The organism is Stenotrophomonas sp. YJH_SMC_131, assembly GCF_059367975.1.
In genome coordinates, this window is the sequence record NZ_JCAFRJ010000001.1 from 678,372 (window position 1) to 733,897 (window position 55,526).

The window sequence follows — 55,526 nt, forward strand, 5'->3', positions numbered from 1 at the left end:
GATGAGCTGCTCGACCGCCTCTACCTGGACCACCGCGTGGTGGTCGACCGCACCGTCGACAGCCATGTGCGCAACCTGCGCCGCAAGCTGGCCGACGCCGGCATGGAAGGCGAACCGATCCGTTCGGTGTACGGCATGGGCTACAGCTACGAACCCTAGCCGGTAGTGCCGGCCGCTGGCCGGCAACCGCAGAATTCCAGGTGCGTCCATTGAGGTTGCCGGCCAGCGGCCGGCACTACCCGTGCGCAACTGCGCTACAGTCGAGCACGCTCGACATCAACGGATCACGACTGCATGGACGACATCCACCCGATCGCGCCGGGCAAGCGCGCCGCCATTCTTTCCAGCCTCGCCGACATCGAACGGCGACACGACGTGCGCGTTCTGCTGGCGTGCGAGTCCGGCAGCCGTGGTTGGGGCTTCTCTTCGCCGGACAGCGACTACGATGCACGCTTCATCTACGTGCATCGCCAGCCGTGGTATCTCACCGTCAACGAGAGCACCGGCCCCGGCGATGCGCAGCGGGACGTGATCGAACTGCCGATCGACGATGAGCTCGATGTCAGCGGCTGGGACCTGCGCAAGGCATTGCGCCTGGTTTCAAAATCCAATCCGACACTGATTGAATGGCTGCGCTCGCCGATCATCTACCAGCAGGATCACACCGCAGTGTCGCAGCTTTGGAAGGCAGCTGAGTCGTTCTATTCACCACTGGGCACGTGGTGGCACTACTTCAACATGGCGCGCTCGAACCATCGCGGTTACCTGCGTGGCGAAACGGTACGCAAGAAGAAGTACCTGTACGTGCTGCGCCCACTGCTGGCCTGCCAGTGGATCGAGCACGAACAGACCCCCCCGCCGATGGCCTTCGAGGACCTGCTGGACCGGCTGCTGACGCACGGCCCGGTGCGTGAAGCCATCGATGCCCTGCTGGCCGTTAAACGCGCCAGTGCCGAGGTCAGTGCCGGACCACGCATCGCGGCGATCAGCGATTTCATCGATCGTGAACTGGCCATCCGGACTGCGCAGGCGCCGCAGCTGCCCGCTGGACACGGTGATGCGGCATGGCTGGATGAGCTGTTCCGGCAGATGCTGGCCGAGCACGCGCCGATCTGAGCGGCTGCACCTGACTCGGGTAGTGCCGGCCGCTGGCCGGCAACCGCAGAATTCCAGGTACGCCCATGACGTTGCCGGCCAGCGGCCGGCACTACCACGCAGGTATCATCGCGGTGAACGCCCTGATTTCCGGAGACACCGATGAACCCGCTGCGCCCCTTCCGCGACAAGATGCCCGTCCTCGGCGAGCGCGTGTACATCGATCCGGCCTGCACCCTCATCGGTGACGTGGAACTGGCCGAGGACGTATCAGTGTGGCCGGGTACGATCATCCGCGGCGACGTCAATTACGTCCGCATCGGTGCGCGCACCAATGTGCAGGACGGCACCATCATCCACGTCAGCCACCACAGCCCGTACAACAAGGCCGGCTACCCGACCCTGATCGGCGAAGGCGTGACCGTCGGCCATGGCTGCATCATCCACGCCTGCACCATCGGTGATTACAGCCTGATCGGCATGGGCGCCTGCATCCTCGATGGCGCCCGTGTGGAACGCCATGGCTTCGTCGGTGCCGGAGCGGTGGTCGGCCCGGGCAAGGTGGTCGGTGAAGGTGAGCTCTGGGTGGGCAACCCGGCCCGCCCGGCGCGCACGCTGAGCGACAAGGAGATCGAGTCGCTGCACTATTCGGCCGACCACTACGTGCGGCTGAAGGACGAATACCTGGGCTGAACGGCCAACGCCGCCATGCGGCTCTGCTAAAGTCTGGGCCCGACCAGGACCTGTCGAGACCCCCATGCCTGTGGCTGCCTGCCGGAGAGGACTCCGCCGCCCACAACGAAGGCCATCGCACTGATGGCCGCACCGATGCTCGATACCTACCGCGAGGTGGTGACGCCGGAGGGTGTGCCGCTGCAGTTGCCGGCGGCCGGCCCGGTGCCACGGGCGATGGCCTGGCTGATCGATCTGGGCGTGCGCATCGCGGTGCTGGTGCTGATGTCGATTCCGCTGGCACTGCTGGATTCGTTCGGCTCCGGGCTCGGCCTGGTGCTGATGTTCCTGGTCTACTGGGCCTACCCGATCGTCTGCGAAGCGCGGTGGGGCCGCACCCTGGGCAAGCGCGCACTGGGCCTGCGCGTGCTCGCGCGCGATGGCGCGCCGGTGGGCTGGATGGCCGCCATCACCCGCAACCTGCTGCGCACCGTGGACATGCTGCCGTTCGGCTATGCACTGGGCCTGATCAGCAGCCTGTTCGATTCCCACGGCCGCCGCCTCGGCGACCTGGTGGCCGGTACCGTGGTGGTGCATGCACCGGTGCTGTACCTGCCGCCTCCGCCCACCATCGACAGCGTGCTGGCCCCGCCGCAGCCGCTGCGACCGGAAGAACAGGCGGCGCTGATGGCCTTCGCCGAGCGCGCGCCGCGGCTGTCGGCGGCACGCCAGCAGGAACTGGCCGGCATTGCCGAGCCACTGACCGGCACCCACGGCCAGGTCGGCGTGCTGCGCCTGTATGCCATGGCCAACTGGCTGCTGGGGCGGCGATGAAGCAGGAACAGTTCGTCGCCCGCTACCAGCAGGAATGGCAGGACCTGGAACACTGGCTGCTGCTGCGCGCCGGTGCTTCGCGCCGCACGCGGCGCAAGGCCAGCGCGCTCGCGCTGGACGATACCGCCTTCCCGCAGCGCTACCGGCGCCTGTGCCAGCAGCTGGCGCTGGCCCGCGAGCGCGGCTACAGCCCGCAGCTGGTGCAGCGCCTGCAGCAGTTGATGCAGCAGGGCCACAGCGTGCTGTACCGCACGCCGCCGACGCGCTGGCGCGGTGCGCTGGAATTCCTGGTGGCCGACTTCCCGTTGCTGGTGCGCAGCCAGGCGCGCAGCATGTGGGTGGCGCTGGCGATGTTCGCGCTGCCGGCGCTGGCCTGCTTCGTGCTGGTGCAGGTCTATCCGGACCTGATCCACATGGTGATGGACAACCGCCAGATCGCCGAGATGGAGCGCATGTACGATCCGGCCGCCGAGCGCCTGGGACGCGACAGCGGCACCGACTGGATGATGTTCGGCCACTACATCCTCAACAACATCAGCATCGCCCTGCGTACCTTCGCCAGCGGCCTGCTGGCCGGCCTGGGCACGCTGCTGGTGCTGCTGTTCAACGGCGTGATCATCGGTTCGGTGGCGGGCCACCTGCAGCACATCGGCCATGGTGATCCGTTCTGGCGCTTCGTCGCAGGCCATGGTGCCTTCGAGCTGACCGCGATCGTGATCGCCGGCGGTGCCGGTCTGCAGCTGGGCATGAAACTGCTGGCACCCGGCCGGCGCAGCCGCCTGGATGCACTGGTCGAGGGCGGCCGCATCGGTGCGCGCCTGTGCCTGGGCGTGGCGTTCATGCTGCTGGTGGCCGCGTTCATCGAAGCCTTCTGGTCGTCGATTGCCGACGTGCCGGCGTGGGGCAAGTTCAGCGTGGCCGGCATGCTGTGGGCCGGCGTGCTGCTGTGGCTGTGGCGCGGCGGACGCGGAGGCGGCCATGCGCATTGACCACCTGGACGTGGTGCTGCGCGCGCGCAGCGGCTGGGAAGCAATGGAGCTGGGCAGTGCCCTGTCGCGCCGCCACGCACGCGCGGTATGGGGCAGCTGGCTGCTGGCCAGTGCGCCGCTGTTCGTGGTCTTCAACGCGCTGGGCTGGTGGCTGGATGCATTCGGCTGGGCGTGGCTGGCAATGTGGTGGTGCAAGCCGCTGTTCGAACGGGCGCCGCTGTACGTGCTGTCGCGTGGCATCTTCGGCGAGCCGGTCGGTACGCTGGCGGCCCTGCGCGCGCAACGCAGCTGGGGCAATGCAGGTTTCTGGGGCTACCTGGGCTGGCGCCGTTTCAGCGTGCTGCGCAGCCTGTGCATGCCGGTGAACCTGCTGGAGGGCAATGCGCCGGCCCAGCGCGGTGCACGCCGCCGTGCCGTGGCCGCTGGTGCGGCGGGTGCCGCCGCCGTGCTGACCGTGGCCTGCATGGCGTTTGAAGCGGTGCTGGTGTCCGGTGCGATCGGCGCGGTGTTCATGTTCATGCCGCTGGAGCTGATGTCCGAATCATGGCGTGCCGCGTGGGACATGATCGGCCAGGACACACCCGCCTGGGCGCGGGCGGGCTTCAACCTGGCGTGCTGGCTGGCCTCGGTGCTGATCGGTCCGTTCTACGTCGGCGCCGGCTTCGGCCTGTACTTGAACCGGCGCACGCAGATGGAAGCGTGGGACGTGGAGATCGCCCTGCGCCGCCTGCGCGAGCGGCTGCTGCCGGCGGCATCCACGCTGGCGCTGCTGCTGTGCCTTGCCCTGCCGCTGGCCTACGCGCCAGTGCATGCGCAGGACGCGCAGACGGCCGCAGAACAGGCAGACGATGCCGGAGAGGACGAGGACAGCGCGGAGGAACCGGCCACTGCGGCGAACGATCCGGCCAATGCACCGGCCATGATCTTCGGTGCAGCGCCAGTGGACACCGCCGGCTTCCGCCAGGCGGTGAACCGCGCCTATGAAGATCCGCTGCAGCGCCCGACCCGCCAGGTCACGCGCTGGAAGCCGATCGAGCAGGCCGAGGAAAAAAAGAAGGAAGACAAGCAGCTGCAGCGTGACACCAACAGCAAGGGTGAACGCAAAACGCGCAAGGACGGCATCGCCTGGCTGGCACGCCTGGCCGAGTGGGGCCTGTGGGGCCTGCTGGGCGTCCTGCTGCTGGTGCTGCTGCTGACCGCACGGCTGTGGCTGCCGTGGCTGCGCGGCAGTGGCCGGCGCAAGGCCGAGGCCACACCGCAGGTAGTGGAAGAACCGGTGGAACTGCCGGTCGTGCTGCCGCCGGACGTGGCCACCCAGGCCGGCCTGCTGTGGGACCAGGGGCGGCCGCGGCAGGCGCTGGCCCTGCTGTACCGCGCCAGCGTGCGCACGGTGGGCGAGCGCAGCGGCATCGCGCTTCCGCCCGGTGCTACCGAAGCGCAATGCCTGCGCGCGTCGCGGCGCATGCCCGATGCCACCGACCGTGACCTGTTCGCGCGCATCGTGCGCATGTGGCAGTACGCCGCCTACGGTGGCCGCCTGCCCAGCCGCGCCGATTTCGATGCATTGGCCGATACCCTGCGCCGGCAGTACAGGTGGCTGGCATGAGTCCGCGCCTGTTCTGGTCGCTGCTGCTGGGCGCGCTGGTGCTGTTCGGCGTGCCGCTGACGATCCTCTACCTGCGCACGCACGAACGCGTGACCGAGACCGTGCAGCTGCCGCCGCAGGGCGAAGCTGGCTACAACCCGCTGTACGTGCTGGGCCAGGCCCTGCGTGCCGATGGCATCGAGGTGCACTCGCGGCCGCGGCTGGACCTGCAGCAGATGGCGCTGGGCCCGCACGATACGGTGGTGCTGCTGCAGGACAGCAGCGAACTGCCGGCACCGGCGGCCAGGGCCCTGCTGGCCTGGGTTGATGGTGGTGGCCATCTGCTGGTGCGTACGCCGCCGCCCGCCGAGGACGACGCCAGCAGCACGCAGGGGCCCCTGCTGGACCAGCTGGGCGTGGACAGCCTGTATCAGCAGAGCGACTGCCAGCCATTCCACGTCATCGATGATCCCAGCCACGTCGAGTTCTGCGGTGGTCGTCGCTTCACGCTGGGCTTTGCCGCCAATGCGCGGGCCGAACGGCGCTGGGGCAACGAGCACAGCCTGGTGTTCGCACGCCTGCACCATGGCCAGGGCAAGGTGAGCGTGCTGGCCGACATGGAATTCATGCGCGGCGAGGTGGATTCGCCGGCGGCACGCCTGGCGTCGGCCGCAGGCAAGGCCAGTGATGGCCTGCACGATCTCTCGCACCGCGACCTGACCCGTTACCTGCTCGACCCGAATTACGGCAAGGGAGCGTTCTGGCTGGTCTATGCCAGCCGCCCGCCGTCACTGTGGGCGCGCCTGTTCTACCAGGGCTGGCCGCTGTGGGCGCCGCTGCTGCTGGCCCTGCTGGGCTGGTTGTGGGCTCGCTCGCAGCGCTTCGGCAGCCTGCTGCCGTCGCCGGTGCTGGAACGCCGCTCGCTGCTGGAGCACGTGCGTGCCAGTGGCGAGCTGCTGCTGCGCTTCGGCCACGGCACGCGCCTGTACGACGCCGTGTTCGCCCTGTTCCTGCATCGCCTGCGCCTGCGCGCACCGGTAGCCGCTGCACTGGACGGTGCGCCGCGCGATCAGGCCATCGCCGAGCTGCTGAAATGGCCGCAAGGCCGTGTTGCCAGCGCGCTCACGCCCCCGCCACCGCACGATTCCTCCGCCCTGCGCGAGCGCATCCGCTTGCTGCTCCAGATGAGATCCCTGCTATGACCGAAGTCCCCGAGCTGCCGGCGGCCGCCAACGCCCGCCTGATCGAACGCGTCGATGCCATCCGCACCGCCGTTGGACACGCCTTCATCGGCCAGGCCGATGTACTGGACCAGATCCTGGTGGCGCTGCTGGCCGGTGGCCACGTGCTGATCGAAGGCGTGCCCGGTCTGGGCAAGACCCTGCTGGTGCGTGCACTGGCACAGGCCCTGGAGCTGGACTACGGGCGCGTGCAGTTCACCCCCGACCTGATGCCCAGCGACGTCAGTGGCCACGCGGTGTACGACCCGAAGAGCGAGAGCTTCAAGATCCGTCGCGGCCCGGTGTTCACCAACCTGCTGCTGGCCGACGAGATCAACCGTGCCCCGGCCAAGACCCAGTCGGCCCTGCTGGAAGTGATGCAGGAAGGTCAGGTGACCATCGAAGGCAAGGCCTTCACCCTGGCGCCGCCGTTCATGGCGCTGGCTACGCAGAACCCGCTGGAACAGGAAGGCACCTACCCGTTGCCGGAAGCACAGCTGGACCGCTTCCTGCTGAAGGTGCTGATCGACTACCCGCAGCTGGAGGACGAGAAGCGCATGGTGACCGCGATCACCAGTGGCCGTGCCGCCAGCGATTTCGACCTGAGCCAGGTGCCGCGTGTATTGGGGGCCGGCGAGCTTCTGGAACTGCAGCGCGCGACCGCGGCGATCACCGTCGATGACGAAGTGATCGACTACGCGGTGCGGATTGTGGCGGCCACGAGGCAGTGGCCGGGCATCGCGGTCGGCGCTGGCCCCCGCGGCAGCATCGCGCTGGTGCGTGCCTCGCGCGCGCAGGCGGTGCTGGCCGGCCGTGACTTCGTCACGCCGGACGACGTGCGCGACATTGCGCGCCCGGCGCTGCGCCACCGCATTGCACTGGCCCCGGAGCTGCAGATCGAAGGCCAGGACGCCGACGACGTGCTGGGCGCGCTGCTGGCCAAGGTGGAAGCACCGCGCCGATGAGACCGGCCCCGCTGCTGCTGGCGCTGCTGCTGGCCTGGGCTGCCCTGGGCGGCCTGGTGCTGGGCGGGTGGCTGCCGCGCTGGAGCTGGGCGCTGGCAGCCGTCGTCATCGCGCTGCCCGCCTTGTGGGATCTGTGGCGGCAGTCGCGGCGTCCGTCGCCGCAGGTACAGCGCGAGCTGCCCGAAGCGCTGGCGCTGGGCGTGCGCCGCGAGGCGGCGCTGCGCCTGCAGGCCGAGCAATCGATGACGGTGCAGGTGTTCGACCTGGTGCCCGGCGGCTGGCCGCTGGAAGCGCTGCCGCAGCGCGTGCGCCTGCAGGCCGGTACGGCGTCCACCCTGCACTACCACCTGCAGCCGCTGCAGCGTGGGCACTTCCGCTTCGAGGGGGTGCACCTGCGCATGCGTTCGCCGTGGCGCCTGTGGTGGCAGCAACGCACGCTGCCGCCGGCGCTGGAGGTGCGGGTCTATCCGAACTTCGTGCCGCTCACCCGCTTCGCATTGTTCAGTGCCGACCAGGCCTCGCGGCTGGTTGGTGCGCACGTGAAGCGCCGCCGTGGCGAAGGCACCGATTTCCACCAGATGCGCGAGTACCGCATCGGCGACAGCCTGCGCCAGCTCGACTGGAAGGCCACCGCGCGTGCGCGCAAGCTGATCTCGCGCGAATACCAGGACGAGAAGAACCAGCAGCTGCTGCTGATGCTGGACAGTGGCCGGCGCATGCTGGCCAGCGAAGGCGGGCTCTCGCACTTCGACCATGCCTTGAACGCCTCGCTGGTGGTGGCTTACCTGGCGCTGCGCCAGGGCGACGCTGCCGGCCTGTACGCTGCCGGGGGCGAACGCCGCTGGGTGGCGCCGCAGCGCGGCATGGGTACGGTCGAGCACCTGCTGCGCGCCAGCTACGACCTGCAGCCACGCGCGGTGGCCACCGATTACCTGGCCGCCGCCACCGAGGTGTCGCTGCGCCAGCGCCGGCGTGCGCTGGTGATGCTGGTCAGCAACGTGCGTGATGAGGACATCGAAGACCTGCTGGCGGCAGTGCGCCTGCTGCAGCGGCGCCACCTGGTGTGCGTGGCCAGCCTGCGCGAACGCGAGCTGGACGGCGCACTGGAGGGCGAGGTGCAGACACTGGAAGACGCCACCCAGGCCGGTGCCGCCGCGCTGTACCTGCAGCAACGCGCGAAGGCGCATGAGGCCCTGCGCAGCGAAAAGGTGATGGTGCTGGACGTGACCGCCGATGCCCTGCCCGGCGCGCTGGTGGAACGCTATCTGGCGGTGAAGCGCGAAGGGCTGCTCTGATACCCGCGATCGCTCTGGTAGGTGCCAACCTTGGTTGGCACGAAACCCACAGCGCCGACCAAGGTCGACATCTACCAAAACCGGTTGCCGGCCAGCGGCCGGCACTACCCCTGCAACAACCGCCGCTGCAACCGCTCCACCGCACGCTGCAGCAACACCCGGTTGCGGGCCAGCTTCATCCACTGCGGCAGGCGCGAAAACATGGATCCATTGTGTACAGCGCCGCGCTCGCGCAGCGTCGATACCGCATAGTCATGCAATGCCTGAAGGTGCTCGGCGTTGTAGGCCCAGAGCAAGCCTGCGCGAGTCGGTTCGACCAAGCGCAACGGCAGTCCGAAATGCGGATCAGCAGCCTCTGCTTCGCGCAGCGGGGAAGCCGTGACCGAAACATCACTGGTTCGTCCACACTGCTCACAGCGAGCAGGAAAAGTGGTCGGTGCGGGTATACCCGATGCAATGTGCCGATTGACGCACAGCCATTGATGACCACAGTAGCCGCACGGTCGATGTCCCTGCATGCGCATCGCACCGACCCAATCCGAGCCATCCAGGGACGCACTGCAACCGGTGCAGCGGAACCGTGCTGACGTCCTGCAGCAAATCTTGCTGGTAACCACCCAGCCAGGCGTATCACAACGATGGCAGCGCACCGCGACCCGGTCGGAGAACGACCGAAGACCACGACCATCATCAAAATGTCGCCCTGCCACCGGCGTCACTCGTCCTCGTCGACCTTGGGGGCGCCGCACCGTCATCAGACGTAGATCCGCGTCGGCGCCTCGTCGACGATCGCGTGCGGCACGAAGCGCGCACTGTCGCGGGTGATCGCGCTGTCATCCTCGCGGATGCCGATGCCGCAGGCATGGTCACCGATCACCCAGCTGCCGATCAGCGGATAGCCGCCTTCGAAGCGGGTGAGAGGATGCGCACGCTGGATGATCGCCGGGCCGTCGTAGGGACCGTCGCTGCGTTGGGTGCTGCCATCGGCCAGGTGCATCTCGATGTTGGCGCCTTCGCGCGAGAACAGTGGTTTGCGTACCCAGCCCGACGCCAGCGTGCTGCCGTCATCGAAATGCGCTTCCAGCAGGTTCGGATGGCCCACGTTGCGCTGCCACAGCAGCGGCAGGATGCCCTTGTTGCTCAGCACCGCCTTCCAGGCCGGTTCCAGCAGCTGCACGCCCGAACCGGGCAGCGCGCGGCCGAATTCCTCGGCCATCAGGTCTTCCAGCGGATACAGCTTGAACAGCGTGCCGATCACCGAATCGTCCAGCGCGGTGAAGCGTCCGTCCTCGGACAGGCCAATGTCCTCGATGGCGATGGCCTGGCCATGCAGGCCGGCCTGCGACGCACAGTCGCGCAGGTACTCGACCGTGCCGCGGTCTTCCTCCGAACTGCCGACCGCGCTGAAGTACAGCGGCGGCGGCAGCTGTGTGGCGAGGTCGCCGAAACGCTCGACCAGCGCTTCGTGGATGGCGTTGAACTGGTCGGCATGCTGCGGCAGGCGGCCGGCATTGCGCTGGTCTTCCAGCCACTGCCACTGGAAGAAGCTGGCTTCGAACAGCGAGGTCGGCGTGTCGTAGTTCAATTCGTACAGCTTGGCCGGGCCGGTACCGTCGTAGGCCAGGTCCAGGCGGCCATAGAGGTGCGGCTGGCGCTGGCGCCAGCTGTCGGCGATCCAGTCGCGGTAGTGCGACGGAATCGCCAGCTGGTCCATCAAGCGTTCGCTGCCGATGACATCACCGACCAGATCCAGCGCCATCTGGTGCAGCTCGGCGCTGGGGTCTTCGATGTCCTGTTCGATCTGGCGCAGGGTGAAGGCGTAATACGCGCGTTCATCCCAGTACGGCTGGCCGTCGATGGTGTGGAAGCGGAAACCCGCCTCTTCCGCGCGCGCCCGCCACTGGGCACGCTCGGCAATCCGGATGCGCTGCATGGGTTGATCAGCCGCCGTAGCTGCCGCTGGTGCTGCGGCGTGCGCTGGTGTTGCCGAAGCCACCACGGCTGGCAGTGACCGCACGGTTCGGCTCGCTGGTGACCGGGGCCAGGCCGGCCTTGCCAGCACCGATGCCGCTGGCGGTGTTCAGGCCACCGGTGCCGCCCGGTGCCGGGCGCGCCCAACCCGCATTCTTGTCCTGGTAAGCCGGTGCCGACGCCGGCGCCTGCGGGGCGAGGCCGCCGCGGTTGCTCAGCATCTGCGACATGAAGAAGCCCATCATCATCGGGCCGATGAACGAGGTACCGGCCGAGGTGTGCTGCTGCACGCACTGTTCCGGCTTGTAGTCCTTCTCGCAGGCTTCCTTGCTGGCGTACTTCGGCGCCGCATCGGCGGCCTGCTTCTGCGCTTCAGCGAACGCATTGCGGCACGACGACGGATCGCCGGTGGCCTCGGTGCAGGCCTCCACCGAGGTATACAGGCCTTCCTGCACCTTCACCTCCGGCTCCTTCTGGCAGGCGGTGAACAGCAGCGGCGCGGCGCTCATCAGCAGCAGCGCGGTGGTGCGGGAACGTTTCATGGCCTCATGCCCTGTCGACGGATCAATGCCCCAATGATGCCAAATCCGGGCCAGCAACCGGAATCGGCAAAGTGCGAAAGATGAACGGACTTTCATTTTCGTCGGCATTGGGGTCAGAGCCCATCGCGCCGCGATGGGATCCGACCCCAGGCGACGCACCGCTCTGGTAGGTGCCAACCTTGGTTGGCACACATCCCGCGGCGCCCGGTCATGCCCGGCGCGCGCAGCCAAGTCTCCGTCAAGAAGCCCCCTTGTTGTTCAAGGGGGGCGCGCCGAAGGCGCGGGGATAAGGGGAAATGCGCGGACCGCCAAGCCGCTGCAAGCGGTGAAGGTGGTTGCAGCAGCAACCGAAAAAATTGGCCATGATCGGCTGACCCCCACGTCGTACGGCCCGCCCGTTCCGCCCGCCATGCCCGAATACCGTTCCCGCACCTCCACCGCCGGTCGCAACATGGCCGGCGCCCGCGCCCTTTGGCGCGCCACCGGCATGAAGGACGGCGACTTCCACAAGCCGATCATCGCCATCGCCAACTCCTTCACCCAGTTCGTGCCCGGCCACGTGCACCTGAAGGACCTCGGCCAGCTGGTCGCGCGCGAGATCGAACAGGTCGGCGGCGTCGCCAAGGAATTCAACACCATCGCCGTGGACGACGGCATCGCGATGGGCCACGACGGCATGCTGTATTCGCTGCCCAGCCGCGAGATCATCGCCGACGCCGTGGAGTACATGGTCAACGCGCACTGCGCCGACGCGCTGGTGTGCATCAGCAACTGCGACAAGATCACCCCCGGCATGCTGATGGCCGCGCTGCGCCTGAACATCCCGGTGGTGTTCGTCTCCGGCGGGCCGATGGAAGCGGGCAAGACCAGGCTGTCCGAGCACAAGCTGGACCTGGTCGATGCGATGGTGGTGGCCGCCGATGACAGCGCCTCCGACGAGAAAGTCGCCGCGTTCGAGCGCAGCGCCTGCCCCACCTGCGGTTCCTGCTCGGGCATGTTCACCGCCAACTCGATGAACTGCCTGACCGAGGCGCTGGGCCTGTCGCTGCCCGGCAACGGCACCACGCTGGCCACCCACGCCGACCGTGAGGCGCTGTTCCGCCGCGCCGGCCGCCTGATCGTCGAACTCTGCCATCGCTGGTATGGCGGCGAAGACCCCAGCGCACTGCCGCGCGGCATCGCCACCCAGGCCGCGTTCGCCAATGCGATGACCCTGGACATCGCCATGGGCGGCTCCACCAATACCATCCTGCATCTGCTGGCCGCAGCACAGGAGGCGGAGGTCGACTTCGACCTGACCCACATCGACGCGCTGTCGCGGCGCGTGCCGCAGCTGTGCAAGGTGGCGCCGAACACGCCGAAGTACCACATCGAGGATGTGCACCGCGCCGGCGGCGTGTTCGGCATCCTCGGTGAGCTGGACCGCGCCGGCCTGCTCGATACCACGGTGCCGACCGTGCACAGCGCCAGCCTGGCCGACGCGCTGGAACGCTGGGACGTGGTGCGCAGTGACAACGACACCCTGCATGCCTTCTTCAAGGCCGGCCCGGCCGGCATCCCCACCCAGGAGGCCTTCAGCCAGGCCACGCGCTGGCCGACCCTGGACATGGACCGCGCCGAGGGCTGCATCCGCTCGCTGCAGCATGCGTACTCACTGGAAGGCGGCCTCGCCGTGCTGCGTGGCAATCTGGCCGTGGATGGCTGCGTGGTGAAAACCGCCGGCGTGGACGAATCGATCCACGTGTTCGAAGGCCCCGCGCGTGTCTATGAAAGCCAGGACGCGGCCGTCGCCGGCATCCTCGCCGACGAGGTGCAACCGGGTGAGGTAGTGGTGATCCGCTACGAAGGGCCGAAGGGCGGCCCCGGCATGCAGGAAATGCTCTACCCGACCAGCTACCTGAAGTCGAAGGGACTGGGCAAGCAGTGCGCGCTGCTCACCGATGGCCGTTTCTCCGGCGGCACCTCGGGCCTGTCGATCGGCCACGTCTCGCCGGAAGCCGCCAGCGGCGGTGTCATCGGTCTGGTGGAGAACGGCGACCGCATCCGCATCGACATCCCGGCCCGCCGCATCGACCTGCTGCTGGATGAGGCCACGCTGGCCCAGCGCCGCGCCGACGCCGACGCGCGTGGCTGGAAACCGCGCGCGCCACGCCCGCGCAAGGTTACCAGCGCGTTGAAGGCCTACGCCCTGCTGGCCACCAGCGCCGACAAGGGCGCCGTACGCAACACCGCCCTGCTCGGCGATTGATGCCGATCCGGTAGTGCCGGCCGCTGGCCGCCATCTGGGAAAAGGGGACGGAGGGGATTAAGTCGTTTGTGCCTCAAACGACTTAATCCCCTCCGTCCCCTTTTTTCAGCCGATCACGCGCTTGAACGGGGGCAGCGCGTCGATGATGCGCTTGCCGTAGCGGCGGGTCAGCAGCCGCGAATCAAGAATGACCACGCGGCCGGTGTCGGTGGAGGTGCGGATCAGGCGGCCGGCGAACTGGGTCAGCGTGCGCAGCGCATGCGGAATGGCGATCAGGTTGAACGCGTTGAGCCCGCGTCCCTCGAACCACTCGCTGAGGGTGGCGGTCTGCGGGTCGGTCGGCACGGCGAACGGCACCTGGGTGATCACCACCGTGGTGCAGGCCTCGCCGGGCAGGTCGAGGCCCTCGCCGAACGAGTTCAGGCCGAACAGCACCGAGCCCTCGCCTGCCTCGACACGCCGCAGGTGTTCCTCGATCAGCCGGGTCTTGGACATCTCGCCCTGCACCAGCACCTGCTTGCGGCGCGCGGCCGGCATCAGCCCGGCCACCTTCTCCATCTTCCAGCGCGAGGTGAACAGCACCATCGAGCCCTTGGCCCAGTCCAGTTCGGTGTCCAGGTAGCGCGCCACTTCGCGCGGGTGGCCTTCGCGGTCGTCCGGCGTGACCGGGAACTTCGGCACGATCAGTTCGGCCTGGTTGGGCAGGTCGAACGGCGACGACAGCGAGACCATCTCGGCCTCTTCCGGAATGCCGTTGTCGATCGCCAGCGACTGGAAGTCGCCACCGCCGGTCAGCGTCGCCGAGGTCATCACCACCGAGTCCACTTCATCCCACAGCAGCTTGCGCAGCACGTGCGCGGCCGACACCGGCGAACCGTGCAGCACCAGGTCGCCATCGCGGGTGGCAGTCACCCAGCGCGCCATCGGCGGCGCGCCGTCCTTGTCTTCGCGGCGCCACGCCTGCCACAGGTTGTACTGCTGCTCGATCATCTCCAGCGCCATGCCCAGGTTGCGCTGCAGGCGCTCGCGCGCGGCATCGTCCGGCTTGCCCTTGGCCACCTGCGTGGTGGCCGCATGCGCCCAGTTGTAGAGGCTGCGGGTATCGTCGGCCAGTGCCTCGATCGGCTCGCGCCAGGCCTCGGGCAGGCGTCCATTGGCCGCGCGCCACATCGGCTCTTCGTCCGCCGGCGCCGGCATCCACACCCGCTCGATGTGATCACGGAACGCGCGCAGCTGCTTGGCCACGTTGCTGGCGACTTCGATCGCTTCGTTGGGCAGCAGGTTGCCCAGCCGGTCCTTGTCGACCGCGCGGTACGCACCGGCGATCAGGATCTGCAGGCGGCCGGTGCGCTTGGCCATCTCGTCCAGCGCGAGGCTGGCCGCGCCCTGGTCGATCGCCACGTTGCCGATGTGATGGCCTTCGTCCAGCACCAGCAGCATGTCCGAGGGTGGCGCGATCAACGGCTGGCCGTTGTCGCTGTCACCGATCGACAGCGCCGACAGCAGCAGCGCGTGGTTGGTGACCACGATCTGTGCGTCGCGCACCGTATTGCGCGAGCGCAACACCGCGCACTGCGCCGAATAGGCGCAGCGTCGCCCGGCACAACCCGAGGCCGGCGTGGTGATGCGGCTGCGCAGGCCGGGACTGATGGTCTCCGGCGCATTGTCGATATCGCCATCCCAGCTGCCGCTGGTGAAGGCGTCGGTCAGGCGTTTGGCGATGTCCATCTCGATCGGCGCCAGCGGCCGGTCGAACAGTGGCGCGTCATCCTCGAACATGCCGCCCTGCGAGCCCTCGCCCTGCGCCTCGGCGGCATTGCGCGTGCACAGGTAGCGGGTGCGTCCCTTGGCCAGCGCCACGGTCGCTTCCAGGCCGGTGGCCTTCAGGAAATTCGGGATATCGCGCTCGACCAGCTGCGACTGCAGCGCCACGGTGCCGGTGCTGATCACCAGCTTCTTCTTGGTGGCCAGCGCGATCGGCACGCCTGCGGTGAGGTAGCCCAGGCTCTTGCCGACGCCGGTCGGCGCCTCGACCACGCCGACGCCACCGCTTTTCGACAGCGCGCGCGACACCACGCCGATCATCTGGCTCTGCGAGCGACGGGTGGAGAAGCCGGGGGTGTTGGCCTGCAGCGTCGTGTACGCCTTGCGGATCGCGTCCTTCAAGGTGTCATCGAGCGTGCGCGGAGCGGCGACGGTTTCGGTCACGCCGGGAACTACCGTAGCTGGATCAGGCCGGTCATTGTCGCATGGCCGGCCGCGTTCACTGTTGCTGGCACCCTGAACGAGCCAGCGACGACGCCCGCCGGCGCGCACGGTCCGAAGCCCGCGCCGCACAGGGGCGAAACACGCCGGGCGTGGCCCGGCGCCAGCGCTCAGGCGACCGGGGCGGGACGGCTACGCAGCAGGCGCACCAGCGCCCACACCAGCAGCACCACGCCAATGGCCTCGACCATCGCCAGCGCGAAGTGCACCACGCCGAAGATGGCGCTCATGCCCGAGATGGCGCTGAAGTTGCCGCTGCTGACCAGCCACATCGGCAGCATGCCCGCCGCCAGGCCACCCAGGCTGGACAGCAGCAACAGCAGCAGGCCGACCAGCGCGCCGGTGCGGGTGGCATCGCGCGGCGCACCGACCACCCAGACCAGGCCGACGCACAGCGCGATCAGCACAGGCAGGCGCACGCCGACCATGCTCAGCACGGTCACCATCAGGGTTGTGCTGTCCATCGGTCAGTCCTCGCCGGCCAGCACGGCCGAGCCCTGGCGCAGCGACTGGTAGACCTCGCCGGTCTGCGGGCGCACGCCGTGCCACTGCAGGAAGCTCTCGGCGGCCTGCTCGACCAGCATGCCCAGGCCGTCGACGGTATTGCGGCACTGCGCCGCACGGGCCCAGGCCAGGAAGGCGATGGCCGCCTCGCCGTAGTTCAGGTCGACGGCAGTGGTCATCGAATTGACCAGCGACAGCGGCAGCTTGAACTCGACGTCGCGGTCGCGGCCAGCCGAGGTGGCATTGACGATCAGTTCGAAGTCGCCGAGGTCGCGCAGGTCTTCCCAGTAGCGGCTGATCGCACGGCCGGGCTCGCCCATCGCGTCGATCAGTTCGTCGGCGCGCTCCGGCGTGCGGTTGACCACCACCAGTTCGGTGATGCCGGCATCGAGCAGCGCCGGGGCGACGCTGCGCGCCGAGCCACCGGCGCCGATCATCAGCACGCGGCGACCGCGCAGGTCCAGGCCGTGGCGGTCGGTCAGGTCGCGCACCAGGCCGATGCCATCGGTGGTGTCGCCGTGCCAGCGGTCGCCCTTGCGCAGCAGTGTGTTGACCGAGCCGGCGCGGCGCGCGCGCGCGGTCAGCGTGGTGCACACCGAGAACGCGGCTTCCTTGTGCGGCAGGGTGACGTTGGCGCCGACACCGTCCTCGGCGGCGAAGGCCTCCAGTCCGGCCAGGAACGCATCCGGGGCCAGGTCGATCGCGCGGTAGTCGATGGCGATGCCTTCCTGGCGACCGAACGTCGCGTGGATCTGCGGCGACTTCGAGTGGGCAACGGGGTGTCCGAAGACGGCGTAACGGTCGGTCATGGAATCCTCAAGCTGGCTAGACTGATGCTCTTTCGTGCACGGAACCGGATGATGCGCATCACCCCGCCCCTGCTGGTGCTCGCCGCCAGTCTACTCTCTGCCCCCGTGGCGATGGCGTTGAACGAGTACGGCATCGAAGGCATGGGCGTGGTCTCGACCCGCGCCGACGAAGGTCGCGCCACGATCAGCGCCGATGGCCAGCGCATCGTCTTCGCCCGCCGCGGCGAGGCCGGCTGGGGCCTGTGGGAGGCGCGCGTGGTGGACGGTCGCTGGCAGCAGGCACAGGTACTGCCGGTAGGCGTGGCCGGTGAAGCCCGCGATCCCTACTTCAGCCGTGACGGCCGCTGGCTGCTGTTCGCGGCCGGCCGCGAGGGCGCGCTGGCGCTGTACCGCGCCGCGTTGGCCGCCGACGGCCGGCTGGGCCCGGCGCAGCCGCTGGCCGGTGACGGCGGGCGCCGGGAAGAGCGCGGGCCGGCCCTGAGCGCGGACGGCAAGCAGCTGTTGTTTGCCCGCCAGCAGGGCCGTGGCGCCGGCTGGGACCTGTTCGTGGCGACGCTGGATGCGCAGGGCCTGCGCGGCCCGGCCAGCGCACTGAGCGCGTTGAACAGCGCCGACGACGAGACCGACGGCGACTGGCTGGGCCAGGACGGCGCCGTGGTGTTCAGCCGCGGCAATGGCAGTACCGCGCAGGTCTGGAGCAGCGGCTGTGCGTGGAGCGGTGTAGCGCTGCAGCCGCTGGGGCTGTCGTTCAACCAGGCCGGCGGCTGGACCGGTGCGCCGGTGGTCGACAACGCCAAGCCGGGCGAGATGATGGTGGCCAGCAGTGCAGCGAAGGCGCCGCGTGCCGGTGGCGTGGACGTGTACCGGTTGGCGGTGCCGAAGGTGGCGGCGGTGGCCGGGTGCGCGCGGTAGATCCACGCCATGCATGGATTGAAACGCCCCGTCAGCGCGACAACACCTTGGCGCGCAGCTGCTCGTACTCCATCTCGCTCAGCTGGCCGTTGTCCTTGCGCTGGTTCAACGCGGCCAGCTCGGCCTGCACGGTCTCCGGCAGCGCCTGCTCACGGGCCACGTGGCGGGCAGCGGAGAGCTGTTCCGGCGGGCGCTTGCCGGCCCGCCAGGCGGCGATGAAGACAGCGACGATGATGGCGCCGAACACCAGCGTACCGGTGCCCCAGATCAGCCATTGCACCCATCCCAGTTCGGGTCCCATCGCGCAGTCCTCCGTCTATCGTGGCGCTATTGTCAGCGCTCGCGCAGCCATCGCGCCACCTGCGGCGCGAAATAGGTCAGCACACCATCGGCGCCGGCCCGCTTGAAACCCAGCAGCGACTCCAGCACGCAGGCGCGTTCGTCCAGCCAGCCGTTGGCGAAGGCGGCCTTCATCATCGCGTACTCGCCACTCACCTGATAGGCGAAGGTCGGCACTCCGAATGTCTCCTTCACCCGGCGCACCAGGTCCAGGTACGGCATGCCCGGCTTGACCATCACCATGTCGGCGCCCTCTTCCAGGTCCAGCGCGATCTCGCGCAGGGCCTCGTCGCCGTTGGCCGGGTCCATCTGGTAGGTCTTCTTGTCGGCCTTGCCGAGGCTGGCCGCGCTGCCCACCGCATCACGGAACGGGCCGTAGAACGCCGAGGCGTACTTGGCCGAGTAGGCCATGATGCGCACGTTGATGTGGTTGTCGGCATCCAGCGCACGGCGGATCGCGCCGATGCGGCCGTCCATCATGTCCGACGGCGAGACGATGTCCACACCGGCCTCGGCGTGCGACAGCGACTGCTTGACCAGCGCTTCGACAGTGATGTCGTTGAGCACGTAACCCTTGTCGTCGATGATGCCGTCCTGGCCGTGGGTGGTGTACGGGTCCAGCGCCACGTCGGTCATCACTCCCAGTTCCGGGAAGCGCGACTTCAGCGCGCGGATCGCACGCTGCGCCAGGCCGTCCTCGGCCCACGCCGCCGACGCGTCCAGCGACTTCAGCGACGGGTCGATCACCGGGAACAGGTCGATCACTGGAATGCCCAGTTCCAGCGCTTCTTCGGCCACCTTCAGCAGCTCTTCGATCGACAGCCGCTCCACGCCCGGCATCGACGGCACTGCGGTGCGGCCCGCCCGTTCGTGCACGAACACCGGGTAGATCAGGTCGTCGGTGGTCAGCGTGTTCTCGCGCATCAGGCGGCGCGAGAACTCGTCGTGGCGCATGCGGCGCGGGCGGTAAAGCGGGTGGGACATGGCAGGCTCCGAGGAGTGGCTATTGCAACAGGTAGCCCTGCGGCAGCAGGGGTTCGGGCAACGGGCGTTCGCCGAGCGCGTCGAGCTGGTCGATCTCGATCGTGCGCACCAGCGCGTCCAGCGGCAGGTCGTTCGGCTCCAGGCCGAACGGGTCTTCCATTTCTTCGCCCAGCTGGTCCAGGCCGAAGAAGGCGTAGGCCAGCACCGCCGACAGCACCGGCGTGCCCCAGCCCAGCGAGCTGGCCAGGCCGAACGGCAGCAGCACGCAGAACATCCATGCGCAGCGATGCAGCAGCAGGGTGTAGGCGAACGGCAGCGGCGTGGTGAGGATGCGCTCGCAGCCGGCCTGGATCGACGACATCGCGTGCAGGCGCTCTTCCAGCTGGGTGTAGAGGATCGGGTCGAGTTCGCCGGCGCGCAGGGCCTGGGCCAGCTCGGCAGCGATCATCGACAGCAATGCGTCGGGCACGTTCTCGCGCTGGCCCAGCTGCTCGCGCTGCGGCTTGTCCAGCCACGGCAACGCCGCCAGGGCCACGATGCGCCCGCGCAGGCGCGCGGCCAGCGCATGGGCAAAAGCCGTAGTGAGGTAGGCGATGCGGCGGCGGCGACCGGCGTCATCGGCCAGCAGCAGGTTCACCTGGCGGGCCAGCGAACGCGATTCGTAGACCAGCTGGCCCCACAGCTTGCGGCCTTCCCACCAGCGGTCGTAGCAGGCGCTGTTGCGGAAACTGAGGAAGATCGACAGCACCAGGCCGAGCAGCGTGAACGGCGTGACGGAAACGCGCTCGATGCCGGTCGGCGGCGCCAGCTCCACCACCGCGGCCACCGCGATGGACAGGATCAGGATGGCCAGCACCTTCGGCGCGATCGCTTTTACGATCGAGCCGCGCAGGATGTACAGCAGTTGCCAGCCGTGGGGACGGGGTCGGATGATCATGGGGCAGCCGCGCCGGGCGCGGATTCACAGGCACGCGGGGGGCTCGCGCAGCCGTTCATTGTACGCCCCTGCCCGGCCCGCGGCCGTGTACCTGCGACGCCCTGTCGCACCCGGCGATGCGGCTCAGATCACGCCGCCCCCCAGGCCCAGGCGCAGGATGCCGACCACCACCACGATGCCGTTCAGCACCAGCCCGGCCCAGGCCCGGCCGCGCTTGGTCGGGTGGGTGAACAGGATGCCCAGCGCGGCGATCACCGCGCCCACGGCGGCGAACGGGATCAGGAACCAGTTGCCCCAGCCCAGCAGCGGAATCAGCGCCAGGATCATCCACAACAGCGCCAGTACGCCCCACAACAGACTGATCACGCCCATTCCACTCTCCCGCCGTTGGTTCCTGTCTGTGCACCATAGTCGTTCCCGCCGTCGCCGCCTACTGCCGTTGGCGGGGCTGTCACCGGCACCGTGCTAGCGTGCCGCCGTGCCTGCTCTGGGCCGGGTGTTGGCGCCGATTCAGAGTGGCCCGCCGATGATCGCAACCAGTCCTACAGGGGTCGTGCCATGAACATCCGTTGGGCCGCGTTGGCGGCCATCCTGCTGGTCGCCGCTGGCTGTGCCAGCACCTCCAAGGTCATGCTGGGGCGCGCCCGCGCGCCGATCGATCCGGCACTGGTGCAGATCTATTCGACGCCGCCGGCCGGCTCCCAGGAAATCGCCCAGCTGGAATCGGCGTCTGCCGTGGGCTTCGGCACGCAGGGCCAGACCGATGCAGCGGTGGCGCGCCTGAAGCGCGAGGCCGCAGCGCTGGGCGCCAATGGCGTGGTGCTGATGGGCGTGGGCAGCAGCGGCTCACCGGTGGGCATGTCGGTGGGTGCCGGCACGTTCGGCTCGCATGTCGGCGGTGGCGTCGGCATCGGTATTCCGACCACGCAGAAGCGCGCCGCCGGCGTGGCGATCTGGGTGCCGAACCCGGAACCCCCGGCACGACTGCCGACGCAGGTGATCACCCCGCAGCGGTGACGCGGCAGCATCACCGCGGGTAGTGCCGGCCGCTGGTCGGCAACCTCAGAAATCCTCCCGACGTCAGGGGAATGCCGGCCAGCGGCCGGCACTACCGGGGGGTGTTCAGCGCTTGTACTTCGGCACGAACACCTTGTTCACCGCGTCGGCCAGCTGGTCCGGCGGCAGCAGGCCCTGGTCGAGCAGGAAGTTGTTGAACGCCAGGCGGTCGAACTTCGCACCCAGTGCCAGCTCGGTCTGCATGCGCAGTTCCAGGATACGGGTGTAGCCGTAGAAGTAGCTGCCGGCCTGGCCCGGCATGCGCACCATGTAGCGGTCCAGTTCCTGGGTGGCCATCGCCTTGGACAGGCCGACCTGCTCCATCAGCACGCGCTCGCCGTTGGCGCGGTCGGTCAGGCCGAGGTTGAGCATCGGGTCGAGCATCGCGCGTGCGGCGCGCAGCAGGCGGAACTGCAGGGCGATCATCTGCCCGTCCAGCGGCTCGTACGGCACCATCTCGGCCTCGGCATACAGCGCCCAGCCTTCCACGTTCACCGAATTGAACGCGAACATGGTGCGTGCCAGCGACACGCCGCGCTCGACCATCGCGGTGAACTGCAGCTCGTGGCCGGGGCGGCCTTCATGCGCACTCAGCGTCCACGCCGCCGCACCGAAGTTGAAGTCGTCGTACTGTGCGCCCGGGCCCGCGGCCGGGTTGCCCAGCGGCAGCACGAAGGTGCCCTGCTGCCCGGTGTTGTTGACCAGCGGCGCAGGCAGGAAATGCGGGGCCGGGCTGGCCGCGCTCTCGGCGGCCGAACCCAGGCGCATCTGCATGGCGCGCTTGGGCACGTCGACGATGGCGTGCTCGCGGATCAGCGGATCGATCGCGTCGATCACCTTGCGGTAGTGGCCTTCCAGATGGTCGTCGGCGATCTTGTCGGCCTTCAGCGCGCGGATCACCGCCACCGGGTCGCTCGGGTCGGCCACCTTCAGGCCCTTCTCCTTCACCACCAGCGGCGCCAGCTGCTGCATCGCCGAGCGGGTTTCCATGAACTCCAGCTGCGCACGCTGCATCAGCAGCTTCGGGTCGATGTCGATGCCGACCTGCTTGAGCTGGTAGGCGTACAGCGGCGCCGGCAGCCGTGCGTCGGTGCGCGCCTTCGGCAGCACGGTCGAGCGCGTCCAGCTGGCGTAGTCCTTCATCTGCCCGGCCAGGGCCTTCATCGCTTCATCGGCGCCGGCGATCTGGTACTTCTTCAGCAGCGACTCGATGCCGCTGATGTAGGTCTCGACGTTGTCCAGCGACTGCTGCACTTCGATCTTCGTCGGCTGCAACAGGCTGCTGTCCTTCAAGCGCTCTTCGTAGCGCTGGCGGGCCAGCGTGGTGAACGCGGTGCCGCCCGGCTGCAGGCCGGCGTAAGCCTTGAGGCGGTCGATCGCCTTGGCCCGGCGCTCGGCCGGCACCTGGTCGGACAGCAGCAGGTTGAGGCCGCTGAACACCGTCTGCGGCGCGTCACTCCACGGCAGCAGGTACTTCTCGTTGAGCTCACTGCCTTCGATGTTCTGGTTGGCGGCGTGGATCATGATCTCCAGGTCCTGGCGGACGTTGGGATCCTGCTCGGTGGCCAGCTTCGCCTTCAGTTCGTCGCGGGCCTTGGCCATCGCGGCGCGGTAGCGCTTGCCGTTGTCCGCGCCGAGGTCGGCCACTTTGTCGTCGTAGCCGGGCACGCCGAAGAAGCCGGTTTCTTCCGGCTGGAACGGGCCCTGCGCATCGAGCAGGATCTGCGCCAGTGCGTTGCTGCGGGCGACCCAGGCCGGGCTGGCCGGTGTGGCGGCCTTGGCGGCGGGTGCCGCCAGCGCCGGCGGTGCGGACAGCAGCGGGGCGGCGGTCAGGGCCAGGGCAACGGCCAACGCGATCGGCTTCATGGTGCACTCCAGGACAGGGTTGCCCGCACCCTACGCGCTCAGCGCGGTGGCGACAATCGGCCGGAGGTCACAACGCTGCGGTCAGCGGGCATTCGCCGCGTTCGCGGCAGGCCTGCAGTTCGCATTCCTGCGCGGCCTCATCGTCATCCAGCGCAGTCAGGTCGAAGGTCTGCTTGTTCTCGCCCAGCACGTACATCACCGGGTAGTCCCACACGTCGTCACTGCGGGTGCCCTTCACGAACAACCGGCCGTGTGCGCGGGGGCCTTCCAGGGCCACGGTCAGGCCGACATCGCGCTGGCCGTTGAGCGCGGTCTGCATGCTGCCCAGCGGCATCGATTCGGCACGCAGCGGCTCGCCGAAGGCTTCCACCAGTTCGATGCTGCAGCCGGCGCGACGCATCGCCTCGCGCATCGGTGGGCTCTCGCGTGCCGCCTCACTCCAGCGCAGCACGCTCCAGGCCACCGTGCCACCGGCCCCGGCCAGCACCAGCAGCACGGCCACGGGCATCGCCCAGCGCCAGTGGCGGGACCACCAGCCGGCGGGCTTCGGGCCGTGGGTGGGAATCGGCGGCGGCAGTGTCATCGGCGGGCTCCTTCCCGTCTGTGTTTCAAGGCTTCAGGCAGCGCCCCAGGAAGGCTTCGGCCACACGGTAGCGATGCAGGGCATCGGCGCCGGACAGGCCATGCTTGGCACCCGGGTAGGTCATCAGCTCGAACGGCTGACCGCGCTTCTGCAGCGCGCTCATCAAGCTGGTCGAATTGGTGAACAGCACGTTGTCGTCCGCCATGCCGTGGATCAGCAGCAACGGCGAGCGCAGCCCATCGATGTGGGTCAGCACGCGCGCTTCACGGTAACCGGCGTCGTTGCGCGCCGGCAGGTCCATGTAGCGCTCGGTGTAATGGCTGTCGTACAGGCCCCAGTCGGTGACCGGGGCACCGGCCACGCCGCAGGCGTACTGGTTCGACGCCTTGGCCAGCAGCATCAGGGTCATGTAACCGCCGTTGGACCAGCCCTGCACGCCGATGCGCGCCGGGTCCACCCACGGCTGCTGCTTGAGCCAGGCCACGCCGTGCAGCTGGTCGGTCACTTCCACCGTGCCCTGCTTCCCGTACAGCGCACCACCGAAGTCGCGGCCACGGCGCGGGGTGCCGCGGTTGTCCAGCGAGAACACGACGTAGCCCTGCTGGGCCAGGTACTGGTTGAACAGATGGTCGCCACGGCCGGGCCAGCTGTCGGTGACGGTCTGGCTGGCCGGGCCGCCATAGACATACACCGCCACCGGGTAGCGCCTGGACGGATCGAAGCCGGCCGGCTTGATCAGGCTGTAGTGCAGTGGCGTCTTGCCGTCGGCGGCGGTGAGCGTGCCGAACTCGACCGGGCGCTGCGCGTCGCGGTAGCGCGCATACGGGTGCTTGGGATCGGCCAGGTTGTTTTCCACCAGTGTGGCGATCTTCTCGCCGTTGGCGCGGAACAGCTCGATCTGCGGCGGCGTGGTGCTGTTGGACCAGCTGTCGACATAGACGCTGGCATTGCGGGCGAACGTGGCGCTGTGCATGCCCGGCGCCTTCGACAGGCGCTGCGGCTCGCCGCCCTGCAGCGATACCGCGTAGATCTGGCTTTCGCGCGGGCTTTCGATGCCGGCGCGGAAGTAGGCCTTGCCGGCCGTCTCATCCACCGCCAGCAGCTCGTCCACCGGCCAGTTGCCGTGGGTCAGCGCGGTGGTCTTGCCGTTGCTGTCGATGCGGTACAGGTGCTGGAAGCCGGTGCGCTCGGACGACCACAGCACGCTGCCGTCTTCAAGGAAGCGCAGGCTGTTGTGCAGCGGTACCCAGGTCGGGCTGGTCTCGTGGGCGAGTACGCGCTGGCGGTTGGAGTCGAGTGCCACTTCCACCAGGTCCAGCTGCTTCTGGTCGCGCGACTGGCGCTGGAAGCTCAGGTGCTGCGCATCGCGCCAATCGACGCGGGCCAGGTAGATGTCCTGTTCCTTGCCCAGGTCGATCCAGCGCGGCTGCGCCTCGGCGGCCGGTGCGATCACGCCCAGCTGCACGCGCACGTTGGCGTCACCGGCAGCCGGGTAACGCTGTTCGATCACATCGGTGCGGTCGGCGTAGACCTCGTAGCGCTTCTGCACCGGCACCGGTGCCTCGTCGATGCGCGCGAACGCGATGGCCGAATCGTCCGGTGCCCACCAGTAACCGGTGTGGCGGTCCATCTCTTCATCGGCGACGAACTCGGCCACGCCGTTGCCGATGGTGGTGCTGCCGTCGCGGGTCAGCTGCAGCTGCTTTCCACTGGCCAGGTCGATCACCCACAGGTTGCGGCCGCGGATGAAGCTGACGAAGCCGCCCTTGGGCGACAGCTTGGCGTCGGTGGCGAAGCCCTCACCGTGGGTCAGCTGGCGCACGGCCGCCGCCCCCTGCTGCTTGAGGTCGTACAGGTACAGCTCGCCGCCCAACGGGAACAGCAGGCGCTGTGCGTCCGGCGACCACTGGTAATCGACGATGCCGGTCATCGCGGCGATGCGCTGGCGCTCGCGGCGCGCCTTTTCCTCATCGCTGAGGGTCTCGGTGCCGGGCAGCACCACCTTGGAATCAACCAGCAACCGGGTCTGGCCACTGCCGATGTCGTAGGTCCACAGATCCAGCTGGTTGCGATCGCTGTCCTTGCCGCGCAGGAAACTGACCTGCGAACCGTCCGGCGCCACCTTGGGCTTCATCAGGGTCGGGCCGGACAGCGGCAGCGGGCCGGTGATGGCCTCCAGGGTCAGCTTTTCGGCGTGGGCGGCGGTACTGGTGGCGAGCATGAGGGCAAGCGAAGCGAACAGGTGGCGCATGGAGGATCCCGGCAAACGGCAGGTCCGCCCGGCGGCGGGCGCGGGGCGGTCGTTCCCCCATCCTAACCAAGCCCGTGCAGGAAGGCAGCATGACCTTCTGCCCATGCTGCGGTGCTGGGGTCAGGGCCCTTTGCGTTGCAAAGGGATCCGACCCCGCGGCGGGTCAGCGCTGGCCGAACAGGTGCTTGCGCTCTTCGTCGCTGAGCGGCTTGCCGGCGTTCGGGTTCACCTGCTGGCGCAGCGCATAGGCGCGCTGGGTGGCCGGGCGCGCGGCGATGGCCTCGTGCCAGCGCTTGAGGTTCGGGAACGCGGCGAAGTCCACCGGCAGCTTGTCGTAGGCGCCGATCCACGGGTAGCTGGCCATGTCGGCGATGGTGTACTCGTCGCCGGCCAGGAAGGCGTGCTGGGCCAGGCGCTTGTCCATCACCCCGTGCAGGCGGCGCACTTCGTTGTCGTAGCGCTCGATGGCATAGGGAATTTTTTCTGGTGCGTACACGTTGAAGTGGCCCATCTGGCCACTCATCGGGCCCAGCCCGGCCATCTGCCAGAACAGCCATTCCAAGGTGGTCACGCGGCCGCGCGGGTCGCTGGGCAGGAAGCGGCCGGTCTTCTCGGCCAGGTACAGCAGGATCGCACCGGACTCGAACACGCTCTGCGGGGCACCGCCATCGGCCGGGGCGTGGTCGACGATGGCCGGCATCTTGTTGTTGGGCGAGATGGCCAGGAACTCTGGCTTGAACTGGTCACCCGAGCCGATGTTGACCGGGTGGATGCGGTACTCCAGGCCGGCTTCCTCCAACAGCAGGGTCACTTTGTGGCCGTTCGGGGTGGGCCAGTAATACAGGTCGATCATGGCGTCGGCTCGGGGTGCGGAAAGGAACCTGAAGTCTAGTGCGTGAGTTGGGTTGGCACCGTCATGGCGGGCCGGTAACCTCGCCTCTCCCCCGAAACGCAGCATCCCCCGCATGAGTGCAAACCGCCCGCCGCTCTCCCCGTTGTCCACGCTGATCTTCGCCTCGCGCTGGCTGCAGCTGCCGCTGTACCTGGGCCTGATCGTGGCGCAGTGCGTCTACGTGTTCCTGTTCGGCAAGGAACTGTGGCACCTGATCTCGCATTCCGCCTCGATGGGCGAGCAGCAGATCATGCTGATCGTGCTGGGCCTGATCGACGTGGTGATGATCTCCAACCTGCTGGTAATGGTGATCGTCGGCGGCTACGAGACCTTCGTCTCGCGCCTGCGCCTGGAAGGCCACCCGGACCAGCCGGAATGGCTGAGCCACGTCAATGCCAGCGTGCTGAAGGTGAAGCTGGCGATGGCGATCATCGGCATCTCCTCGATCCACCTGCTGAAGACCTTCATCGCCAGCGGTGCGCTGGGCGGTATCCCGCTGTGCACGCCGGAGCAGATGAGCGTGGCCGCCGCCAACATCGGTGTCGCCCGCTGCTCGATGCTGACCCAGGAAGGCGTGCTGTGGCAGACCATCATCCACTGCGTGTTCATCCTGTCGGCGATCGGCATCGCCTGGACCGACAAGCTGATGTCCAACGGCCACAGCAAGTCGCACGACAAGGCACACGACCACTGAGGTCGCCGCCGGCCACGACATGATCGCCGCGGCCCCACCCGGCCACCACCCCTTGTGCGGGGCGGTGGCCGGGATGCTAGATTGCATCCTCGCCGTTGCCGGCGGTGGCGTCGGGAAACGCCACCCTGCCGCGCCTGGACCACGGGTCCCGGCCATGCATATCAATGATTTACGTCACGTCGTCTTCTAAAGGGGAGCAGGATGTCGCACGTCTCAACGATCACCGCCGCGCGCCGGTGGCTGCCGGTTGCCTTGGCACTGGCGCTGGCCGCCTGCTCGGGCAAGGAAGAATCCGCAGCACCGGCTCCGGCCGCCGCCCCCACCGCCGCTGCACCGGCCGCACCGGTGGTCGCCGCCAAAGTGCAGTCGATGGGCACCGAGCAGCTGCGTGAGTCGGCCAGCCAGGCCCTGCGCGAGAACCGCATGTACGCGCCGGCCGGCGACAACGCCATCGAGTACTACCTCGCGCTGCGCGACAAGACCCCGGACGACGCCTCGGTGAAGAGCGCGCTGACCGACCTGCTGCCCTACACCCTGATCGCCGCCGAACAGCACCTGGGGCGCGAGGACTACACCGAAGCGCAGCGGCTGGTGGCGCTGATCGAGAAGGTGGATGCCTCCGCGCCGGCCCTGCCGCGCCTGAAGGACGGCCTGGCCAAGGGCGTGCAGAACGCGGCCAAGCGCACCGAGGCCGAAGCCGAGAAGGCCAAGAAGGACGCCGAGGACCGCAGCAAGCAGCAGACCGAACAGCAGCGCCTGGCCGAGCAGCGTGCCAAGGAAGCCGACGCGGCCAAGCAGATCGCTGCCCAGCAGGACGCCGCCCGTCGCGACAACGAGCGCCAGGAAGCCGAGCGCCAGGCCGCCGCGCGCCGCGAAGCCGAGCTGAAGCAGCAGCAGGCCGCCGCCCAGCAGGCCAGTGCCGCACGCCAGGCCGCGGCTCCAGCGGCCGCTGCGGCGCCGAACCTGCGCCCGGTCAGCACCCCGGCGCCGCGCTATCCGTCCGAGGCACTGCGTGCAGGCACCTCCGGCGAAGTGCTGGTGGAAATCACCGTCGGCACCGACGGCTCAGTGACCAACGCCCGCGTGCTGCGCGCAACACCGTCGCGCGTCTTCGATCGCGAAGCCATGAACGCGGTCAAGCGCTGGCGCTTCGAGCCGGTCAGCGCACCGGTCACCACCCGCCGTACCCTGGTATTCGCCCCGGGCGGCACCTGACCGCAAAAAGGGGACGGAGGGGATTAAGTCGTTTCCGCCCCCGCAATGAGGACACGGCCCGGCATGTCCGGGCCGTGTTCGTTTCAGGAGAGGCTGTCGATCAGGCGTTGCAGTGCCGGATCGCGCGCGGCCAGCACCTGGAACAGGCCCAGCGCATGCAGGCCCGGCAGCAGCCCACGCAGATCTGCTTCGGCGGTGGCGCGGGTGGCGTCATCGCTGGCGGGGTCCTGCCAGTCACGGACGCTGGCGAGGAAGGCGCCGACGCTGCCCTTGCGCACGGTGAGGCCGTTTACCTGTACTTCGTTCTGGTGGTCGGGAAGGATGTCCTGGGGCTGCATCGGGGCGGCTCGTGTTGAAATGGGCGCCCAGTGTGGCGCGCGCGGATCGGCGCTTCTGCCGTATAACTGCCAATGGATATGGCAGATCAGACACCGACCGGCTTGATTGATCCGGCATTGGCGGACGCCGACGACGGCCCCATCGTGCTGGCCGGCCAGCTGCGCGTGCCCGGGAGGCGGCGCACCGCCCGCCACCAACACCGGCGCGGTCAATTGCTGGGCGCCCATCAGGGCCTGTTGCGGATCGAAGCCGGGAATCTGCAGTGGCTGCTTCCGGCCGGGCACGTTGCCTGGATACCGCCGCTGCTGCCCCATGCGCTGCTCGGGGCAGACGGGTTCGATGGCTGGAGCCTGTACGTCCGCGCCGATGCCGGCCTGGATCTGCCCCCGCTGCCCCGTATTTTCCAACCCGATGCGCTGTTGCAGGCGGCGGTGACGCGCGCACTGCGCTGGCCGCATCAGGCACTGGACGCTGCGCAGGCACGCCTGGCCGGCGTCATCGCCGATGAGATCCGTGCCAGCACTCCCTTGCCATTTGCCCTGCCACAGCCGCGGGATCGCCGGTTGCGGCGGATCGCGGCGGCGCTGGCGCGTTCGCCGGACGACCTGCGCAGCGTCCAAGCGTGGGCAGCCGCCAGCGGACTGTCCAGCCGCAGCCTCGCCCGCCGTTGGCAGGCCGAAACAGGCATGGCCCTGGGCCAGTGGCGGCAGCGCCTGCGCGTGCTGCTGTCACTGCCACGCCTGCTGGCAGGCGAGCCGGTGATCAGCGTCGCCCTGTCGATGGGCTACGACACCCCCAGTTCCTTCATCAACGTGTTCAAGCGCGAGATGGGGGTAACGCCCGCGCGGTACGGAAAAGGGGACGGAGGGGATTAAGTCGCTTCTGACTCCTCCGATACGCCTGCGCGGCATTACCTGATGCCCTACGCCACGGTGCCGATGCCAGGCTGAGGCCCCCTTCGACCTGGGAATCCCATGCCCCGACAAGCGCGCCTGATGCTGGCCGGCCAGGCCTATCACGTGATCCAGCGCGGTGTGAACAAGGGTGCGATCTTTGTCGACGACATCGACCGGCAACTGTTCCTGCATCTGCTGCACAGCGCTTTCCTCAAGCACCGCGTCGCACTGCATGCCTACGTACTGATGGACAACCACATCCACCTGCTGGCCACGCCATCCACGCAGCGCGGGCTGGCCGATGCAATGCGCATGCAGGGCAACAACTATGTGCAGGCTTTCAACCAGCGGCACGGCCGCACCGGTCCCCTGTGGCAGGGCCGCTTCCATTCCTCGATGATCGACAGCGACGCTTACCTGCTCAGCGTATACCGCTACATCGAACGCAATCCCGTTCGTGCCGGCATTGCGGTCAGTGCTGAAGATCATCCGTGGTCCAGCGTGCACGGCAACCTTCAACGACGCGATGACCCCATGCTGACCCCGCATCCCGCATTCAGAGCGTTGGCCGCGACCGCTCGCAACAGGACGACGGTGTATGCGCGATTCCTGCGCGATGTGAATGCGTCCGCCGATCTGCCCGCAATCCGCAGTCATAGCGCCAAACAGCGTCCGTTGGGGGATGCTGCGTTCCTGCGGATGGTAGAGAAGATGCTCGGGCGGCCGGTGGCGATGCGAAGACAAGGCCGCCCGCGCAAGGAGGGGACGGGAGGGGCAGAAACGACTTAATCCCCTCCGTCCCCTTTTTTGGGGTCAACCGGAGATGGCCAGGCGCTCGTTGTGGTAGCGGCGCACGGCGGCGAACCACAGCACGGCGGCCAAGCCGAGGCTGGCGCCGAGGTAGATCGCCCAGACTGCGGGGGTGATGGTCTCGTGGCGGATCACCTTCAGCAGCATCTGGTTCTGCGACAGGAACGGCACGGCGTACTGCCACAGTTCGCTCTTCAGCGGATAGGCCACCAGTGCGTAGCCGGGCAGCATCGGCAGCAGCATCAGCCAGGTCATGTGGCTCTGCGCTTCCTTCATGCTCTTGGCCGCGGCCGACAGGAAGGTCAGCAGCGAGGTGCCGATCAGCAGCATCGGCAGCATCACCAGCAGCATCTGCAGCATCGAGCCGACGTTCATGTTGAACTGGCGGCCGATGTTGCCGGGTGCGATCTGCGCGCTCACCTTGAACGCGACCAGGGTCAGCAGCAGCGACACGAAACCGACCACGCAGGCGGCGGCGATCTTGCCGCTGACGATCGCGCTGCGCGAGCCCGGCGTGGCCAGCAGGGGTTCCAGCGACTGCCGCTCGCGCTCGCCGGCGGTGGCGTCCATCACCAGGTAGGCGCCACCGATGAACGAGGTCAGCGTCAGCAGTACCGGCAGCAGCATCGACAGGATCATGCCGCGCTTGGCCTCGGCACTGGCCAGGTCCTGGCGCGCCACGTCCAGCGGGCGTGCCACCTGTGCATCGATGCCGCGTGCCATCAGGCGCAAGGCACCGACCTGGCCGTTGTAGGTGGCCAGCGCCGCCTCCAGGCGTGCACTGGGTACCTCGGCCGCGCGACGCGTGCTGTCCTTGATCACCTCCACCAGCGCCGGCTTGCCCTCGGCCCAGTCCTTGCCGAAGTCCCCGCTGATGCGCAGCGCCACATCGATATCCTGGCTGCGGATGGCCTCGGCCAGGTCCTTCGGCGCCGGTGCGGCATTGAGGCCCTGTGCGGCGAGGAAGCGCACCAGGTTCGGCGCGTTCTCCGCGCCGATCGTCGGGATCTGCAACGGCTCCTCGATCTGGGTGCGCACCCGGCTCTCGGCCAGCTTGCCCATGCCCAGCAGCAGCACCGGGTACAGCAGCGGCCCGAACAGCAGGGTCAGCAGCAGCGTGCGGCGGTCACGCGACAGGTCGCGCAGTTCCTTGCGCATCACCGTCATCAGGGTCGACATCATGCTCATGCGTGCAGGCCCTCTTCGCTGCCGATCAGTTTCACGAACGCGTCCTCAAGATTGGCTTCACCGGCTTGTGCACGCAGTTCGTCGGCGCTGCCGGCGGCCATCACCGTGCCCTTGGCGATGATCACGATGTGGTCACACAACGCGCCCACCTCCTGCATGATGTGGCTGGACAGGATCACGCAGCGACCCTCTTCGCGCAGGCCCAGCAGGAAGCGGCGCAGCGCGCGCGTGGTCATCACGTCCAGGCCGTTGGTCGGTTCGTCGAGGATGACGTTGCGCGGATCGTGCACCAGCGCGCGGGCAATCGCGGTCTTGGTGCGCTGGCCCTGCGAGAAGCCATCGGTCTGCCGGTCGAGGATGTCGCCCATGTCCAGCGCGTGCGACAGCACCTCGATGCGTTCGCGGATGCGCTCGGCCGACAGGCCATGCAGCTCGCCGAAGTAGGCGATGTTCTCGCGCGCGGTCAGACGCTTGTAGACGCCGCGCGCATCGGGCAGTACGCCCAGGTGGCGACGTACCTCCACCGGATTGCCGGCGGCATCGATGCCATCGACGCTGATGCTGCCCTGGTCAGGGGTCATCAGCGTGTAGAGCATGCGCATGGTGGTGGTCTTGCCGGCACCGTTGGGGCCGAGCAGGCCGGTGATCTGCCCATCGCCGGCGCGGAAGCCGACGTTGGCGACCGCCTGGATGCGGCCCGTGCGGGTATCGAAGGCCTTGTGCAGGTTGTCGGCGACGATCATGGTTCCCATCCGTTGAACGAGGTGAACGCCGGCACGTAGCTCAGCGTGTCCAGGCAGCCGGCATCCAGCGCCTTGGCATCGGTCTTGTCGATGAACTGGCCGAGCAGCCGCGGCATGCAGCCGGCGGTCAACGTGCCATGGCCCTGGCCACGGGCGACCAGCGCACGGCCATTGGGCAGGCCCTTGAGCACCTGTGCGGCGTAGCGCGGGGGGGTCACCGGGTCCAGCTCACCGGACAGCAGCAGTGCCGGCACGTCGCTGCGCAGCGGCACGGCATCGGTTGCCGGCGCCGGACGGTGCGGCCACACCGGGCAGGCGGCGAAGAAGGCGCTGGCCACTTCGTTGCCGAACAGCCGCTCGGGGTCCTCGGCCGGCGCGTGGTAGCGCGGCGCATCCTCGCTGCAGATCACCGACCACTGCATGCCGCGGTTGATCTGGAAATCCATGCTGCGGTTCGCGCCGCGCGCCAGCGATGCCAACGGGGCATAACGACCGTGCGCGGCTTCATCCAGCACCAGTGGCAGCAGCGAGGAATACTGCGGCACGTAGGAGAAGGCGAAGGCCAGGCCGACCACGCTGTCCGGCGTCAGGACATCCTGCCGCGGTGCGTTGGTACCCGGGTCGCGATACTCGACCGAGACCGGTGCACGGCGCAGGGTGTCGACCACGCTGCGCAGCTGCGCGCGGGTGTCGGTCGGGAAACGCTTGCTGCACGCGGCATCCTTGCGGCACTGCGCCGACTGCAGGGCGATCGCATCCTCGAAGGTGGTCGCGAAGTCGCCACCGACCACCAGCTCGTTCGGTACCACGCCATCGATGACGATGCTGCGGGTGTGCTGCGGATAGGCCCCGGCATAGCGCTGGGCCACGCGGGTACCGTAGGAGCCGCCAACCAGGTTCAGCTGGTCCACACCGAGCGCCGCACGCACCGCATCCAGATCGGCGATCGCCTCGGTGGTGGTGTAGAAGCGCGCATCGGCACGCCCCTGCAGCGATGCGGCGCAGCGCTGGGCGTAGTCGCGCAGCGATGCCTCGGAAGGCGCGGCATCCTCGTCCATCTGCAGCGGCTTGCCATCTGCGCCCAGACAGCTGAGCGGGTTGGAGCCGCCGGTGCCGCGCTGGTCGATCAGGAACACGTCGCGCTGCTTGCGCACCTGGCGCAGTGCGGTATCGACGATGACCGCCACCTCGCTGGCCGCCTGGCCGGGGCCGCCGGCCAGGAAGAACACCGGGTCGGGCTGGCTGGCGCCGCTGCTGCCCGATTCCAGCCAGGCGATGCGCAGGCCGATCCGGCGGCCATCGGGCTGGGCCCGGTTCTCCGGCACCTGCAGGGTGGCGCACTGCGCCTCCACGTTGGCGCTGGCGCCTTCGGTGGACAACGTGCAGGGCTGGAAGTCGATCGTGCCGAAGCGGCGGCTGGGCGCATCGCTGGCGCTTCCGGCGGCGGCCGGCGGCGGTTGGCTGCACCCGGCAAGCATCAGGCTGGCCAGCATCCCGGCCAGCGCGAGGTGGTGTCTTTGCATCGTGCTCGTTTCCCCTGGAGGACGTTCCTGTCGACCACGACGGGCTGCCGCGGAAGATGTGACCCAACTTACACGGGCAGCGCGCCGACGGCGATGGGCAATGACGAATCCGCCGCCGACGGCGCGCAGACCTGGCAGTCCCGCGCTCGGCCTTGGCCCGTGCAGGGCGGCATCGGCGGCGGCCAGCAGCACCCCAAGGGCCAGTGTTCCGGCCCGACGGCGATGCGGGGTCTGAAAACGGCGAGCACGGCGACCGGCGCATGCGCACAATCCGCGGAAAACCCAAGGAGACGCCCATGCACGCGTGGTACCTCGGCGGCATCGACCACCGCCCTTTCCTGCACCGGTTCGAGATGAGCGACAGCGCGCTCGCCACGCTCGGCATCCAGCGTCGCTGGGCCGGCGCCAACGGCGGACATCCCTGCCGGATCAGCCTGAGCGACCCCGCGCTTGGCAGCGAGCTGCTCCTGCTGTCCCACGTCCACCTGCCGCTGCATTCGCCGTACCGCGCCGCCGGCCCGATCTTCGTGCAGCGCGGCGTGACCCGTTGCGTCCTGCCGCCGGGCGAGGTGCCCCCGTATGTGCAGCGCCGGATGATCTCGATGCGTGCCTATGACCACGCCGCGCTGATGTGCGGTGCCCAGGTCTGCGCGGGCACCGAGGTGGCCGACCACCTGGATGCACTGTTTGCCGACCCGTCGGTGGCGTTCGTGCAGCTGCACAACGCGGCGCATGGCTGTTTCTCGTGCCAGGCAGATCGGGTGGGTACCGGGACTGCGTCGCGTGATCTCCATGACGTGATCGATGCCACGCCGGTCACGTGACGTCCAGCGCATCCGTTCAGCCCTGCGTGAAGCCTGCGGGAAGGGCTTCACATGCGCAGTCACGGATCGGCACTGCGATGGTTCCGTCCCCTGCAGTGCGGCTCGATACTCGCCGTGGTGCCGCCGAAAGTCCGCCGCGCAGCGCAGCTCCTGCGGTCACCGTTCCCTTTCGACGACCACAAGGATGCGCCATGTCATTACGATCCACACCGCTGTTGCTGGCCACCTCGTTCGCCGCTGCGGGCCTGTGCCTGGCCGGCAGCGCGTTCGCCCACGGCACGATGACCACGCCGGTCAGCCGCGTCTATGCCTGCTTCCAGGGCAATCCCGAGAACCCGACCAACCCGGCCTGTGCCGCTGCAAAAGCGATTGGCGGTTCACAGGCGTTCTACGACTGGAACGGCATCAACCAGGCCAACGCCAACGGCAACCATCAGGCCGTGGTGCCCGACGGGAAGCTGTGCAGCGGCAACAACCCGACCTTCCGCGGCCTGGACGTGAACCGCAGTGACTGGCAGACCACGCCGATCCAGGCCGATGCCAATGGCAAGTTCACTTTCGTGTTCAAGGCGACCGCACCACACGCCACGCGCGACTGGCGCTTCTTCGTCACCCGCGAAGGCTGGCAGCCGAGAAGCCCGCTGCGCTGGGCCGACCTGCAGGAGTTCTGCACGCTGGGCAATACGCCGCTGTCGGCCGACGGCACCTACAAGCTTCAGTGCACGTTGCCGCAGCGCACCGGCCAGCATGTGATCTACAACACCTGGCAGCGCTCGGATTCGACCGAGGCGTTCTATACCTGCATGGACGTGCGCTTCCAGGGAGGCGGAGGGACCGCACCGGCACCGCAATGGCAGGACGCCGGCCCGGTCACCGCACGCAGTGAGCTGCCGGTTGGCACGACGCTGGCGCTGCGCGTGTTCAACGCCAACGGCAATGACGTCGAACGTGTGGAGGCCACCCTGGCCAGCGGCCAGACCGCACCCGCGCAGTGGCCGTTGGTGCTCGCCCGCAAGGTCAATGCCAGTGCCCAGCACGCGCGCGTGGGCGTGCTTGCCAATGGCGTGATCACGCCGACCGCCTCGGCCACCGACAACCGCGTGTACCTGAAGGACGGCAACCGCTTCCAGCTCGATACCCAGGTGCCCGACCCGGGTACACCGTCACCGGGCGGTGATTTCGACCACGTGTACCCGGCGGGCATCGGCAGCTATGTGCCGGGCCAGACCGTGGTGAAGGGCAGCGACGGCAAGCTGTACGCCTGCCGCCCGTTCCCGGAAGGTGCATGGTGCAACGTCAACGCCGAGGCGTACCGGCCGGGTGTGGGTGCGGCCTGGCGCGATGCATGGATTGCATACTGAGACCGGGTACAGGGAACGGTGGCAGAGCGCCGTTCCCTGCATAGCGTGAGACGCGCCAGCGTGTGAGTGGGAAGCCGTTCCCATATGCAACCACGCGATGCTTTTTTCAACGTAATCCGATGGATGCGGGCGGGCGGGATGTCGAGACTTCGCGGGGTTTCACCACCCACAGGAGATCTCCATGCATCTGTCACACCGGACCGTCATCGCGCTGTCTGTGATCGCAGGCATTGCCACCTCTGGCAGCGCGTTCGCCCACGGCACCCTGTCCAAACCCGCCAGCCGTGTCTATGCCTGTTACCAGGGCAATCCCGAAAATCCGACCAACCCCGCCTGCGCTGCCGCCAAGGCCATCGGTGGTGCGCAACCGTTCTATGACTGGGCCGGGATCAACCAGGCCGAGGCCCATGGCAACCACCAGGCCGTCGTGCCCGATGGCGAGTTGTGCAGCGGCGGCAACAGCAAATACCGCGGCCTGGATCTGAACCGCAGTGACTGGGAGACCTCGCCGATCCGAGCCGACGCCCGTGGCCGCTACACGTTCGAGTTCAAGGCGCCGGCCCCGCATGCCACCCGCGAGTGGAAGTTCTATGTCACCCGCGATGGCTGGCAACCGGGCAGCCCGCTGCGCTGGGCCGACCTGCAGGAATTCTGCACGCTGGGCAACGTGCCGGTCTCCGGTGACGTCTACAAGCTGGACTGCCCGCTACCCAAGCGCAGCGGCCAGCACATCATCTACAACACCTGGCAGCGCTCGGATTCGGGCGAGGCGTTCTATACCTGCGCAGACGTGCGCTTCGAGGGGGGCGGTGGTGTGACCCCGCCGCCGCAGTGGCAGGACGCGGGTCCGGTCACTGCCCGTGGTGCGCTGGACGTGGGCACCATCCTGACCCTGCGGGTCTTCAACGCCCAGGGCAACGATCTGGAAAGCCCGCAGATCACCCTTGCCGCCGGCCAGACCGCTGCGAACCAGTGGCCGCTGGCACTGGCCCACAAGGTCAATGGCACTGCGCAGCAGGCGCGCGTGGGGGTGATGAAGAACGGCGTGATCACGCCCGTCGCCTCGGCTACCGGGAACCGCGTCTATCTGAAGCCAGGCCACCTGTTCCAGCTCGATACCCGCGTGCCGGATCCGGTCGATCCGATCGATCCGCCGCCGGCTGACGACTACGACTTCGTATACCCCGCGGGTATCGGCAGCTACACGCCGGGCCAGACCGTGGTGAAGGGCACCGACGGCAAGCTGTATGCCTGCCGCCCGTTCCCGGAAGGCGCCTGGTGCAACATCAATGCAGAGGCCTACCGCCCGGGTACCGGCTCTGCCTGGCGTGATGCCTGGATCGAGTACTGAAGGCAGGGCACCGGGGGCGGCGTGGGGTCGCCTCCGGTTTCCAGGGTTGCCGGTCAGCGGCCGGCACTACCGGGGTTCATGCGGTTGCCGGCCAGCGGCCGGTACTACCGGGGTTCGTGGGGTTGCCGGCCAGCGGCCGGCACTACCAGGTTCGTGGGGTTGCCGGCCAGCGGCCGGCACCAGCCGGACTTACTTGCTGCTGACGTACTTCTCGCGGCGGATCTGCGGGTTGCCCAGGCCGGCGGCCTTCAGCAGCTCGGCGCAGGCATCCACCATGTCCGGGTTGCCGCACAGGTAGGCGATGTCCGTGGCCGGGTCCGGCGTGAAACCGGCCAGCGCCTGCTGCACGTAACCGTGCTGCACGTCCGGATGCGGATCGGCGGGCAGTTCGCGCGACAGGCATGGAACATAGCGGAAGTTCGGGTGTTTTTCGGCGAAGCTGTAGAAGTCCTCGCTGTACAGCAGCTCGCCCGGGCTGCGCGCGCCCTGCAGCAGCACGATCTGCGCACCACGTTCGGCCATGGCCTTTTCCAGCAGCGGCAGCATCGAGCGGTACGGGGTAACGCCGGTACCGGTGGCGATCAGCAGGTAGCGGGCATTGTGGTCACCGGCATTCAGGCAGAAGCGGCCGTAGGGGCCGGATGCACTGATCTGGCCGCCGTGCTCCAGCGCCTCGAACAGCGCGGTGGCGGCGCCACCGGGCACGAAGCTGACCGCGATATCCACCGCCTCGCCCGGGCCCAGTGCGTGGTCGTGAATGGTCGCCAGCGAGTAGCTGCGCTTGGTTTCGGTGCCATCGGCGTAGCTGAAATGGACCTGGATGAACTGGCCGGGCTGGAAATCCAGCGGCTGCCCATCGTCACGCACGAACTGGTAGTGGCCGACGGTCGGGGCCAGCATGCGGCGGCCGACCAGCTTGAGGGGGAATTGAACAGGCACGACTTTTCGGGACAGTGTGTAGCCGGGGCAAGCCCTCGGGGTCTTCTATAATAGCCCCTCCCCGCCCCTCTCCAGCGCCAGCCCATGGGCGCGAAGGCTTCGAGCTTGGCATCCCAGAACGATACGGCGCCCGCCCTGCGCGTGCGCGACCTGCGCAAGACCTACGACAACGGCACCCAGGCCCTGAAGGGGGTTTCCCTGGAAGTGGCCCCGGGCGACTTCTTCGCCCTGCTGGGCCCCAACGGTGCCGGCAAGTCGACCCTGATCGGCATCATCAGCTCCCTGGTCAACCTCAGCGAGGGCCAGGTGGAGGTGTTCGGCAGCGACCTGGTGCGCAACCGCAGCGCCACCATGCGCCTGATCGGGCTGGTGCCGCAGGAAATCAACTTCAACCTGTTCGAAAAGCCCTTCGACATCCTGGTGAACTACGCCGGCTTCTACGGCGTGCCGCGCGAGGAAGCGGAGCAGCGCGCCGAAGAGGAACTGAAGCGGGCCCACCTGTGGGAAAAGGCGCAGGTGATGAGCCGCACGCTGTCCGGCGGCATGAAGCGCCGGCTGATGATCGCCCGCGCAATGATGACCCGCCCACGCCTGCTGATCCTGGATGAGCCGACCGCCGGCGTGGACATCGAGATCCGCCGCGACATGTGGCGCGTGCTGAAGGAGATCAACGCTGCCGGCACCACGATCATCCTCACCACGCACTATCTGGAAGAAGCCGAGTACCTGTGCCGCCACCTCGCGATCATCAACCATGGCCAGATCGTCGAGCAGGGGCCGATGCGCACCCTGCTGGCCAAGCTGGACGTGGAGGGCTTCCTGCTGGACATCGACGGTGACCTGCCGGCGCAGCTGCCGGTGATCGAGGGCGCGACCCTGACCGCGCCGGACCCGCACACGCTGGACATCGACATGCCGCGCGCAATGGACCTCAACCGCGTGTTCGCCACGCTCAACGAGGCCGGTATCCGCGTGCGTTCGATGCGTACCAAGAGCAACCGCCTGGAGGAGCTGTTCGTGCGCCTCACCGGCAACCTGGAGAAGCCTGCATGAGCACCACCGAGCTGACCGACGGCCAGCGCAACCGCATCGCACTGATGACCATCGTGCGCCGCGAAGTCGCCCGCATCATGCGCATCTGGGGCCAGACCCTGGTGCCGCCGGCGATCACCATGACCCTGTACTTCCTGATCTTCGGCAACCTGATCGGGTCGCGCGTGGGTGACATGGGCGGCTACACGTACATGCAGTTCATCGTGCCGGGCCTGGTGATGATGAGCGTGATCCAGAACAGCTACGGCAACATCAGTTCCTCGTTCTTCGGTGCCAAGTTCGGCCGCCACGTGGAAGAGCTGCTGGTCAGCCCGATGCCGAACTGGGTGATCCTGTGGGGCTACGTGGCCGGCGCCGTGCTGCGCGGCCTGATGGTGGGCGTGATCGTGCTGATCATCGCGATGTTCTTCACCCCGGTGCGCATTCCGCACCCGCTGGTGATGCTGACCACGGTGATCCTGGGCGCGACGATCTTCTCGCTGGCCGGTTTCATCAATGCGGTGTATGCGAAGAAGTTCGACGACGTGGCGATCGTGCCGACCTTCATCCTGACCCCGCTGACCTACCTGGGTGGCGTGTTCTATTCGGTGAAGCTGCTGCCGGGCTGGGCCGAAGCGGCCACGCACGCGAACCCGATCTTCTACATGGTCAATGCGTTCCGCTATGGCCTGCTGGGCAGCAGCGATGTGCCGCTGCCGGTGGCCTATGGGTTGATGATCGGCTTCGTGGTGGCGCTGACGGCGCTGGCGTTGTGGCTGCTGCGCCGTGGCGTGGGCATGCGCAGCTAAGGGTGGCCTGCAGGGCCTGTGGCCCTGCACCCGCCGAATCAACGTCAACTTCAACGGCAACGGCAACGGCAAAAGCTGACTATCCGGGGGATGGCAAATTCCGGCGATCTGCCGGGATGTCGTTCTCCGCTGCTGCTGGTAGGTGTCGACCTTGGTCGACACGATGGATCGACGCCATGCGTGGATGGAGCTTTCACGGCAAAGCCGATGTTCCGCTTTTCTCGTTCGGGATTGCAGCTAGGCTGTGGCGATGAAGATCACTTCCATTGCGCTGGACAAAGCCGTGTCGGACGGCCCCATTGATGCCTTCAGCCATGCGTTGCTGGGCGATTCACCCACGCTGGATGAGGTGCTGGAATACCTGGCCTCGCGGCACGCGGCTGATCCCCGGTATCGCTACCTGTGCACGCTCGATGATGCCGGCCAGTGCCGCTACACCAGCATGCACGCGTCAGACGACGCGCGCATCGCGCTCTACGAGGACGAAGACCCGGCGACCCCCGACGATGCGTTGGCGGCACGCGGGCGGTTGCTGGCGCATGTGGTCGCGCAGCTTGAGCATTCGACGCATCGGCTGGAATGGAGCACGCTGGCGGGCACGCTGATGTGCAATGACGCAGACATCGAGGCATTGGTCGCGGCCAATGCCGCACCGGATCTCATCGTCGACGAGGTGGTCTGCGTGCAACAGGTGCCCGTGGATCGTGACGACCTGCTGATCGCCGCCCTGCCCAACGGCTACTTCAGCGCGGACTGGAACATCTTCCAGAACCACGCCCTGATCCGGCACCTGCAAGAGCACCACGACTACCGCCTGTTCGGGCTTGGCGCATCGTGGCTGGGCTTCCAGCGTGACAGCGCGCCGTCGCCTGCGGAAGCGGACGCTCTGGTCGCGGACCTGCAGCGCGTCTACGCTGCCGGAACGCACGACACCTGGTCACAACTGGCTGCAACGCTGTCCTCCCGCACCACGCTTCTATTGGGATACACCGAAGGCTTCAGCGAACAGCTGCCCTGAGCGCGGTTCTACACGCGCTCGCGCAGCGAGCGACCCGCTTCCGCTCCTGATCTGTTTTCCGTGGTGGCCGCACCCGGCCAACCCCGCTGAACCGTGCTTTCCGCGAACCACCACGAGGGGCACCGCCGTTGGCCGCGATCTCCGGCACAATCGAAATCCTGATTCCCCAGAACACGGTGAACGTGCAATGCGCATCCTGATCCTCGGCGCCGGCGGTACCGGCGGTTACTTCGGTGGTCGCCTGGCCCAGGCCGGTGTGGACGTGACCTTCCTCGTGCGCCCCGCGCGCGCCGCCCAGCTGGATCGCGACGGCCTGGTCATCCGCAGCCCGCTCGGCGATGCCAGCTTCCCCGTGCAGCATGTCACCGCTGATGCACTGCCCGCATTGGCCGCGCAGAAGCCGTTCGACCTGGTCATCCTCAGCTGCAAGGCCTACGACCTGGACAGCTCGATCGACGCCATTGCCCCGGCCGTGGGCGCAGGCACCACCGTGCTGCCGATCCTCAACGGCCTGCATCACTACAACGCACTGGACGCGCGCTTCGGCCGCGACGCCGTGCTTGGCGGCCTGTGCTTCATCAGCGCCACCAAGGCCCCCGACGGTGCGGTGCTGCACCTGGGCAAACCGGCCAAGCTCACCTTCGGCGAGCGCGACGGCGGCCTGGCTTCGACGCGCGTGCGCGCCTTCGCTGCGGTCTGCGCGCAGGCCCATCTTGATCACCTGGCCAGCGAACACATCGGCCAGGAACAATGGATCAAGTACACCTTCCTTACCGCGCTGGCGGCGGCGACCTGCCTGCTGCGCGCCGACATCGGCACCATCGTTGCCACCGATGATGGCGAGGCGATCGTGCGCGGCCTGTACGACGAATGCCTGGCCGTGGCCGAAGCCGCCGGTGAACCGGTTCCCGAGGCCGCGCAGGACACCGCGCGCGGCACCCTGACCCAGGCCGGCTCGGCACTGAAGGCATCGATGCTGCGTGACCTGGAAGCCGGCCAACAGGTGGAGGCCGAACAGATCGTCGGCGACATGCTGGCCCGCGCGCGCAAGGCCGACCAGGAAGCCCTGCTGCTGCAGGTCGCCTACAGCAGCCTGCAGGCCTACCAGGCACTGCGCGGCGCGTGAGCTTCATCTCCGCCGCCAGTGCATTGCCCTCGCGGGTGCTGATCCTCGGGCTGGGCTGGAGTGGCTGTGCGCTGGCCCGACATCTGCAGGCATTGGGCGCACACGTCGCCGGCACGGTACGCGATCCAGCATCGGCACCACGCGATGGTCTGCGTCGCCATCCGCTGGCTGCCGATGCCACGCCATCGCCCGCCCTGCTCGATGAGATCGCACAGGCCGAGGCCGTGCTGTGCAGCGTGCCACCCGATGCCGATGGCGATCCTGCACTGCGCCTGCTGTTGCCCGCGCTGCGGGCCAGCCCGGCATTGCGCTGGGTGGGCTATCTGTCGTCCACTTCGGTGTATGCCGACCGCGCCGGCGGCTGGGTCGACGAGCGCAGCGCAGCCGATGCCACTGAAGCAGCCGGCGTGCAGCGCCTGCGGGCCGAAGCGCAATGGCGTGCGCTTGCAGGAGAACGCGGCATCGCATCGGCAGTGTTCCGCCTGCCCGGCCTGTACGGGCCGGGGCGCAATGCGCTGCTGCAGCTGGCGCAGGGACGTGCCCGCCACGTAGTGCGTCCCGGGCTGCTATTCAACCGGCTGCACGTGGATGACCTGGTGACGGTCGTTATCGCGTCGATGCAGCGGCCGTGCGTGGATGGCCTGTATCTGCCGGCCGATGACGAGCCGGCACCGCCGCAGGAGGTACTGGCCTTCGCCGCGCAGCTGGGCGGGTTTGCGATGCCACCTGCCGTGGCATGGGACGACCCTGCACTCAGCCCGACCCTGCGACGCTTCTACCAGAGCAACAAGCGCATCGACAGCCGTGGCACGCGTGAAGCACTGGCGTGGGCGCCGCGGTTCCCCAGCTACCGTGAGGGCCTGCGCGACCTGCTCCGGTAGTGCCGGGCAGGCGGAAGAACGTACGCGTCGCGGCCGTTGCATTCGCGGCGGTAACTGCCACGTCCTCGCCACGGTCACGCGCCAGTTCTTCCACGATGTGCGAGAGAAACATCGGTTCGTTGCGGCGGTCCTTCGGCATCGGCTTCAGCGTGCGCGGCAGCAGGTACGGTGCGTCGGTCTCGATCATCAGGCGGTTGGCCGGGATGTTCTTCACCAGTTCGCGCAGGTGCGCGCCACGGCGCTCGTCGCACAGCCAGCCGGTGATGCCGATGTACCAGTCCTGGTCCAGGTAGTCGAACAGCTCGTCACGCTCACCGGTGAAGCAATGCACCACCGCCGGGCCGATGCGGCCTTCGAAGTTCTTCATCTGTGCCATGAAATCGGCATGCGCATCGCGCTGGTGCAGGAACAGGGGCTTGCCATTGTCCGCGGCCAGCTGCAGCTGGCGCTCGAACGCGCGGTGCTGGGCCGGGCGCGGCGAGAAATCGCGGAAGTAGTCCAGCCCGCACTCCCCCACCGCCACTACTTCCGGGTGGGCATGCAGCGCGCGCATTTCGGCATCGCATTCCTCGGTGTATTCCACCGCGTGGTGCGGGTGCACGCCGGCGGTGGCGTACAGGAAGCCGGGGTGCTGCTGGGCCAACTGCAGGGCCAGTGGCGAGTGCTCGCGGCTGGCACCGGTGATGACCATCTGCACCACGCCGGCCTGGCGCGCGCGGTCCAGCACGGCATCGCGGTCGCGGTCGAAGGAGTCGTGGGTCAGGTTGGCGCCGATATCGATCAGGTGCATGGTCATCGCGGGGGAAAAGTGCCCGCGCATTGTACCTGCGCCTGCCGTGGCCCCTTATCCTTTGCATATGAACGCCCCGCTCTTCCCGATTTCCCCGCTGCTGCCGCAGATCCAGCAGCAGCTGGCCGTGCAACCACGGCTGGTGCTGGAGGCCCCGCCCGGTGCCGGCAAGACCACCCAGGTGCCGCTGGCGCTGCTCGACGCGCCGTGGCTGCAGGGCCGCAAGATCATTCTGCTGGAACCACGCCGGGTCGCCGCGCGCAGCGCGGCGCTGTTCATGGCACGGCAGCTGGGTGAGGAGGTCGGCGGCACGGTCGGCTACCGCATCCGCTTCGAGAACAAGGTATCCGCGCGCACCCGCATCGAGGTGGTCACCGAGGGCATCCTGACCCGGATGCTGCAGGACGACCCGATGCTGGAAACCGTCGGCGCGATCCTGTTCGATGAATTCCACGAGCGCCATCTCAGTGGGGATCTGGGCCTGGCGCTGGCGCTGGACGTGCAGGCGCAGCTGCGCGACGACCTGCGCCTGGTGGTGATGTCGGCCACGCTGGACGGCGAGCGGCTGGCACGCTTCCTCGATGCGCCGCGGCTGAGCAGCGAGGGCCGCAGTTATCCGGTGGCGATCAGCCACTTCCCGGCGCGCCGCGATGAAGCCCTGGAACTGCAGGTGCGCCGCGCGGTGCAGCAGGCACTGGCCGAGCACCCCGGTGACCTGCTGGTGTTCCTGCCCGGCCAGCGCGAGATCGCGCGCGTCCAGGCCGGCCTGCAGGAGTCACTCGATGGCAACGTCGAGGTGCTGGCGCTGCATGGCGAGCTGCCGGTCGAACAACAGGCGCGCGTGTTGCAGGCCGCCAGCGATGGCCGCCGTCGCGTGGTGCTGGCGACCAACGTGGCCGAGTCGTCGGTGACCCTGCCCGGCGTGCGCGTGGTGATCGACAGCGGCCAGGCGCGCGAGCCGCGCTACGACCCCAACAGCGGCTTCACCCGGCTGGACGTGGTGGCCATCGCGCAGGCGTCGGCCGACCAGCGCGCGGGCCGTGCCGGTCGCGTGGCCGAGGGCGTGGCCTGGCGGCTGTGGCCGCAGTCGCAGCGGCTGGAGCCGCAGCGCCGCGCGGAGATCGACCAGGTGGAACTGGCCGGACTGGCGCTGGAACTGGCCGCGTGGGGCAGCAGCGACCTGCGCTTCCTCGACCCGCCACCGGCCGGCCCGATGGGTGCGGCGCGCGAACTGCTGCAACGCCTGGGTGCACTGTCGGACTCGGGCGCGATCACCGCACTCGGGCGCCGTGTACTGGCGCTGGGTACGCACCCGCGGATGGCGGCGATGCTGCTGGCAGCGCCCGATGCCCGCGCGCAGGCGCTGGCCGCCGATCTGGCCGCCCTGCTGGAAGCGCGCGACCCGCTGCGCCAGGGCGGTGACGCGCTGGCGGCCCGCTGGCGCGCACTGGCCGCGTTCCGCACTGGCCGCGCGCCGGGCGATGCCAACCGCAGCGGGCTGGCCGCCATTGATGCCGCCGCCAAGCAGTGGCGTCGCCGCCTGCGCTGCGAGGCTACGCCGCCGGCCAGCATCGAGGCGCACGAACTGGGCGATCTGCTTGCACACGCCTTTCCCGACCGGATCGGTTTCCAGCATCCCGGCGATCCGCTGCGCTACCTGCTGGCCAATGGCCGCAGCGCGCGCCTGCACGAACTGAGTGACCTGCGCGGTGAGCCGTGGCTGGTGGCCAGCGAACTGCGCTTCGAGGCGCGCGATGCGCTGCTGCTGCGTGCCGCACCGGTGGATGAAGGCCAGCTGCGCAAGGCATGGCCGGAGCGCTTCGTCACCGAAGACGTGGTGCGCTGGGAGAGCGAGCGACGCGCCCTGGTGGCGCTGCGCGAGACCCGTTTCGACCGGATCGTGCTGGACAGCCGCTCGGCCGGCCGGGTCGATCCGCAGCACGCCGCGCAGGCGCTGACCGATGCGGTGGCCGAGCTCGGCCTGCAGGCGCTGCCGTGGACCGAGGGCCTGCGCCAGTGGCAGGCACGGGTGGAATCGCTGCGGCGCTGGATGCCCGAGCTCGGCCTGCCCGACTGCAGCGACGATGCCCTGCTGGCCACGCGCGCGCAATGGCTGCAGCCCGCGTTCGCCGGCAGGACGCGACTGGATGCGCTGGATGAATCCAGCTTCGGCGAGGCGCTGAAATCGCCACTGGAGTGGTCACAACGGCAGTTGGTCGAGCGTCATGCGCCGACCCGCATCACCGTGCCGTCCGGACTGGAGCGGCCGATCACCTATGCGCTGGACAGCGAGAGCGGCGATCCGCTGCCGCCGGTGCTGGCGGTGAAGCTGCAGGAACTGTTCGGCCTGGCCGACACGCCGCGCATCGCCGATGGCCGCGTGCCGCTGACCCTGCACCTGCTCTCCCCCGGCGGCCGCCCGCTGCAGGTCACCCAGGATCTGCGCAACTTCTGGGAAAGCACCTACGCCGAAGTGAAAAAGGAGATGAAGGGCCGTTACCCGCGCCACCCATGGCCGGATGATCCGTGGACGGCGACGGCCACGCACCGGGCCAAGCCGCGCGGAACCTGATTGGTAGTGCCGGCCGCTGGCCGACAGCCCCCTGGCACCAGGCGGAGAGCATTGCCGGCCAGCGACCGGCACTACCGGGTGCGGAGCCTGCCTGATCCTGAATGGCTGCGGTAAAGTCACACCACGTGCGTCCCCGACTGACATACCGTTTACGGGCAACACGCGACACTGGACTTCGACCCGAGGCAAAGGACCCCCGCATGAGCAAGCTGACCGTAATCACCGACCGCGCTCTGGAGCGCGCCCTGGAGCTGGCCCACACCGCCGGCGATGGCCTGAAGAGCGCCGGTGGCAGCCTGCGCAACGCGGACTGGATCAAGACCGGCGCCGCCCTCGGCGCAGTGAAGACCGGCGGCAAGGTCGCCACCAAGTTCGCCCGCCGCAACCCGGCCGTGACCATTGCCGCGGCTGCCGTCGGCGTCGGCCTGCTCGGCTATGCGCTGTACCGCAAGCAGCAGAAGAAGAAGGCTGCCAATGGCCACGTGGTGAATGGGCAGGCGCAGCGCATCCACGCACGCGACCGTCGCAACGACACCGTGGTGGACGAGCACAGCGATATCGGCAGCGACGCGTGAAGCTGCCCGGGTCAGAGCCCTTCCGCAGGAAGGGCTCTGACCCTACCAGCTACGAGAGGGCCGGATGCCGCGAGGTATCCGGCCCTTTCTGTTTCAACCGATCTGCCGCCACTGCCCCGGCTGCAGGTCGTCCAGCCGGTAGGGCCCCATCGCCACCCGCACCAGCCGCAGCGTTGGCAGGTTCACTGCCGCGGTCATCCGCCGCACCTGGCGGTTGCGGCCCTCGCGGATCGTGATCGCCAGCCAGGCATCGGGCACGGTCTTGCGGAAGCGCACCGGCGGATCGCGTGTCCACAGCGACGGCGCCGGATCGAGGCGCTCGATCTTCGCCGGCAAGGTCGGCCCGTCATTCAGCTCCACCCCATCGCGCAACCGTTGCAGCTGCTCATCGCTGGGCGTGCCTTCCACCTGCACCCAGTAGGTCTTGTCGGCCTTGTGCTTCGGGTCGGTCAACGTGTGCGCCAGCGTGCCGTTATCCGTCAGCAGCAGCAGGCCTTCGCTGTCATGGTCCAGGCGACCGGCGGCATACACGCGCGGCGGCAGGCCGAACCCGGACAGCGTCGGTCGCGGCGGTACGCTGCGGTCGGTGAACTGGCAGAGCACGTTGAAGGGCTTGTTGAAGGCGATCAGCATTGCGGGCACGGCAGTCGGCGGGTGGCGCATTGTCCCATGCCGCGCCACGCGCCACTCGGCTGTAGAGCCGAGCCCATGCTCGGCTCATCGCGCACAGCACGGCGGAACGCAACAGCAGCCGAGCATGGGCTCGGCTCTACAGAGTCAGCATGCGCCAGCCCGGCACCCCTCTTACGGCTTGATGAAGCGCAGGGTCATGCGGTCGCTTTCGCCGATCGTCTGGTACTTCGCATCATCGGCCTTGTCGTGCTGGTTGGTCGGCGGCAGCGTCCACACGCCGTTCGGGTGGTCCTTGGTGTCGCGCGGGTTGGCGTTGACCTCACTGCGCGCGTCCAGCTTGAAGCCGGCGGCCTCGGCCATCGCGATCACCTGCTGCTGGCCGACATAGCCGGTGTCATCGTCGTCAGCCACGTCGGCCTTGGCGCGGTGCTCGACCACGCCCAGCACGCCGCCCGGCTTGAGCACGTTGAAGAAGCCCTGGAACATGCCCTGCGCCTGGCCGGCCTTGCGCCAGTTGTGCACGTTGCGGAAGGTCAGCACCACATCGGCTGAACCGGCCGGGCCGAACACCGGCTTGGCCGGATCGTAGGCCACCACGGCAGTCTTGCCGAACTGTGCCGGTGCAGCGGCGTACTTCCTTTCCAGGCTGTCGCGGCTGCGCTGCTGGTAGTCACGGCCGCGGCCTTCGGGCACCGCCATCGGATCGACCACCGCAGCAACGTAGTGGCCCTTGTCGTGCAGCAGCGGCGCCAGGATCTCCGAGTACCAGCCGTTGCCGGGGGTGATCTCGATGACGGTCTTTTCCGGCGTCACCTTGAAGAACGACAGCGTCTGCGCCGGGTGGCGGAAACCGTCGCGCTTGACGTTGTTGGCATCGCGGGTGGGCGCCTTCACCGCCGCGTCGATGGCCGGCGACACCTGGATCTTCGCCGGCGCGACCGTGGCCGGTGCGGCAAACGCAGGAACAGCGGCAAGCAGGGCCGAAGCAAGCAGCAGGCGGCAACCACGCAGGGACGAAGCAGGCATCATCGGAGCGACTCCAGCGGAAGATGCGGCGAGACTAGCAGCCGCGGCGCCCCAGGTGTTCACAAAACGTTAGCCGCGTGCGTATCGCGGAACACTGTTTTGTGGTCGCCGCCGCAGCACGGTCACACTACGCGTTCTATTCTGGAGCACTTCCCCCAAGGAGTCCGTGCCCATGACGGCAACCCGCGAACTGGGCCGTTCCGGCCTGCATGTACGTCCGCTCGCCTTCGGTGGCAACGTGTTCGGCTGGAGCGCCGATGAGAAGGCCAGCTTCGCCCTGCTCGATGCCTTCGTCGACGCCGGCTTCAACCTGGTCGACACCGCCGATGTGTATTCGGCCTGGGTGCCGGGCAACGCCGGCGGCGAATCGGAAACGCTGATCGGCAAATGGTTCGCGCGCAGCGGAAAGCGCGACAAAGTGGTGCTGGCGACCAAGGTGGCCAAATGGGCCGAACGCCCCGGCCTGACCCCGGACAACATCAATGCGGCCGTCGAGGATTCGCTGCGCCGCCTGCAGACCGACGTGATCGATCTGTACCAGGCCCACGAGGATGATGAGTCGACGCCACTGGAAGCGACCCTGGCCGCGTTCGGCCGCCTGATCGAAGCCGGCAAGGTGCGCGCCATCGGTGCCTCCAACTACAGCGCCACGCGCCTGGCCGATGCGCTGAAGGTGTCCACCGACTACAAGCTGCCGCGTTACGAAACCCTACAGCCGGAGTACAACCTGTACGACCGTGCCGGCTACGAGAAGGAGCTGGAACCGCTGGTGCAGCGCGAACAGATCGGCGTGATCGGCTACTACGCCCTGGCCAGTGGCTTCCTCAGCGGCAAGTACCGCACACCGGCCGATGCGGCCAAGAGCCCGGCACGTGGCGAAACGGTGGTGAAGCGCTATCTGAACCCGCGCGGCCTGCGCATCCTGCAGGCGCTGGATGACGTGGCCAGCAAGCACAATGCCAGCGCCGCACAGATCGCACTGGCATGGCAGATCGCGCGGCCGTCGATCACCGCGCCGATCGTCAGCGCCACCAGCGTCGAACAGCTGCACGATCTGCTGGCAGCGGCCAACGTGTCGCTGAGCGTGCAGGATGTCGCGCAGCTGGATGCCGCCAGCGCCGAAGCGTGAGGCCCGGTAGTGCCGGCCGCTGGCCGGCATTGCACAACAGCGAAGAAAATAATTGAACAAAATGGTTGCACGCGACTAAATCGTGGTTTATCGTGCGCACCTCGTTTCAACAACCACTGGAAACTTCCCTTGAACGCGCATTCCGTCGCCATCGCCAAACTGCTGCCATGCCTGCGCATGGACGGGCTGGCGCGCGCGTTTGGCAAGGAAGACCAACTGACAACGGCCTGATACCCGCCCTGCGGAGATCGGCCACCCCGATCTCCGAGGCCTGACGACGCCCTCGGAACGCAAGTCCCGGGGGCGTTTTCGTTTGCGTCGGCACAAGGACCCGCGATGCCAGAACTGCACCCCGCGCGGCAACCCGCCGCTCACTGACCCAGGTTTCTCCCGCCCCGCCGAAGGATTTACTTCGCGCGATCGGCTGCGCCCGGACATTATCTGCATCGCATCAAAACATTATCGCTCGTCGATAATGTCGGTGGCCTGCACCCTCGATTCTCCAACGGTCCCGTTTCCATCACGGGCTGGTGCGCGCGGCGTTGCCGTGGCGTATGCCGGAGGTCGCGGACATGCCATCGCCTGGATCGCCTGCTGGAGGCAGGCGCCGGTTCGCCGGTACGCGGTTCGATTCCGCGCGGTCCCCAACTGGATAGCTCAGCAGGGTAGAGCAACGGATCCTGATTCCGTCTGTCGTGGGTTCGACTCCCACTCCAAACCACATGACCTGTCACGTCATGACTTGAAGCAACACCCGGGGCGCAAGCCCCAGCGGCCATTGTCGCCGTCCACCGCCATCGCCTTCGGGCGGGGCGTGGAAGGCAACGGACCGCACGCCGGGCCCCGGCCCGCCGCCACTGCCAGCCACGTTCCGCCCCGGTGCTGCCTGCCGGGAACGGCGATGGCAGCACTGCCGGCGCACCGAAGGCTCCGCGCGCGGACCGTCCGCCGATGGCCGCCCTCTTCCGCTGCCTGCACGTGGTGTGCAGGCGGCCGCGCCACGACCTGATCGACCCGGGTCATGGCGATTCATCCGCAACGGGTCGAACCACCAGAGCCATACAAGGAGAGACTCCCATGTTCTGGACCATCAAGGTCGTGATCGGCGACGGCGAGCGCGGCCTGGTGTATCGCAACCGTCGTTTCCAGCAGATGCTGCTGCCGGGCGTGCACCGCCTGTCGCCGTTCGGCGGCCGCCCGCACGTGGACATCCACACCGCATCGAAGGGCGCGGCCTATACAGGCAGCGACCAGGACAGCCTGATCGAGGCACTGGGCGCGACGCTGGACACGCACTTCGTGCTGGCCAATGTCAGCGCCACCGAAGTCGGCCTGTTGCTGCGCAACGGCCGCATCGATGAAGTGCTGCCGCCGGGCAGCCGCCGTCTGTACTGGCGGGGTTCGGTCGACACCCAGGTACGCGTGATGGCGCTGGGTGACGAGCCGCGCATCCCGGCGGACGTGCAGCAACGCCTGGGCCAGCTGGGCGTGCTGCCGCGTGTGGCGGTGATCAGCACCGTGCCAAGCGAGTCGGTCGGCCTGCTGTTCATCGATGGCACGCTGCGGCAGACGCTGGACGCCGGCCTGCACGCGTTCTGGAACTTCAACGGCAACGTGTCGGTGGAGCGCGTGGAACTGCGTGCACGTTCGCTGGACGTGTCCGGCCAGGAGCTGCTCAGCCGCGACAAGGTGACCCTGCGGGTGAACCTGGCCGCGACCGTGCAGGTGATCGACCCGGTGCGTGCACACCGCACGCTCAGCAATGCCGATGAGTTCGTCTACCGGCAGCTGCAGTTCGGCCTGCGCCAGGCGATAGCCGCGCGCAGCCTGGACGAGCTGCTGGGCGACAAGGCGGCGCTGGACGGCGAGATCGCCGCCCATGTGCAGGCCGCGATCGAGGGCCACGGCGTGCGGCTGCTCGGCGTGGGCATCAAGGACGTGATCCTGCCGGGCGAGATGAAGGAGATCCTCAATGGCGTGGTGCTGGCCGAGAAGCAGGCCCAGGCCAGCGTGATCCGTCGCCGCGAGGAGGCCAACGCCACGCGTTCGCAGCTCAACACCGCAAAGCTGATCGAGGACAACCCGGTGCTGATGCGCTTGAAGGAGCTGGAGGCACTGGAGAAGGTCACCGAGAAGATCGACACGCTCACCGTGTTCGGCGGCCTGGATGGCGTGCTGAAGCAGCTGGTGACGATCAGGTAGGGGGTAGCGGCGGCGCAGGGACGCGCCGCCGGCCCATCAAGGACATACACGAAGACATGGACACTCAACACAACTATCAATGGCTGCACGCCGAGGGCACCACGCCGATCAAGGGCTGGGTCAACGGTGTGCCGCTGGAAGCGCAGGCGCATGAGCAGCTGCGCAACATCGCCGCGATCCCGTTCGTCGGGCCGTGGGTGGCCGTGATGCCGGACGTGCACCTGGGCAAGGGCGCGACCGTCGGCTCGGTGATCCCGACCCGCGGTGCGATCATCCCGGCCGCGGTCGGCGTCGACATCGGCTGCGGCATGGCGGCGGTACGCACCACGCTGCGCGCCAACGACCTGCCCGACGACCTGCGGCAGCTGCGCAACAGCATCGAGCGCAGCATTCCGGTCGGCAACGGACGCGGCGGCGAGCATCACCGCATGCCCGACAGCATCCACACGCGGCTCGTGCAGTCCGGGCTGGCCGCCGGCCTGGATAAGATCAAGGACAGGCACCGCAGAATCCGCACCGACAAGCTCGACCGCCAGCTGGGTACGCTGGGTGGTGGCAACCACTTCATCGAACTGTGCCTGGACGAGACGGACACGGTGTGGGTGATGCTGCACAGCGGATCGCGCGGCACCGGCAACCTGATCGGCACCTACTTCATCGAGAAGGCGCGCGAGGAACTGGCCCGGCGCGTGCTCGGCTTCCACCTGCCGGACAAGGACCTGGCGTTCTTCATGGAAGGCGAGCCGCTGTTCGATGACTACGTCGAAGCCGTGTCGTGGGCGCAGGACTACGCCCGGCAGAACCGCGAGGCGATGATGTCGCGCGTGCTGGCCGAGATGCGCCACCGCTTGCCGAAGTTCCAGCTGGCAGCGATGGCGGTGAACTGCCACCACAACTACGTGCAGAAGGAGACGCACCACGGCCAGGAACTGCTGGTGACCCGGAAGGGGGCGGTGAGTGCGCGCGAAGGCGAGCTGGGCATCATTCCCGGCAGCATGGGCACGCGCAGCTACATCGTGCGCGGCAAGGGCAACGCCGACAGCTTCCACAGCTGCAGCCACGGTGCCGGCCGGGTGATGAGCCGTGGCACGGCGCGCCAGCAGATCACGCTGGCCCAGCACCGCGAGGCCACCGCGCACGTGGAATGCCGCAAGGACAGCGGCGTGCTGGACGAGTCACCGGCCGCGTACAAGTCGATCGACGATGTGATGGCCGCGCAGCTGGACCTGGTCGAGGTGGTGCACACCCTGCGCCAGGTGCTGTGCGTGAAGGGGTAACGGAGCGGTGCCGGCCAAGGCCGGCCTCTACCAGAGCAGCACGTCGCGTCGGGGGTCAGATCGCTTTCTGCGAAAGGGATCTGACCCCGGCACATTCAGCGCGGCACGCTGTCTTCGGCCACCAGCGCATGATGCACGCCGATGCCCGCGCGCACGCCTTCGGCCATGGCCAGGGTGATGTTGCCGACCGTCGTCGCATCGCCTGCGGCATACACGTTGGGCACCGAGGTCTGCTTCATCATGTCGACCTCGATCAGCACCCCCAGCGGGCTCTCGACCAAGGTGCAGCCAAGCTGCTGCACCAATGGCGTGGCCATCGCCTGGGTGGCCGGTACGAACAGCGCACGCTGGGCGATGCGGCGGCCATCGGCCAGCTCCACTTCCAGCCAGGTCGGCTGGTCGCCCTGCACGCCCAGCACCGGCGACGTCTCGATCTGCACGCCGCGCTGCTGCATGGCAGCCCGTTCCTCATCGGTGATCGGCAGGCCCTGGCTGAAGAAGGTGACATTGCCCCAGTCGGCAAACAGCGGCGCCTTGCCGGCGGACATCGGATGGCCGCCAAGCAGGCCGATGGCGCCGCCACCCACTTCGTAACCATGGCAGTAGGGGCAGTGCAGCACGGTGCTGCCCCAGCGCGCGGCCAGCCCGGGCAGTTCCGGCAGCTGGTCGGCGATACCGCTGGCCAGCAGCAGCTTGCGCGCGGCCAGCACCTGGCCATCGGCGGTACGTACTTCCACGCCCTCTGCGCTGGCGTTGGCCTGCACAGCCTCGGCATGCACCCAGCGCACGCTGGGGTAATCCAGCAGCTGCTGGCGCGCGGTCTTCAGCAGCTCGGCGCCGCTGATGCCATCCAGCCCTGGCACCCCGTGCGAATGGCTGGCGAAGCGGTTGCGCGGCGAGCCGGCGTCGATGACGGTGACCGGCCGCCGGGCGCGGGCCAGGATCAGGCCGGCGGCAATGCCGGCGTAGCTGCCGCCGACGATGAGCACATCAGGATTCATGAGGACCTTCCAGGGAACGGTGATGGGCGAGATGGCGGGCGAAGTCGGCGCCGAGCTGGTCCAGCGTGGTCGCCCGCAGGCGCGCCTCCAGCAACCGCTGTGCCTCGCGTGCCCCCTCCAGCAGCGCGCTGTTGACCAGCTGCTGGATCGGGCAGCCGCCGCCGGCGTCGCGGGCGCCGACCTGCACCAGCGGTGGTGCGCCCACGGCCAGATAGATGTCATGCAGGGTGATCGTTGCAGCGTCGCGGGCCAGCTGGCTGCCACCGCCATGACCGCGGGTGCTGCGTACCAAGCTGGCCTTGTGCAGCTGCGCCAGCAGACGGCGGATCACCACCGGATGGGTCGGCAGGCAGGACGCCAGCTGCCCGGAGGTGCGCGGGCCATCCTGGCCGACCAGATGCGCCATCACGTGCAGGGCGTCAGAGAGCGGGTTCGCGGATTTCATGTAACTACATTAGTTACATTTATATCCCCTGTCCAGGGTCCGCATTTGTTCCATATGGACACATTTGTCCTATGAAACACTTCCTTCACATCACTAAACGAAACGCTAATGTGATGTTCGTCGCACTTCAGCGGAAGCGTAGCGGGTCGATACCGCATTGCCCCTTCCCGAGAGTGCTTCCCGATGAATGCGTCTGTCCGTGCTCCGCGCCTGCAGTCCAAGCTGCTCGGCGCGGTTTCTGTTGGCTTGGCCGTGGTCCTGCTGTGCGCGCTGGCAGGCCTGGCCTCCGCCTGGTTGAAGTTGTCCACCGAGG

General features: G+C 68.2%; 53 protein-coding genes, 1 tRNA gene and 1 pseudogene (2 of these 55 cut by a window edge). 31 read left to right on the top strand and 24 right to left on the bottom strand.

The window, feature by feature from the left end; genetic code table 11:
* From AC5P56_RS03105 to AC5P56_RS03145, 9 genes are all read left to right on the top strand, one after another.
* Positions 1-159, top strand: the final stretch of a protein-coding gene (locus AC5P56_RS03105; RefSeq protein ID WP_053495844.1) for a response regulator. The gene continues 531 nt to the left of window position 1, outside the view; 159 of the gene's 690 nt are visible here — the last part of the coding sequence; the start codon falls outside the window, past its left edge; it ends in the stop codon at positions 157-159.
* Between the two features lie 135 nt (positions 160-294).
* Positions 295-1,116 carry a nucleotidyltransferase domain-containing protein gene (locus AC5P56_RS03110; RefSeq protein WP_495231458.1) on the top strand — a complete coding sequence of 274 codons (822 nt, stop codon included), beginning with the start codon at positions 295-297 and terminating at the stop codon, positions 1,114-1,116.
* Positions 1,117-1,257: 141 nt separating this feature from the next.
* A complete protein-coding gene (locus AC5P56_RS03115) occupies positions 1,258-1,788 on the top strand; it encodes a gamma carbonic anhydrase family protein (protein WP_014038860.1) in 531 nt (176 codons plus the stop codon).
* A gap of 123 nt (positions 1,789-1,911) precedes the next feature.
* Positions 1,912-2,601: an RDD family protein gene (locus tag AC5P56_RS03120; RefSeq protein WP_049404933.1), complete on the top strand. Its 690-nt coding sequence runs from the start codon at positions 1,912-1,914 to the stop codon at positions 2,599-2,601.
* Positions 2,598-3,590, top strand: a complete 993-nt coding sequence (locus AC5P56_RS03125; RefSeq protein WP_014648779.1) for a stage II sporulation protein M — start codon at positions 2,598-2,600, stop codon at positions 3,588-3,590. Before AC5P56_RS03120 ends, AC5P56_RS03125 begins: the two co-directional genes overlap by 4 nt.
* Positions 3,580-5,196, top strand: coding sequence for a DUF4129 domain-containing protein (locus AC5P56_RS03130; protein ID WP_288495375.1), 1,617 nt, complete (start codon positions 3,580-3,582; stop codon positions 5,194-5,196). The genes AC5P56_RS03125 and AC5P56_RS03130 overlap by 11 nt, the downstream gene beginning before the upstream one ends.
* Entirely contained in the window at positions 5,193-6,377 is a 1,185-nt protein-coding gene (locus AC5P56_RS03135) for a DUF4350 domain-containing protein (RefSeq protein WP_032957038.1), read from the top strand. The genes AC5P56_RS03130 and AC5P56_RS03135 overlap by 4 nt, the downstream gene beginning before the upstream one ends.
* Positions 6,374-7,360 (top strand): AAA family ATPase, encoded by a 987-nt coding sequence (locus AC5P56_RS03140; protein WP_014648782.1) that lies wholly within the window; start codon positions 6,374-6,376, stop codon positions 7,358-7,360. The genes AC5P56_RS03135 and AC5P56_RS03140 overlap by 4 nt, the downstream gene beginning before the upstream one ends.
* Positions 7,357-8,655, top strand: coding sequence for a DUF58 domain-containing protein (locus tag AC5P56_RS03145; protein WP_014648783.1), 1,299 nt, complete (start codon positions 7,357-7,359; stop codon positions 8,653-8,655). Before AC5P56_RS03140 ends, AC5P56_RS03145 begins: the two co-directional genes overlap by 4 nt.
* 104 nt (positions 8,656-8,759) lie before the next feature.
* Here AC5P56_RS03145 and AC5P56_RS03150 read toward each other — a convergent pair whose 3' ends face one another.
* From AC5P56_RS03150 to AC5P56_RS03160, 3 genes are all read right to left on the bottom strand, one after another.
* The gene (locus AC5P56_RS03150; RefSeq protein ID WP_329856827.1) at positions 8,760-9,179 is read right to left on the bottom strand and encodes a hypothetical protein; all 420 of its coding nucleotides are present in this window, start codon (positions 9,177-9,179) and stop codon (positions 8,760-8,762) included.
* 230 nt (positions 9,180-9,409) lie between these two features.
* Positions 9,410-10,588 (bottom strand): glutathionylspermidine synthase family protein, encoded by a 1,179-nt coding sequence (locus AC5P56_RS03155; RefSeq protein WP_032957032.1) that lies wholly within the window; start codon positions 10,586-10,588, stop codon positions 9,410-9,412.
* Positions 10,589-10,595: 7 nt separating this feature from the next.
* Positions 10,596-11,168, bottom strand: coding sequence for a DUF1190 domain-containing protein (locus AC5P56_RS03160; RefSeq protein WP_005420172.1), 573 nt, complete (start codon positions 11,166-11,168; stop codon positions 10,596-10,598).
* Positions 11,169-11,577: 409 nt separating this feature from the next.
* Between AC5P56_RS03160 and ilvD the strand changes: the two genes are divergently transcribed.
* Positions 11,578-13,416: a dihydroxy-acid dehydratase gene (gene ilvD / locus AC5P56_RS03165; RefSeq protein ID WP_032959069.1), complete on the top strand. Its 1,839-nt coding sequence runs from the start codon at positions 11,578-11,580 to the stop codon at positions 13,414-13,416.
* 105 nt (positions 13,417-13,521) lie between these two features.
* Here ilvD and dinG read toward each other — a convergent pair whose 3' ends face one another.
* From dinG to aroE, 3 genes are all read right to left on the bottom strand, one after another.
* Entirely contained in the window at positions 13,522-15,624 is a 2,103-nt protein-coding gene (dinG, locus tag AC5P56_RS03170; RefSeq protein ID WP_014648788.1) for an ATP-dependent DNA helicase DinG, read from the bottom strand.
* 167 nt (positions 15,625-15,791) lie between these two features.
* Positions 15,792-16,145: a hypothetical protein gene (locus AC5P56_RS03175; RefSeq protein WP_014648789.1), complete on the bottom strand. Its 354-nt coding sequence runs from the start codon at positions 16,143-16,145 to the stop codon at positions 15,792-15,794.
* A 3-nt stretch (positions 16,146-16,148) separates the two neighbouring features.
* The gene (gene aroE / locus AC5P56_RS03180) at positions 16,149-16,994 is read right to left on the bottom strand and encodes a shikimate dehydrogenase (RefSeq protein WP_014648790.1); all 846 of its coding nucleotides are present in this window, start codon (positions 16,992-16,994) and stop codon (positions 16,149-16,151) included.
* 48 nt (positions 16,995-17,042) lie between these two features.
* Between aroE and AC5P56_RS03185 the strand changes: the two genes are divergently transcribed.
* Positions 17,043-17,906, top strand: a complete 864-nt coding sequence (locus AC5P56_RS03185) for a TolB family protein (protein ID WP_014648791.1) — start codon at positions 17,043-17,045, stop codon at positions 17,904-17,906.
* Between the two features lie 31 nt (positions 17,907-17,937).
* On the opposite strand, the gene AC5P56_RS03190 is transcribed toward AC5P56_RS03185, so the two are convergent.
* From AC5P56_RS03190 to AC5P56_RS03205, 4 genes are all read right to left on the bottom strand, one after another.
* Positions 17,938-18,207, bottom strand: coding sequence for a gas vesicle protein GvpG (locus tag AC5P56_RS03190; RefSeq protein WP_014648792.1), 270 nt, complete (start codon positions 18,205-18,207; stop codon positions 17,938-17,940).
* Between the two features lie 32 nt (positions 18,208-18,239).
* Positions 18,240-19,229, bottom strand: coding sequence for a porphobilinogen synthase (gene hemB, locus AC5P56_RS03195; protein WP_014648793.1), 990 nt, complete (start codon positions 19,227-19,229; stop codon positions 18,240-18,242).
* A gap of 19 nt (positions 19,230-19,248) precedes the next feature.
* Complete coding sequence (locus AC5P56_RS03200; RefSeq protein ID WP_014038878.1) at positions 19,249-20,166, bottom strand: bestrophin family protein; 918 nt, start codon at positions 20,164-20,166, stop codon at positions 19,249-19,251.
* 123 nt (positions 20,167-20,289) lie between these two features.
* The gene (locus AC5P56_RS03205) at positions 20,290-20,538 is read right to left on the bottom strand and encodes a hypothetical protein (RefSeq protein WP_005420185.1); all 249 of its coding nucleotides are present in this window, start codon (positions 20,536-20,538) and stop codon (positions 20,290-20,292) included.
* A gap of 186 nt (positions 20,539-20,724) precedes the next feature.
* Here AC5P56_RS03205 and AC5P56_RS03210 point away from each other — a divergent pair, with 186 nt between their 5' ends.
* Positions 20,725-21,183, top strand: coding sequence for a hypothetical protein (locus AC5P56_RS03210; protein ID WP_005420187.1), 459 nt, complete (start codon positions 20,725-20,727; stop codon positions 21,181-21,183).
* A 105-nt stretch (positions 21,184-21,288) separates the two neighbouring features.
* Here AC5P56_RS03210 and AC5P56_RS03215 read toward each other — a convergent pair whose 3' ends face one another.
* From AC5P56_RS03215 to AC5P56_RS03230, 4 genes are all read right to left on the bottom strand, one after another.
* Positions 21,289-23,088: a DUF885 domain-containing protein gene (locus AC5P56_RS03215; protein WP_046433089.1), complete on the bottom strand. Its 1,800-nt coding sequence runs from the start codon at positions 23,086-23,088 to the stop codon at positions 21,289-21,291.
* 67 nt (positions 23,089-23,155) lie between these two features.
* Positions 23,156-23,671, bottom strand: coding sequence for a cytochrome c oxidase assembly factor Coa1 family protein (locus AC5P56_RS03220; RefSeq protein WP_049442038.1), 516 nt, complete (start codon positions 23,669-23,671; stop codon positions 23,156-23,158).
* Between the two features lie 25 nt (positions 23,672-23,696).
* Entirely contained in the window at positions 23,697-25,922 is a 2,226-nt protein-coding gene (locus tag AC5P56_RS03225) for a S9 family peptidase (RefSeq protein ID WP_329768103.1), read from the bottom strand.
* 163 nt (positions 25,923-26,085) lie between these two features.
* Positions 26,086-26,775: a glutathione binding-like protein gene (locus AC5P56_RS03230; protein ID WP_014648797.1), complete on the bottom strand. Its 690-nt coding sequence runs from the start codon at positions 26,773-26,775 to the stop codon at positions 26,086-26,088.
* Between the two features lie 112 nt (positions 26,776-26,887).
* Here AC5P56_RS03230 and AC5P56_RS03235 point away from each other — a divergent pair, with 112 nt between their 5' ends.
* Entirely contained in the window at positions 26,888-27,508 is a 621-nt protein-coding gene (locus AC5P56_RS03235; protein ID WP_041863948.1) for a TIGR00645 family protein, read from the top strand.
* 201 nt (positions 27,509-27,709) lie between these two features.
* Positions 27,710-28,723, top strand: coding sequence for an energy transducer TonB (locus AC5P56_RS03240; protein WP_014648799.1), 1,014 nt, complete (start codon positions 27,710-27,712; stop codon positions 28,721-28,723).
* Between the two features lie 83 nt (positions 28,724-28,806).
* On the opposite strand, the gene AC5P56_RS03245 is transcribed toward AC5P56_RS03240, so the two are convergent.
* Positions 28,807-29,061, bottom strand: a complete 255-nt coding sequence (locus AC5P56_RS03245) for a hypothetical protein (RefSeq protein ID WP_049442042.1) — start codon at positions 29,059-29,061, stop codon at positions 28,807-28,809.
* 78 nt (positions 29,062-29,139) lie between these two features.
* Between AC5P56_RS03245 and AC5P56_RS03250 the strand changes: the two genes are divergently transcribed.
* Together AC5P56_RS03250 and AC5P56_RS03255 are read left to right on the top strand one after the other, a co-directional pair.
* Entirely contained in the window at positions 29,140-29,937 is a 798-nt protein-coding gene (locus AC5P56_RS03250) for an AraC family transcriptional regulator (protein WP_495231459.1), read from the top strand.
* 99 nt (positions 29,938-30,036) lie between these two features.
* Positions 30,037-30,747, top strand: coding sequence for a transposase (locus tag AC5P56_RS03255; protein ID WP_111206070.1), 711 nt, complete (start codon positions 30,037-30,039; stop codon positions 30,745-30,747).
* Between the two features lie 24 nt (positions 30,748-30,771).
* On the opposite strand, the gene AC5P56_RS03260 is transcribed toward AC5P56_RS03255, so the two are convergent.
* Genes AC5P56_RS03260 through AC5P56_RS03270 form a run of 3 tightly spaced genes read right to left on the bottom strand, consistent with a single transcriptional unit; the run spans position 30,772 to position 34,222 of the window.
* Entirely contained in the window at positions 30,772-31,956 is a 1,185-nt protein-coding gene (locus AC5P56_RS03260) for an ABC transporter permease (protein WP_053496393.1), read from the bottom strand.
* Entirely contained in the window at positions 31,953-32,699 is a 747-nt protein-coding gene (locus AC5P56_RS03265) for an ABC transporter ATP-binding protein (protein ID WP_049442045.1), read from the bottom strand. Before AC5P56_RS03265 ends, AC5P56_RS03260 begins: the two co-directional genes overlap by 4 nt.
* Entirely contained in the window at positions 32,696-34,222 is a 1,527-nt protein-coding gene (locus AC5P56_RS03270; RefSeq protein WP_041863953.1) for an alpha/beta hydrolase, read from the bottom strand. The genes AC5P56_RS03265 and AC5P56_RS03270 overlap by 4 nt, the downstream gene beginning before the upstream one ends.
* 296 nt (positions 34,223-34,518) lie before the next feature.
* On the opposite strand from AC5P56_RS03270, the gene AC5P56_RS03275 reads away from it, so the two are divergent.
* From AC5P56_RS03275 to AC5P56_RS03285, 3 genes are all read left to right on the top strand, one after another.
* Positions 34,519-35,046 carry a DUF1203 domain-containing protein gene (locus tag AC5P56_RS03275; protein WP_495231467.1) on the top strand — a complete coding sequence of 176 codons (528 nt, stop codon included), beginning with the start codon at positions 34,519-34,521 and terminating at the stop codon, positions 35,044-35,046.
* 191 nt (positions 35,047-35,237) lie between these two features.
* On the top strand, positions 35,238-36,407 hold the full coding sequence (locus AC5P56_RS03280) for a lytic polysaccharide monooxygenase (protein ID WP_288495407.1): 1,170 nt from the start codon (positions 35,238-35,240) through the stop codon (positions 36,405-36,407).
* Between the two features lie 181 nt (positions 36,408-36,588).
* Entirely contained in the window at positions 36,589-37,758 is a 1,170-nt protein-coding gene (locus AC5P56_RS03285) for a lytic polysaccharide monooxygenase (protein ID WP_014648808.1), read from the top strand.
* Positions 37,759-37,947: 189 nt separating this feature from the next.
* On the opposite strand, the gene AC5P56_RS03290 is transcribed toward AC5P56_RS03285, so the two are convergent.
* Positions 37,948-38,697 (bottom strand): ferredoxin--NADP reductase, encoded by a 750-nt coding sequence (locus tag AC5P56_RS03290; RefSeq protein WP_080355826.1) that lies wholly within the window; start codon positions 38,695-38,697, stop codon positions 37,948-37,950.
* 84 nt (positions 38,698-38,781) lie between these two features.
* Here AC5P56_RS03290 and AC5P56_RS03295 point away from each other — a divergent pair, with 84 nt between their 5' ends.
* The 5 genes from AC5P56_RS03295 to AC5P56_RS03315 all read left to right on the top strand — a co-directional run bounded on the left by AC5P56_RS03295 (position 38,782) and on the right by AC5P56_RS03315 (position 43,563).
* Positions 38,782-39,750, top strand: coding sequence for an ABC transporter ATP-binding protein (locus tag AC5P56_RS03295; protein ID WP_005411567.1), 969 nt, complete (start codon positions 38,782-38,784; stop codon positions 39,748-39,750).
* Entirely contained in the window at positions 39,747-40,538 is a 792-nt protein-coding gene (locus AC5P56_RS03300; RefSeq protein WP_014038898.1) for an ABC transporter permease, read from the top strand. Before AC5P56_RS03295 ends, AC5P56_RS03300 begins: the two co-directional genes overlap by 4 nt.
* A gap of 250 nt (positions 40,539-40,788) precedes the next feature.
* A complete protein-coding gene (locus AC5P56_RS03305) occupies positions 40,789-41,556 on the top strand; it encodes a hypothetical protein (protein WP_227864345.1) in 768 nt (255 codons plus the stop codon).
* Positions 41,557-41,743: 187 nt separating this feature from the next.
* On the top strand, positions 41,744-42,682 hold the full coding sequence (panE, locus tag AC5P56_RS03310) for a 2-dehydropantoate 2-reductase (protein WP_053496507.1): 939 nt from the start codon (positions 41,744-41,746) through the stop codon (positions 42,680-42,682).
* On the top strand, positions 42,679-43,563 hold the full coding sequence (locus AC5P56_RS03315; protein ID WP_495231460.1) for a Rossmann-fold NAD(P)-binding domain-containing protein: 885 nt from the start codon (positions 42,679-42,681) through the stop codon (positions 43,561-43,563). The genes panE and AC5P56_RS03315 overlap by 4 nt, the downstream gene beginning before the upstream one ends.
* Here the strand turns inward: AC5P56_RS03315 and AC5P56_RS03320 are convergent.
* Positions 43,550-44,353 (bottom strand): annotated as a pseudogene (locus tag AC5P56_RS03320) (TatD family hydrolase); the annotation flags it as partial. The gene AC5P56_RS03315 and the pseudogene AC5P56_RS03320 sit on opposite strands and share 14 nt — an antisense overlap.
* 67 nt (positions 44,354-44,420) lie before the next feature.
* Between AC5P56_RS03320 and hrpB the strand changes: the two are divergent.
* Together hrpB and AC5P56_RS03330 are read left to right on the top strand one after the other, a co-directional pair.
* The gene (gene hrpB / locus AC5P56_RS03325; RefSeq protein WP_197576162.1) at positions 44,421-46,925 is read left to right on the top strand and encodes an ATP-dependent helicase HrpB; all 2,505 of its coding nucleotides are present in this window, start codon (positions 44,421-44,423) and stop codon (positions 46,923-46,925) included.
* 200 nt (positions 46,926-47,125) lie between these two features.
* A complete protein-coding gene (locus AC5P56_RS03330) occupies positions 47,126-47,500 on the top strand; it encodes a hypothetical protein (RefSeq protein WP_014648816.1) in 375 nt (124 codons plus the stop codon).
* Between the two features lie 93 nt (positions 47,501-47,593).
* Here the strand turns inward: AC5P56_RS03330 and AC5P56_RS03335 are convergent, their stop codons facing one another.
* Complete coding sequence (locus AC5P56_RS03335; RefSeq protein ID WP_111205360.1) at positions 47,594-48,133, bottom strand: pseudouridine synthase; 540 nt, start codon at positions 48,131-48,133, stop codon at positions 47,594-47,596.
* A 171-nt stretch (positions 48,134-48,304) separates the two neighbouring features.
* Positions 48,305-49,162, bottom strand: coding sequence for a class I SAM-dependent methyltransferase (locus AC5P56_RS03340; protein ID WP_134809419.1), 858 nt, complete (start codon positions 49,160-49,162; stop codon positions 48,305-48,307).
* A 169-nt stretch (positions 49,163-49,331) separates the two neighbouring features.
* Between AC5P56_RS03340 and AC5P56_RS03345 the strand changes: the two genes are divergently transcribed.
* The 4 genes from AC5P56_RS03345 (at position 49,332) to AC5P56_RS03360 (ending at position 53,767) form a co-directional block, all read left to right on the top strand.
* A complete protein-coding gene (locus tag AC5P56_RS03345; protein WP_014648819.1) occupies positions 49,332-50,288 on the top strand; it encodes an aldo/keto reductase in 957 nt (318 codons plus the stop codon).
* 648 nt (positions 50,289-50,936) lie between these two features.
* Positions 50,937-51,009 (top strand) — tRNA-Gln (locus tag AC5P56_RS03350).
* 356 nt (positions 51,010-51,365) lie between these two features.
* Positions 51,366-52,490: a slipin family protein gene (locus AC5P56_RS03355; protein WP_014648820.1), complete on the top strand. Its 1,125-nt coding sequence runs from the start codon at positions 51,366-51,368 to the stop codon at positions 52,488-52,490.
* A gap of 56 nt (positions 52,491-52,546) precedes the next feature.
* Positions 52,547-53,767, top strand: coding sequence for an RtcB family protein (locus AC5P56_RS03360; RefSeq protein WP_134809417.1), 1,221 nt, complete (start codon positions 52,547-52,549; stop codon positions 53,765-53,767).
* A 95-nt stretch (positions 53,768-53,862) separates the two neighbouring features.
* On the opposite strand, the gene AC5P56_RS03365 is transcribed toward AC5P56_RS03360, so the two are convergent.
* Both AC5P56_RS03365 and AC5P56_RS03370 read right to left on the bottom strand, forming a co-directional pair.
* A complete protein-coding gene (locus AC5P56_RS03365) occupies positions 53,863-54,768 on the bottom strand; it encodes an NAD(P)/FAD-dependent oxidoreductase (protein ID WP_049442056.1) in 906 nt (301 codons plus the stop codon).
* Positions 54,758-55,213 (bottom strand): Rrf2 family transcriptional regulator, encoded by a 456-nt coding sequence (locus AC5P56_RS03370; protein WP_014648823.1) that lies wholly within the window; start codon positions 55,211-55,213, stop codon positions 54,758-54,760. The genes AC5P56_RS03365 and AC5P56_RS03370 overlap by 11 nt, the downstream gene beginning before the upstream one ends.
* A gap of 183 nt (positions 55,214-55,396) precedes the next feature.
* Between AC5P56_RS03370 and AC5P56_RS03375 the strand changes: the two genes are divergently transcribed.
* A protein-coding gene (locus AC5P56_RS03375; RefSeq protein ID WP_134809416.1) for a methyl-accepting chemotaxis protein crosses the window boundary here: on the top strand, positions 55,397-55,526 show its 5' portion. 1,991 nt of this gene lie beyond the right edge of the window; only the first 130 of its 2,121 coding nucleotides appear in the window; it begins with the start codon at positions 55,397-55,399; the stop codon falls past the right edge of the window.

Coding starts and splice junctions, on each gene's coding strand:
- AC5P56_RS03110 (WP_495231458.1), top strand. CDS start 295: ATGGACGACATCCACCCGATCGCGCCGGGCAAGCGCGCCGCCATTCTT.
- AC5P56_RS03115 (WP_014038860.1), top strand. CDS start 1,258: ATGAACCCGCTGCGCCCCTTCCGCGACAAGATGCCCGTCCTCGGCGAG.
- AC5P56_RS03120 (WP_049404933.1), top strand. CDS start 1,912: ATGGCCGCACCGATGCTCGATACCTACCGCGAGGTGGTGACGCCGGAG.
- AC5P56_RS03125 (WP_014648779.1), top strand. CDS start 2,598: ATGAAGCAGGAACAGTTCGTCGCCCGCTACCAGCAGGAATGGCAGGAC.
- AC5P56_RS03130 (WP_288495375.1), top strand. CDS start 3,580: ATGCGCATTGACCACCTGGACGTGGTGCTGCGCGCGCGCAGCGGCTGG.
- AC5P56_RS03135 (WP_032957038.1), top strand. CDS start 5,193: ATGAGTCCGCGCCTGTTCTGGTCGCTGCTGCTGGGCGCGCTGGTGCTG.
- AC5P56_RS03140 (WP_014648782.1), top strand. CDS start 6,374: ATGACCGAAGTCCCCGAGCTGCCGGCGGCCGCCAACGCCCGCCTGATC.
- AC5P56_RS03145 (WP_014648783.1), top strand. CDS start 7,357: ATGAGACCGGCCCCGCTGCTGCTGGCGCTGCTGCTGGCCTGGGCTGCC.
- AC5P56_RS03150 (WP_329856827.1), bottom strand. CDS start 9,179: ATGCGCATGCAGGGACATCGACCGTGCGGCTACTGTGGTCATCAATGG.
- AC5P56_RS03155 (WP_032957032.1), bottom strand. CDS start 10,588: ATGCAGCGCATCCGGATTGCCGAGCGTGCCCAGTGGCGGGCGCGCGCG.
- AC5P56_RS03160 (WP_005420172.1), bottom strand. CDS start 11,168: ATGAAACGTTCCCGCACCACCGCGCTGCTGCTGATGAGCGCCGCGCCG.
- ilvD (WP_032959069.1), top strand. CDS start 11,578: ATGCCCGAATACCGTTCCCGCACCTCCACCGCCGGTCGCAACATGGCC.
- AC5P56_RS03175 (WP_014648789.1), bottom strand. CDS start 16,145: ATGGACAGCACAACCCTGATGGTGACCGTGCTGAGCATGGTCGGCGTG.
- aroE (WP_014648790.1), bottom strand. CDS start 16,994: ATGACCGACCGTTACGCCGTCTTCGGACACCCCGTTGCCCACTCGAAG.
- AC5P56_RS03185 (WP_014648791.1), top strand. CDS start 17,043: ATGATGCGCATCACCCCGCCCCTGCTGGTGCTCGCCGCCAGTCTACTC.
- AC5P56_RS03190 (WP_014648792.1), bottom strand. CDS start 18,207: ATGGGACCCGAACTGGGATGGGTGCAATGGCTGATCTGGGGCACCGGT.
- hemB (WP_014648793.1), bottom strand. CDS start 19,229: ATGTCCCACCCGCTTTACCGCCCGCGCCGCATGCGCCACGACGAGTTC.
- AC5P56_RS03200 (WP_014038878.1), bottom strand. CDS start 20,166: ATGATCATCCGACCCCGTCCCCACGGCTGGCAACTGCTGTACATCCTG.
- AC5P56_RS03205 (WP_005420185.1), bottom strand. CDS start 20,538: ATGGGCGTGATCAGTCTGTTGTGGGGCGTACTGGCGCTGTTGTGGATG.
- AC5P56_RS03210 (WP_005420187.1), top strand. CDS start 20,725: ATGAACATCCGTTGGGCCGCGTTGGCGGCCATCCTGCTGGTCGCCGCT.
- AC5P56_RS03215 (WP_046433089.1), bottom strand. CDS start 23,088: ATGAAGCCGATCGCGTTGGCCGTTGCCCTGGCCCTGACCGCCGCCCCG.
- AC5P56_RS03220 (WP_049442038.1), bottom strand. CDS start 23,671: ATGACACTGCCGCCGCCGATTCCCACCCACGGCCCGAAGCCCGCCGGC.
- AC5P56_RS03225 (WP_329768103.1), bottom strand. CDS start 25,922: ATGCGCCACCTGTTCGCTTCGCTTGCCCTCATGCTCGCCACCAGTACC.
- AC5P56_RS03230 (WP_014648797.1), bottom strand. CDS start 26,775: ATGATCGACCTGTATTACTGGCCCACCCCGAACGGCCACAAAGTGACC.
- AC5P56_RS03235 (WP_041863948.1), top strand. CDS start 26,888: ATGAGTGCAAACCGCCCGCCGCTCTCCCCGTTGTCCACGCTGATCTTC.
- AC5P56_RS03240 (WP_014648799.1), top strand. CDS start 27,710: ATGTCGCACGTCTCAACGATCACCGCCGCGCGCCGGTGGCTGCCGGTT.
- AC5P56_RS03245 (WP_049442042.1), bottom strand. CDS start 29,061: ATGCAGCCCCAGGACATCCTTCCCGACCACCAGAACGAAGTACAGGTA.
- AC5P56_RS03250 (WP_495231459.1), top strand. CDS start 29,140: ATGGCAGATCAGACACCGACCGGCTTGATTGATCCGGCATTGGCGGAC.
- AC5P56_RS03255 (WP_111206070.1), top strand. CDS start 30,037: ATGCCCCGACAAGCGCGCCTGATGCTGGCCGGCCAGGCCTATCACGTG.
- AC5P56_RS03260 (WP_053496393.1), bottom strand. CDS start 31,956: ATGAGCATGATGTCGACCCTGATGACGGTGATGCGCAAGGAACTGCGC.
- AC5P56_RS03265 (WP_049442045.1), bottom strand. CDS start 32,699: ATGATCGTCGCCGACAACCTGCACAAGGCCTTCGATACCCGCACGGGC.
- AC5P56_RS03270 (WP_041863953.1), bottom strand. CDS start 34,222: ATGCAAAGACACCACCTCGCGCTGGCCGGGATGCTGGCCAGCCTGATG.
- AC5P56_RS03275 (WP_495231467.1), top strand. CDS start 34,519: ATGCACGCGTGGTACCTCGGCGGCATCGACCACCGCCCTTTCCTGCAC.
- AC5P56_RS03280 (WP_288495407.1), top strand. CDS start 35,238: ATGTCATTACGATCCACACCGCTGTTGCTGGCCACCTCGTTCGCCGCT.
- AC5P56_RS03285 (WP_014648808.1), top strand. CDS start 36,589: ATGCATCTGTCACACCGGACCGTCATCGCGCTGTCTGTGATCGCAGGC.
- AC5P56_RS03295 (WP_005411567.1), top strand. CDS start 38,782: ATGGGCGCGAAGGCTTCGAGCTTGGCATCCCAGAACGATACGGCGCCC.
- AC5P56_RS03300 (WP_014038898.1), top strand. CDS start 39,747: ATGAGCACCACCGAGCTGACCGACGGCCAGCGCAACCGCATCGCACTG.
- AC5P56_RS03305 (WP_227864345.1), top strand. CDS start 40,789: ATGAAGATCACTTCCATTGCGCTGGACAAAGCCGTGTCGGACGGCCCC.
- panE (WP_053496507.1), top strand. CDS start 41,744: ATGCGCATCCTGATCCTCGGCGCCGGCGGTACCGGCGGTTACTTCGGT.
- hrpB (WP_197576162.1), top strand. CDS start 44,421: ATGAACGCCCCGCTCTTCCCGATTTCCCCGCTGCTGCCGCAGATCCAG.
- AC5P56_RS03330 (WP_014648816.1), top strand. CDS start 47,126: ATGAGCAAGCTGACCGTAATCACCGACCGCGCTCTGGAGCGCGCCCTG.
- AC5P56_RS03335 (WP_111205360.1), bottom strand. CDS start 48,133: ATGCTGATCGCCTTCAACAAGCCCTTCAACGTGCTCTGCCAGTTCACC.
- AC5P56_RS03340 (WP_134809419.1), bottom strand. CDS start 49,162: ATGATGCCTGCTTCGTCCCTGCGTGGTTGCCGCCTGCTGCTTGCTTCG.
- AC5P56_RS03345 (WP_014648819.1), top strand. CDS start 49,332: ATGACGGCAACCCGCGAACTGGGCCGTTCCGGCCTGCATGTACGTCCG.
- AC5P56_RS03355 (WP_014648820.1), top strand. CDS start 51,366: ATGTTCTGGACCATCAAGGTCGTGATCGGCGACGGCGAGCGCGGCCTG.
- AC5P56_RS03360 (WP_134809417.1), top strand. CDS start 52,547: ATGGACACTCAACACAACTATCAATGGCTGCACGCCGAGGGCACCACG.
- AC5P56_RS03365 (WP_049442056.1), bottom strand. CDS start 54,768: ATGAATCCTGATGTGCTCATCGTCGGCGGCAGCTACGCCGGCATTGCC.
- AC5P56_RS03370 (WP_014648823.1), bottom strand. CDS start 55,213: ATGAAATCCGCGAACCCGCTCTCTGACGCCCTGCACGTGATGGCGCAT.